We start from the raw sequence: 57,671 nt of genomic DNA on the forward strand, positions 1-57,671 counted from the left end.
GTTATATAAGCAAGTTCTACTATTTTTAACTAATAATAAAAAGCTTCCCGACTTTTCGGTCGGGATTAGTTCAACAACGTATATAAAAAATTGCTGGTGTTGTGCTAAAACAAAGGTCGTTGCACGTTTGCTACGTCTGATTTTCCTTCGGAAAATCCTCGCACGCAAACACGCAACTTTCCATATACAAACACGTCAGACTGTCTAATAACCTGTTTTCGTAACTTTAATATTCGGGCAGGTGTCTTTGAAAATTTCTGAATAGGCGATTCTCAGCGATTGAAATTTAGTTATTAGACAGACTGACGTTATATGCCATTTAAAAACTGAACTTGAGAAAGATAATTTACATATTGACTTTGGCAATTTTATCCTCGTGTAACCTTTACGACAGGAAAGATGATGTGTTAATGACTGACCAAGATTATCTGGAAAATTACAGAGAGTTTTCACCAGACAACTCTATGGTTTTAATAAATTATAGTTTAGACCTTGGAGCATTTGGCTATGGACAAGCAGGAACTGCAATTCTTAAACTTTCTGATACAACAAAGAACTTAAGAAACTATTCTCTTCCAAACACTTTGACAAAATTAAAATGGATTGATAATAAAAGCATTTCAGCTCAATATGACATTCTACATTTGTTGAGAACGGGAAAAAAAATTGAATTGAAAGATGAAGAAGTGAATAATGTAAAAATCAAAGTTTCTGCATTAGACTACATTGACAAAGAAGACCATTTAGAAATTGAACACAAAGAAACTTCCCCGAATGGACAATTTGAACTTGTGGCTTATCGCTATTTGAAAAATAGAAGTAACTTAAATTTTATTCATATTTCAGTAATTCCATTTGGTGGACAACTTCCCAAATATGGAAACTATCTTATTGCCGATATGCAATCCGACTATGTTTTTTATGGAACTTGGACAAAGAAAAACGAACTTGAATTTCACACAAATAGTCAGTATTCGGATTTAGTGCAGTATTATTTGGTTAATAATAGACCAAAAATTGAATATGAACTCGTAACTGACGACAAAAATTATGGAAGTAAATATCGGTGGACAACAAAAAACGGCATATAACACCGTGTATAATTCATTGCTAGTTCTAGCATACTTACGAAAGTCCTCGCGGACTTTCTATCTGTGATTTATTTGCTAACTTTAGTTGCTTAAACCACGCAACAAACTAAAGAAACACGTTGTTAACCATAAAAATGAGAACTCCAATCCACACATCGAAAAAGCTAGAAAAGTTGGTTAAAAAATTAATGCAAACCAAGTCAAACGAAGAATGTGGAATTCTAGGAAAATGGAATGCGACAGTCTTTTATGTTGACCGAAAAAAATGTTGGCTAATTTCCAATGCAAAAACTCAATATATAGTCATACTTACTGGCATCAAGACTACAGATTTAAAAAATATTAAAGAAATATTTAAAAATGCGTTTTATGGACAATTAGTATATGACGGAATAATAACGGATTTTGAAAATCTAAACGAAATAATTGGCGAACTCGAATTTCTACCAACCGATAATGATAGGAAAACAATGGGATTTCAAAACCATCGAATTCAGGACTTGGAATGGTGGAAAGACGAATTTGGGAGTTTAGAAAATATGCCAATTAAGGACTTGACAAATCGATTGAATACTAGTCCGATTCATATCGGAAAAGGGCACAGAATGTCTGACTATACTGATTCAATAAAAGAAATGAAAAGTCTGTTGATGAAATAAAACCTGTATTCAATAAAACTCTAATTCGAGGCTTTGCGTATATTTATGCATCCGAAATATTTTTCAGATTTAGCTCTAATTAAAAAAATAAAACAAACAAAAAGCTTTTACTAAGTGCTTAGTCGAAAACGAAAAGTTTTCCTTGCCTCAGTACTATTCATGGCTATTGCGTTCAGGACGGGACATTATGAAAAAACAAACTTTCGATTATATATATGATTTATTATATTTTCATGATGATGATATAGAATGGTGGGAATACGAGGGAAATGAAAAACTTCGAGGTTATTTGGATAACCTAAATAGCAATGCAATTGAAACATTAATGGGTTATTCTGAAACTTGGTCACCATCAATTAGATTAAATCTTGCGGAGGCTCTAATTATGACCAAAGTTGAAGGGGCTTTTGAAGAATATTGTAAGGTTTTCATAAATATGGAAATAATACAATTAGCTCATTATATGAGTAGCAAATTAGAATATATAGCACCGAATGACCTAAAAGAAAGCTTGTATCAAAAATACTTAGATAAAATGGTGGAAATAGTGAATTATGAAAAAACAGAAGAAGAATCATAGTTGATAATAAAATAGAAAAAGTTTAAAAAATGAAAGAATTTAACATTGCTTATTAAAAGTTAGAACAAAAATAAATCTATCAAAATGATACCGCTAGAATTAAATATTGAAAAAATTGAGCAAATAGGAAATCTGAAGGAAAATGAAAATCTAAGATTTCGAACTTTTCTTAAAGGACAAGATAGTATAAAAGTTGATGGCATTGTCCATAGATTAAATGAAGAAATAGAAAGCCGAATTGACTGCACAAAATGTGGAAATTGTTGTAAAACTTTGAGACCATGCGTGACGAATAAAGAAATTGAAACCTTGACCATAATTGATAAAGTATCGCGAGAATTTTATATAGAGAATTTTATAGAACGAGATGACTTGGAGAACATTAAATACTTAAAAAATACGCCTTGTAAATATTTATCAGATAAAAAATGTTCAATCTATGATCTTAGACCGATAGATTGTAAATCTTATCCTCATATTAATAAGAAACATTTTAACTCTAGAACATTGGGCATGATGGAAAATTATGGAATTTGTCCAATTGTCTTTAACGTGGTAGAAAATTTAAAAAATGAATTTGACTTTAGGTAGTTTTTAAATGAAGAACAAAACAATGTAGCTGAGTATTATTATGCATAATCGCGAAGCGATTTTTTGAATCTAAAAGGTATTTCCATACTTTAACCTCTTGATCTATTCGAGTCCGTTAATCATTAATCCTAATTAAATTAATGGCTATTTAATATAAATTGTATCTTTGTATTTGTAAAAACGAATAAAATTTGTTTTTAAATAGTTCTTTTTAACTTTAGTGTGCAATTCGGTGAACATATACAGTTAAAAGTGTTTTAAAAGCTTGATATACAGGGGTTTATTAATTTTTAAATAATCCTCTCGCCCCGACAAAAGAAAACTTTTCATGAACATGAAAAGTTTTTTTGTTTTATACAAGTTTGAGCTTGCTCAATGACTTGAATAAAACAAAAAGACATATGAGCAAAGCGAATAAATGTTTTCTTTTAGCAACGAATTCCCTTAAGGAATATAAGCGAAGCGAATAATCCTCCCTTCTCAACTATTGATTTTAGGCTTTTTTTATTTGAATACATTACCAACGAAGTTGAATTTTAAATCTTTGTGATACTATAAAAATTGTGATTATTTTAAGCATCAAAATCATCAACTTCCTTTACTACACCAGCGGGTAATTCAAGTTTTACATTACCTATTCTAACCCGCACTAATCGTAATGTCGGAAATCCTACAGCCGCAGTCATTTTGCGTACTTGTCTAAATTTACCTTCTGTCACAATAATACCAACCCAACTTTTAGGACCATGTCGTTCATCTCTTACTTTTCTATCTTCAATAGGATATTCTGCCACCGAGTGTACGTAAAATACTGTACAAGGTTTTGTTGTATATTCTTCACCATTTACGCCTATAGTTACCCCTTTTTGAAGAATTTCTATGGCATCATCATCAATAATACCATCTACTAATGCATAGTACTCTTTTTCAACCTTTCTGCTACGAATATGTTCACTCTTCTTACCATCAGTAGTCAATAACAATAAACCTTCAGAGTTTTCATCTAAACGACCTATTGCCATTACTCCCTCAGGAAAATCATGAAGTTCACCTATCAACCGCTTATTTTTCCTTTTGTTTTGGTTATTTACAAACTGACTTAAATAACCATAAGGCTTGTGAAATATAAAGTGGTGATGTCTATTTTTAGTTAACATAGGATACGTTAGAATGTATACGTTTTATTATAAAAGTATAAAGCTTTCAAATCTGAATAATTTCGCTTTTTAAAATTTTAACAACAAATGGTCTGTAAATGATTAGAGCTTAAAAATAGTATCTAACGCTATCCATTTTTCTCCCTCTTTTGCCCAAGGTAATGCTTGTTGATAGTTCCACATCAACGTTTCCCATTCTTGTACTTTAGAATTGTTAGCGTCCATATCTGCTTTTCTTTCAAAGCTAAACGTTTCATCAACTTCCATAATCATAAACATGCGATTTCCCGTAACGTAAATTTGCATATCAACAATTCCGGCATCTTTAATACTTTTCGTGATTTCTGGCCATGTATTTCCTGCTGCATGGTATTCCTTGTATTCGGAAATTAATTTAGAGTCATCTTTTAAATCGCAAGAAAAGCAATATCTTTTTGTTTCCATATTTATTTTTTAATCAAAAATTTATTTTGCTACTACATCTTACAAATTTAAAGTAATAGACTTTAATAGTTCTTAAACAAAACATCAATTTGAATCCATTTTTAAAATTAAACGGGAATATTTCGGAAAAATTTAGACCGCAACACAAAACTAGAAAAGTATTTCATTTTATAAATCTGCCTATAAAATCAAATAATAATTTAAAAAATAAGTTTACTTATAATTAAGGGACTATCATTAAAACAATTACATGATGAAAAATTTAATTTTTATTTTAATTTTAACATTTACATCATGTGCTTCAAAAGATGATGATCCAGTAGAGGAACCTATAATTAACATTACCTACACAACAAACATTAAAAGTATAATTGACAGTAAATGTAATAGCTGTCATTCAGACCCTCAAAAAAACGGAGCCCCAATAGCACTAGTTACATTAGAAAACGTTAAAGATGCTGTTCTCAACAAAGATTTAATAGGACGAGTTGAAGATGGCTCAATGCCTCCAGAAGGTGACGTTTTAACTTCTGATCAAATTGAATTAATTAAAGATTGGGAAAAGAATAGTTTTAAATAAAAATAGCCGATTAACACTTATCAATCGACTATCATTTCTTTTATAATAGGTTCTATTGTAATTGGTATCTCACACCAATATTAAAAACGTGATCGGTAAGGTCTCTCGTATTATAAAACGCTCTTTTGCTTTCTTCTCTATAATTATTTAGGGAAAGTATCGTTCCAGTTTTTTTTCCCGCACTTTTCGCAATCAGCTCAGCTCTTGTCTTGGCATTTTCAATGGCTTTCTTTGATAAGTCTTCAACTTGTTGAGGAGTTAATGGTTTATAAAATACATGTTTTTCATTAATACTAACACCCGAAAAACCTGTCGAAAGCAATTCAATAAACTTTGATTGAGAAGTGGTTTCAAATTGATACACCATTCCTTTTTTTCTATATCCCATGGCAGTATAAGCCAATGTATCTTCCTTTAATTGCGATACATTAACATTATTACTTTTTAATTTATCGAAATAGTCACTTTTTATTTTATCAAAACTTGTATTCTCATCATAACTATTATAGGCTAAGTCTTCAGATACAATAATGGTAGCTGAATATCTCTCTACCTCTCTTGAATACTCAACTTGTCCGCTAACATCAATATATGGTTTGTCTATTTGAGCAAAAGAAAAAGAGCTGATCATTACAAAAAGTATGGCTAATAATTTCAAATTTCGTAAGTTGTTTGTGTTTTCTAATTTCATAATTTACTATTTAGTAATATTAATTTTTTGATTTATATCCATTACAAAAATCTACAAAAAGAGAATGTATATACACACCTTATTATGGTAAAAATACACCCCTGCTTTTAGGGGGTTTTATTTAATGTAAGTACAGTAATTTCTGGCCTCATTCCAATTCTTCCTGGAAAACCTAACCACCCCAAGCCTCTATTAACATATAAATATTGATTATTTTGTTTATAAAGACCAGCCCAATGCTTATATTTATATTGTATCGGACTCCATTTTTTATTTTTAAAATTAAATCCGGCTTGCATGCCATGAGTGTGACCAGAAAGCGTTAAAGGAATATCCGTTTTATCAATAACCTCTTCGGGCCAATGGGAAGGATCATGTGATAATAAAATCTTAAATGGTATCGATTTCACTCCCGTTAATGCTTTGTTTAAATTGCCATATTGTTTAAAGGGTGGGTTACCCCAATTCTCTACCCCAACGATAGCAATTTCTTCATCGTTTCGCTTTATAATTGCTGCACTGTTTAATAATAAATTGAAATTAATTTTTTTAAAGAAATATTTTATAGATTCAAAATTATCTTTTTTGTCCTTTGGTCTTTTCCATTGACTATAATCGCCATAGTCATGGTTACCCAAGACAGCAAATTTACCTTCTTTAGCCTCTAGTTTTTCAAATACTTTTGACCAACCATTGAGTTCCCAAGCATAATTATTAACCATATCTCCCGTAAAAAAAATAAGATCAGGCTTACAATCATTAATTAGTTTCACTGCACTTTCTAAAATTTTATATCGATAATTAAAACTTCCTATATGTACATCAGAAATTTGAACAATTTTAAAACCTATAAAATTTTCGGCCAAATTATTAAATGCCACTTCAACGTTATGAACTTTGAATCTATAAGCTGCTTTAAAAATGGCATACACAATTACAAAAAATGGTAAAAATCCGGAAAGCAGTGCTAATACAATAATTAACCACTTCGAATTTGGCAATAATTGATTTGTAAAATAAAACAAAGCAATTACCATAACAAAAATTAATTTTGGGATAAAAGAAGATACTGTTAAACCGTATAAACTAGAAATTAAAAGCTGTTTTCTTCCGGGATGTATGGAATCCATTTTAATTTTTAAAATTAAGATTGAAATAATCAATCCCAAAGAGAATAACCAAAAAGAAATATCAATAGAAATTTTAATTAAATGGGAATTAATTAAAGTTAAAATGGGTTGTAATGCGAAAAATGCTAGAACATCAATTACCAAAATGGCAATACATAATAGAACGATAGTAAAAAAGGAAAACGATTTCATTTTTTAAATTATTATAACACGATAATTTTTTTATCTAAGAATAGTGTATTAAATTTAACTATTATTAATTAAAAAAAACTAATATGGAAATAATTATTCAATTCGTAAAAATGCCTACAAGTGAGACGATGGAAACGTTTGTTACAGAACGTTTAGAAAAATTAGAAAAAAAATATGATTGGATTATTAAAGCAGATGTATCTTACAAATTAGAAAATGACCCTACAGGAAAGGGTAAAATATGTGATATTAGGTTAAGCTTACCTGGACCTTTAATTTTTGCAACTTCTGATGAAAACAGTTGGGAAGCTGCTACAGATGCAACAATAAGAGATATAGAAAAGCAATTACAAAAACGGAAGGCATCAATGAAAACACATTCTTAAAATTTAGGGTCAATTAAAAATAATTGACCCTAAATTTTCAAAACTGATACCTTAGACTTAAAGCCAAATCAAAATCTAAATTATCACCATAATTATTCACAATTCCAAATTCAGGTCTAAAATCAATTGACACTAATAAAGGAATATCAAAGTTATATTCTATTCCAATATTTCCATCACCATTAACAAAAAGTCCGTCATCAAAGTCATCTTTATATTTGTCTTTGTGATTCCAAGTACCAATACCCGCTCCGAACCCTGCATACCAGTTAAAACCACCATCAATATTCCATACCCATTGATAAATACCTGATAGTTTCCAAGCATTTCGGTATTTAGTATTTCTCAAACCTAAATCTATTTCTAATCTGTTTTTAGTATTTAATTTTGTTTGATAAGAAATTTCACCACCAAAACCATCATTATCCCCTAATCGAAATCCTAATGCATGCTTTGAAATTTCTTGTGCCTTAGTTTGACAAACAAAACCAGCTATTAAAATAGTGGTAAACAATAATTTTCTCATCTATTTATAAATTTTATATTACACATGTTTATAATTAATATACATGCAAACCTATTGACAAAATTTCACATAATTTGACTCAAACCACATAAAATTTAACGTTTTTAATTATGATAAACGTATTACCTTATTTACAGGTATTTTATATGTAGGCTTAAATCGAATTTCATACTATAAATTTAGCTTATTAGTAGATTATAAAAAATGATAAAAACTAACTTGATTAGCGGTAAAAATATTCTAAATTTGCTTTTCTAAAACATAAAATAATGTCAGAAAATATAGAAAAAATAAAATGCCTTATTATAGGATCGGGCCCAGCAGGTTATGCTGCAGCTATATACGCCGCAAGAGCAGATTTAAAACCAGTAATGTATACAGGTTTAGAACCTGGTGGACAATTAACAACAACTACTGAAGTTGATAATTACCCTGGCTATCCTGAAGGTGTTGATGGCACCCAAATGATGGAAGATTTTAAAAAACAAGCCGAGCGTTTTGATACAGAAGTAAGATTCGGACTAGCTACCAAAGTAGCATTTAGTGATAAAGTTGGTGGTATCCATAAAGTAACAATTGATGGTTCAAAAGAAATAGAAGCTGAAAGTGTCATAATCTCAACAGGTGCAACTGCAAAATATTTAGGTTTACCTAGTGAAGAAAGATTAAAAGGTGGTGGTGTTTCTGCATGTGCTACCTGTGATGGATTCTTTTACAAAGGCCAAGATGTTATTGTTGTTGGTGGTGGAGATACTGCGGCAGAAGAAGCTACCTACTTGTCTAAACTGTGTAAAAAGGTAACTCTTTTGGTTCGTCGTGATGAAATGAGAGCCTCAAAAGCTATGCAACATAGAGTGGCTAACACTGAAAATTTAGAGGTGTTGTATTTTACGGAATTAGATGAAGTATTAGGAGATCAAGTTGTTGAGGGAGTTCGTGTTGTAAACAATAAAACGGGTGAAAAACGTGAAATAGCTGTAACTGGTGTTTTTATTGCTATTGGACATAAACCAAATACTGAATTATTCAATGGTGTTTTAGATATGGATGAAACTGGTTATTTGATAACTAAAGGAAAATCTACTAAAACAAAATTACCAGGCGTTTTTGCTGCTGGTGATGTACAAGACAAAGAATATAGACAAGCAATAACTGCTGCAGGTACAGGTTGTATGGCTGCTTTAGATGCTGAAAGATATTTAGCTGCTTTAGAAAACTAATAATACACAATCTTAGAAAATAAAAAAGAGTCTGTTTTAATAAAACAGACTCTTTTTTTGTGCAAAAAATATAGAAACATTTAGTTCTAAGTTTTCTTTTTATCCTCTTATACTACCACCAGAAGAACTATTTTTCTGAACATTTTCTGGATTACCTGAATATCTAATACCTCCACCACTACTTGCATTGGCATCAATACTTTCTGTTACAGTAACTGATACATTAGCTCCACTAGAAACATCAGCATTACACGTCTTTGCAATTAAATCATTTGCTCTAATATTACTTCCACTTGATGCGTTTGCAGAAAAACTTCCTGTAGCACCTTTTAAACTTGCTCCAGAGCCACTACTCGTATTACAAATTAAATCAGAAACATCTAACATTAATTTCACATCTGCTCCACTTGAAGTTCTAACATCAAACTCATCTGCTGATATTGTATTTTCAGAATATACATTTGCCCCACTAGTCGCTTTAATCTTAATAATATCAGTGGCTGTTAAATACACTTTTTTAGACTTTGCACTCCAAATATTTTTTTCAGAATATATACGTAATACTCCGTCTTCTACTTCGGTAATAATTAAGTCGTGCAAATTTTCATCTGCCTCTACTGATAAAGAAGTTTCATCGCTCATTGTTAAACGTACTTCTATTCCGTTACTCACAGAAATGGCATCAAAATCTGAGGTAATTGTTCTTTCTTGGGTAATCACATTTCTATTTCCCTTAACACCATCTAGCATACAACTAGTTGTCAAAAACAATACGATTACTGTCGTAATTTTTAAAATAGTTTTCATATTTTTTTATTTTTAGTTTGTTAATATTAATTGATTCATTCAAATATCACTCAAATGAATGAGCAGCACTATTTTAAGTTACTGAATTGCATTTTAATTAGGATGAGCAGTTATTATTTTATGATAACTCCATTTTCATCAATCTTAATTTCAGCCTTTTCACCATTATCATTGATTTCAACATTTAAGCTGTCACCATTTAATTTGATATTGACACCGTTTTTTTCATTGTCTTTTTCATCATCATTAGTGTTTTCAGATTTTGGTGGAGGACAATCTAAACATGCTAACCCTTCATCTGTCATTTTAAAATAATGCTTAACCATATCTCTACTATACATATTATTAACAGTCTTAATATTTCTTAAAAACACTCGAGATGACTCTTCAAAATAAACCACTTTATTTTCAGGAATATATAAGTTGATTTTTAAATCTTGATTTCTGAATGTATTTCTACTATCTGTTAAAAAATAGCTATCAAACACTAAATTATTTCCAAACTGTTGGTAATTATACTCAATACGTTCTGCATTTTCTCTGGCAATTAAACGTGTTCTACCATTTGCTCTTCTATAAATTTTAGTGTACGCTTCTGTACTATCTGATTTTCTAATGGAGATATTTACATCATTAGAGTAAAATTTAATTTGATCATTAGCATCCAACACTTTTTTGAAATAGATTTTATGGTTGAAATTATTGTTATTTGACAGATCTTCATTATCAACCATTTTTATGGTTAAGGTATCTGATGACATCATAGATAGTTCATTTTTCTCGATAGATGACCCTTCATTCGCAAATTCTGCACCTTGTTTTATTCCGAAGAAAATGGCAGATAAAAGAGCAATAATCCAAATTGCAAGAAACACTAATTTTGTGGGTCTACTCAATATTTTGGTTTTATTAGAAAGGATAAACAATCCTAAAATAAACAGCATAAAAATAGGAATCCCAATTAATATCAAAATCAACAATGAAATTAACCATATAGGAACACCAGTTCCACTTAGCATCTGAAAATCATCATCAAAAAAGGAATCCATTCCCATAAAATCGACCGTACCTGCAGTAAATAAGCTTATCACTAATGTAATTAAAGAAATTACAGAGACTAAGATAACTATGACCCCAATAAACTTCCCTAATACCAAAAAGATACCAGCCAACACCCTACCTAATGTATGGATAACATCCTGAAGACCCGACCGAGCTCTAGAGTTTCCTCTTCTTATGTCTTTTTTTTTTACAGCACTTGACACATTATCATATGCTCCTTTTACAGCGTCAGACACTTCACTAGCAGCTCCTTTTACACTCTCCGAAACATCTTCAAATTCAGCTCTAATTTTCTTTTCTATGTTAGTGATATTAACGGGCTCACCTTCCATTTGTAATTTATCTGCTGTAGTTTTCGCTTCAGGTAATAGAATCCATAAAATGATGTAAACCAAAGGTCCAAATCCAAGTCCAAAAGTAGCTACCAACCATCCTATTCTAATCCATATAGCATCTACATCAAAATAATGAGCCATACCAGAGGCTACACCTCCAATAAACTTATCATCTCCATCTCTAAAAAGTTTTTTCTTGGTCGATTTACTGCTGTAGTTTTTACCAGAATCATCGGTAAACAATTCTTCATCTATCATATAGTCTTCGGGTTGCCCCATAACAGCAATTACCTCATCAATATCAACTTCACTAATGACTTGTCTCTGGTCTTTAACTCGCTCTGAAAGCAATTCACTTATACGTGACTCAATATCATTGATAATTTCGTCTCTACCCTGAGGGTCGTCACTTAATGAACGACGGATAGCATCTAAATATCTTCTCAATTTTTGATAAGCCTCTTCATCAATATGAAAAAAGATTCCTCCTAAATTTATATTTATTGTCTTGTTCATTTTTTTGTTGATTTTTTTGTAGTTACTGTTTTTACAGCTAAGACAAGCTCTGCCCAAGTTGTGGTTAGTTCTTTTAAAAATAATGTGCCTGTTTCTGTTAATCCGTAATATTTTCTTGGAGGACCAGATGTTGATTCCTCCCAACGATAACTAAGTAAACCTGCGTTTTTAAGTCTCGTTAAAAGCGGGTAAATTGTACCTTCAACCACAAGCAATTTTGCATCTTTTAGGCTCGATAAAATCTCGCTAGTATAAGCATCCCCATCTTGTAAAATGGATAGGATGCAAAATTCTAAAACGCCTTTTCGCATTTGTGCTTTTGTATTTTCTATCTTCATTATGTGTCCGTTTAATTACGCATTACAATTACAATAAAATTAATCATAAAAATGAGTAATGTTGTTAAAATCTGTATCATTATATTTAGTTTTGGCTTGTTTGTGTTATTTGATTTTATCGCGTTTTATAAAATTTATAGTCAGTGGATAATTATACACCTCTCCTCTATTGGCTTTTATAGCTGCCACAACAATTAATATATATCTTAAAAAGGCTACTATCGCTATTAAGCTTCCTATACTTAAAATTCCAAAAAGGTTATCAAAATCAAAATGATAATTAAAATTATTTAAATGATCAAAGTCATCAATTCGTCTCAAATAATTAAAGAAACTTCCAAAGGCGAAAGGAAATAGTATCATTCCTAAAATAAATAAGTACAGGGTATAACTTAAATTAAAATTCACCGCTGCTATTCCATTTTTATCTGAATACTCGCTCTTGTCTTTACTAATTGACCACATTATTACAGGGCCAATAATACTACCGAATGGAAAAACAAAGCTTAAAAAAGCTGATAAATGAATTAAAAATCCTGTATTCTTTTCGTTTTGTGTTAGCATAATCTTGATGTATATAATACTTTCTTATGCAAATATATGTATAAAAGATAGTACTGTGCAATACTTAGTACTATTTTTTAACATTTATTTAACATAACACTTGCGTCTAAAACAGGAATGAAAGGGACGAAAATATAACACAACATATTGTTAAACAGAATATTAAATGTATTTCGAATTTAATTAATCTATTGAAATTGTTTGAATTTATAATTTCACTATATTGCATTAAAATAACTTACATGTCAAAATTTACCGTCAAAAACTTAAATAAATTCTTATTATTTAAGCTTCCCTCTGCATATTTTTCTGGAGTAAGGGTCAAATCTATAGATGATAATGAAGCTATCGCCACAGTAAAGCACAAGTGGATAAATCAAAATCCATTTAAATCATTGTATTGGGCAACTCAAGGTATGGCCTCTGAATTGGCAACCGGTATTTTAGTGATGAAGCATATTGATGAAAGTGGCCAAAAAATATCAATGCTAGTTACAAAACAAACAGGAACCTTTACTAAAAAGGCAACTGGAAGAATAAATTTTATTTGTAAAGATGGTGGCCTTGTAAAAACGGCAATTGATAAAACTATAACCACAAAAGAAGGGGTAACATTAACAATGGTAGCGGAAGGTATTGACGAACAAGGTGATTCTGTTTCAAAATTCGAATACGAGTGGAGTATAAAGGTAAGGATCAATAAATAAATCCCAAATCTATAATAATAACCAAAAAATTAAAGTGAGTATTTGAATGCTTTAAACATTGTAATTTGGATATTATTTGTAATTTGCTGCTTGAAATTTGATATTTAATTTTATGAAACGAGCATTATTTCCTGGATCATTCGATCCCTTAACCTTAGGCCATTATGACATTATTAAACGTGGAGTTAAAGTTTTTGATGAAGTTGTCGTAGCTATTGGTATCAATGCGGAAAAGAAATATATGTTTTCAGTAAAAAAGCGAAAACAATTTATTGAAGAAACTTTTAAAAACTTTCCGAAAGTAAAAGTAGTTACCTATAAAGGATTAACTGTCGACTTTTGTAAAGAGATAGATGCTGACTTTATTTTACGTGGATTACGAAATCCAGCCGATTTTGAATTTGAAAAAGCCATAGCTCATACCAATAGAGATTTATCACCTGTTGAAACAGTGTTTCTATTGACCTCAGCAAAAACATCGTATATCTCCTCCTCTATTGTTAGAGATGTGATAAGAAATAAAGGGAATTATACCATACTCGTTCCAGAAAGTGTTAGGGTAGAATAAATAGAAATACTTTAACCTTCTTTTGGTAAAAACACCTCAGCCATCATACATCTAGCACTTCCTCCACCACAAGTTTCAATAGTGTCTATGGGACTTGATACGATATCACAATGCTTATTAATTTTAGTAATTTGATCTTGGGTTAACGAGTTATGAGCGGCTTCACTCATTACTAAATGCCTTTTTTCATCTTTACTTTTAACCTGTAACATATTGCCTGCAAAACTGGCCACTTGTTCTTCAGTGATGGCAATAACTTCTAATCCATCTTCCTTTAAATGTTTAAGAACATTCTTACGTTCTTTCTTATCATCAATACAATCTAAGCAAATAATAGCAAATGTTTCAGCTAAGCACATCATAACATTGGTGTGATAAATAGGTAGACGTTCATTCTTAACCGTTTGATAAGCTGTAAAAATAACTGGAGTATATTCAAAATCTTCGCAAAATTCAATAATAAGCTCTTCGTTTGCTCTTGGAGATAGAGCACAATAGGCTTTTCTGTTTTTTCTATCTAAAGCTAAACTCCCCGTCCCCTCTAAAAAAATATTTTCTTCTTCTGCTGTCGTATAATCTACTATATTGTTTATTAAATATCCATGATTTTCAATTTCATCAAAAATATCTTCTCGTCGTTCTGGTCGTCTATTTTCAGCAAACATCGGATAAATAGCAACATCTCCATTTTCATGAAAAGAGACCCAGTTATTCGGGAAAATTGAATCAGGAGTATCTTGACTTTCAAGATCTTTTACAACAATAACAGTTACCCCAACTGACCGCAGTTTTTCAACAAAAGCATCAAATTCCTGTTGAGCCTTATTGTTAATTTCATTACTTTTAAGTTTTAAATCTTCTTGAAAATAATTGTTGACCGCAGTTTGTTCATTCATCCTAAAATTTACAGGACGAACCATTAAAATTGTGTTTGTTATTTGTTGCATTGTAGACTCCATATTTAAAAGGCCAAATCTAATCTAAAATTCAGTAATAATTTAAAATTTTGGTCGTTCTATTAAAAATAATTAAATTCGTTACAAATAGGAGTTTTTACACATTGTTATGAAATTGGTTTTAGGGTTACATATTTTGAGACCATTAGGCCATGTTTATTGAAAAATTTCAGCGGCCTTAAAATTAAATTTGAATGAAAAAAATATTGTTACCCATTATTTTAGTATTTTGTTTTAGTCTTGGTTTTTCCCAAAACATGAGTATTAAAAAGCCCAATTATAATCAGATTAAAAAGAATATAAGTCAAAACAATTCTACCCTATTTTACCCTAAATTATTGGAGAAATTCAGTAACGCAGATACCACGATGACCTTAAAAGAAAAAAGGCATTTATATTATGGTTTTATTTATCAAAAAAGCTATTCACCTTATACACGATCAGATTATAATGATAGTTTAAGAATTACGTTAAGAAAGAAAAAATACGAAACTGTAGATTTAAAAAACATTATTAAATATTCTGATTCTGTTTTAAAGCATAATCCTTTTAACTTAAATGCAATTAATTATAAAATCTACGCTGATAAGCAAATCAAAGATTCTATTGGCCTCATAAAAGACTACACAAAAATGAGAATTATTACAGATGCTATGCTCAGTTCTGGTGATGGACACTCAAAAGAAACTGCATACTATGTTATAAGTCCAACACATGAATACAGTCTAATAAAACTTTTAGGATATGAGTTTGGCGGAAAACAAAGCCTTATTGATCATTTTGATTATCTCACATTAAAAGAAAATGAATTTCTTATTGAAGGCTTATACTTTGATGTAAGTGCAAGCTTAAATCATATGAATAGCTTATTCAATAAAAAGGAATGAGATATCTTATAATAATTCTCGCTATCTTTTTATCATCTTGTTCAAACAGTACTCCAGAAGAAGATATTCAATCTTTAGACAAAGATTATATTAGTGCGATAGACTTATCTTCCTTACCTGAAATTGAATCTAAAAATATTGCTTTTTACAATACAAATGGTAGTCCAGACGATGTTGTTTCAATTCTTAAAAACAATGGAGTTAACACGATAAGGCTGAGAATTTGGAATCATCCAAAAAATGACCATTCAAGTTTTAATGAGGTCAAATTATTTGCTGACCAACTTCATAATTTAGGATTAAAAGTATGGCTAACCGTGCATTATTCTGATACTTGGGCAGATCCTGGAAAACAAATTCCTCCCAGTAAATGGCAAAACCTTTCTTTTTCAATTCTAAAAGATAGCATCTACAGATATACACAAAAAATTATAATAGGTATTAAACCTGACATCATTCAATTAGGCAATGAAATAAACTCTGGCTTACTACTACCCTACGGAGATATTAATTCAAATAAAAATCAGTTTATAGAAATATTAAACACAGGTACTAAGGCAATAAGAGACCTTTCGAAAGAAACCAAAATTATGATTCATTTTGCTGGAATTGATAATTCTGATTGGTTTTTTGATCAATTAAAAACTGTTGATTATGATTATATAGGTCTATCATACTATCCTATTTGGCATGGAAAAGACCTGGGAAAAGTTAAGATAACACTCTCAGAATTAAGTAAAAAGTACCAGAAAGAAATCCTTTTTGCCGAAACGGCCTATCCTTTTACATTAGATTGGAATGACTTTACAAATAATATTGTAGGTGATTCAGAACAAATTTTACCGCAGTATCCTGCAACCCTAGAAGGTCAAAAAGATTTTATCAGCAAGATAAAAGAACTCATTATTTCAACAGAGAACGGTAAGGGCATTTGCTATTGGGGTGGCGAACTTATTTCTTATAATGGAAAAGTGGCTACAGACGGTTCTCCATGGGAAAATCAAGCCTTATTTGATTTTAACAATAAAATAGTACCCGTTATTTCTTCTTTCCAATTCAAAAAAGAATAAATTTGTGGCCTAAAAATATATTATGTCTAAGCTTTATTTTAAATCAATTTTCTTTATTCTTTTTATTTCATTAAGCTCTTGTGCTGAATTGCAACAAGTAGTTAATACATTACCTAGTGGTACTTTAAGCAATACTGATATTGCAAGTGGATTAAAACAAGCTCTAGACAAAGGAATAGACGAGCAAGTTAAAAAATTAACCTTGGAAAATGGTTTTTATGGTAATAGTTTAGTCAAAATAGGTTTACCTGATGAATTACAAAAGGTTGATAAGGGACTAAGAGATATTGGACTAAGTAAACTAGCCGACGAAGGAATAAAAATATTAAATAGAGCTGCAGAAGATGCTGTAAGCGAAGCAACCCCGATATTTGTAGAAGCCGTTAAAGGAATAACATTTACTGATGCAAAAAATATTTTATTAGGTGAAGATAATGCCGCAACCGAATTCTTAAAAACTGGTACAGCAGATGCATTATACGCTAAATTTGAACCTGTTATTAAGACATCATTTGATAAAGTGGGTGCTGATAAAATATGGGCAAATTTAATTAACAAATACAACACGATTCCTTTTGTAAAAAAGGTTAATCCTGATTTGACAAATTATGTTACTCAAGAAGCATTAAATGGTGTATATACTATGATTGCTGTTGAAGAAAAAGAAATTAGAACCAACGCTTCTTCTCGAACCACAGATGTTTTAAGGAAAGTATTTGCTTTACAAGATGGTCGTTAAACCATACTTTAATACAAACTAAAAAAGAGACAATTCTTAATTCTACTGAAATTTATAGTCATAGTTGTGTAATTTATTTCCGAATAGAATTGCTATAAAAAACAGGGCCACTCTTCCTTGATCCTTATTTTATTTCAGAAGTAAAACGTACTGAATACAGAAAAATAAAGACGCCATTATATTCGCTTTTTTACCATATATGTGATATTTTTGATAGCCCGTAATTATTGATAAAAAAACACATAATTCATGAAGAATTACAAGTCGAAAAACAGATTAAATGCCGCCGAATATATTAATGGAGTACTAGCAGGAGATCGAGTTCTTTTATCGAGAGCTATCACAATTATTGAAAGTAATTTAACCAGTGATAAAAAACTGGCAAAAGAGATTATTCAATCTATTTTACCGAACTCAGGTAATTCTATTAGAATTGGTATAACCGGTGTACCTGGTGTTGGTAAAAGTACATTTATCGAAGCTTTTGGTAAGCTCTTAATTACTAAAGGCCATAAAGTTGCCATTTTATCAATTGACCCAAGTAGCCAACGTTCAAAAGGAAGTATTTTGGGCGATAAAACCCGTATGGAAGATTTAGCGAATTTAGATGAAGCCTATATTAGACCTTCCGCTTCTGGTGATACATTAGGTGGCGTAGCCAACAAAACTGGAGAAACAATGTTCCTTTGTGAAGCCGCTGGATATGATGTTATACTTGTTGAAACTGTTGGTGTTGGGCAATCAGAAACCGCCGTTCATAGCATGACTGATTTCTTTTTATTATTAATGCTAGCTGGTGCTGGTGATGAATTACAAGGGATCAAAAAAGGTATCATGGAAATGGCTGACATGTTAGTTATTAATAAAGCTGATGGAGATAATGTTAAAATGAGCCAAATGGCCAAAAGACAATATCAAAATGCTCTACATATTTTCCCATTATCAGAATCTGGATGGAGCCCTTTAGTAAGTACTGTTTCTGCTATAAAAAATACAGGTATAGAATGGGTTTGGGATGAAATTGGTAATTATAAAAAGTTAGTTTATGACAACGGTTATTTTATCAAAAACAGAAACCGTCAAAAAATACAATGGATGTATAATAACATAAATGATTCCTTAAAAGAATTGTTTTATGGTTCTAAGGACATTAAGAATGAGCTTAATGGTTTAGAAAAAAAAGTTATATCTTCGGAAATATCACCTGTAAAGGCAGCCGAAAACATAATTAAAAAATTTAAGGCTTCTTTTTAGAAATGCAATTCGCTCACTACTTATAAAAATTTATAATGACAACGTCTGAATATTATTTTGACAAGCAATTTGAGCTTAGATATTTTGAAATGAATAAATTGGGTTTGGCTTCTCCCACTACAATGTTAGCATTGTTAGAAGAGACTGCCGCCGATCATTGCTATTCCATAAATCATAGTTTGTACGATCTCATTTCTAATGATATTGGTTGGGTATTGGTTTCTGGTGCTTTTCAAATGGATCGTTATCCAAATTATAAAGAAAAAATTACAATAAGAACTTGGTTATCTAGCTATTCCCTAATTAAGGGATATAGAGAAAATATTATTTTTGATGAGCAAAAAAACATCATTGGTAGAGCTAAAGGACTATGGCTTTTCTTTGATATAGAAAAGCGAAAACCAATTCCTATTTATGAGGATATTAAACAAAAGTGGTCCTGTAATAGTGGAGTCTCTTTGAATAGAGATATAAAGCATAAAATTCCGCCTCTTATTACTGATAGTGATATTTCATTTGAAACATTTAAAGTGAATAGATTTGATACTGATATGAATAAACATGTAAATAACATTAGGTATTTACAATGGGTTATTGAATCTATACCAGAACAGATTGTAGATAATTATTTTTTACATGAAATAGACGGTCGTTTTATTGCAGAAGCTAAATATGGTGACGATATTATATCATTAACCAAAGAAGACCAAAATGAAAATTCTTTTATACATACTATAAAAATTAAAGGTAGCGATAAAGTTTGTGCTACAGCTAAATCTACATGGCGTAAAATTTAATCTACATCATTTACTTCAAATAAAAAACCCAGCAATTAGAAATAAATGCTGGGTTTTTTTAATATAATTAGTACTTAATCTTGTTCTAAATATTTCTCCATAATAGTAATGGCTGACTCAGAAATTACAGTACCTGGACCAAATATAGCAGCTACTTTTCTTTCTAGTAAATAGTCATAATCTTGTGCAGGAATTACACCACCAGCAAACACCATAATATCAGGTCTTCCTAACTTTTCTAATTCTCCAATTAATTGTGGAATTAATGTTTTATGACCAGCTGCTAGACTTGAAGCCCCAACGAAGTGAACATCATTTTCTACAGCTTGCTTAGCCACTTCTTCAGGAGTTTGAAATAATGACCCCATATCAACATCAAAACCTAAATCAGCAAAACTAGAAGCGACAACTTTTGCACCTCTATCATGACCATCTTGCCCCATTTTGGCAATCATTACCCTTGGTCTACGGCCTTCAATTTCTGCAAATTTATCCGTTAATTTTTGAGCTTTCGCAAAAATACTATCGTTATCTACTTCTTTACTATATACACCACTTATTAATTGAGTATTGGCTTTATGGCGTCCAAAATGAACTTCTAAAGCATCTGAAATTTCACCCAAAGTGGCAAAATTCTCAGCAGCCTCAACCGCTAATTCTAATAAATTACCTTTACCTGTTTCAGCACAAGCTGACAATGCAGATAAATTAGCATCGACAACAGATTGGTCTCTATTTGCTCTTAATTTTTTCAAACGTTCAATTTGAGAATCTCTAACAACTGTATTATCAACTTCTAAAATTTCTATATTTGATTTCTCTTTTGTTTTGAATTTATTTACACCAACTAAAATATCTTGTCCAGAATCTAAACGTGCTTGTTTTCGTGCAGATGCTTCTTCAATTCTCATTTTAGGCACACCGGTTTCAATGGCTTTTGCCATACCACCCAACTCTTCAACTTCCTCTATCAATTTCCAAGCTTTTTTCGCAATTTCTTGTGTCAGGTATTCTACATAATAAGAACCTGCCCAAGGGTCAACTGATTTTGTAATTTGCGTTTCGTCTTGAATAAAAATTTGTGTGTTACGTGCAATCCTTGCTGAGAAATCAGTAGGTAAAGCAATAGCTTCATCCAAAGCATTTGTATGTAAAGATTGAGTACCACCCAATGCAGCTGCCATTGCTTCAACACAAGTTCTAGCTACGTTATTATATGGATCTTGCTCACTTAAACTCCAACCTGAAGTTTGACTATGCGTACGCAAAGCCATTGATTTTGGATTTTTAGGGTTAAAAGATTTTATGATTTTTGCCCAAAGCATACGTCCCGCACGCATTTTTGCAATTTCCATAAAGTGATTCATACCTACCGCCCAGAAGAATGATAATCTTGGAGCAAATTCATCAATTTTAAGACCAGAATCTAGTCCTGTTCTAATATACTCCATACCATCCGCCAACGTATAAGCCAACTCAATATCAGCGGTTGCACCTGCTTCTTGCATGTGGTAACCACTAATTGAAATTGAATTAAATTTCGGCATCTTTTGAGTAGTATATTCAAAAATATCACCAATAATTTTCATTGAAGGTAATGGTGGATAAATGTATGTATTACGCACCATAAACTCTTTCAAAATATCATTTTGTATAGTACCAGAAAGATGATCTAAAGAAACACCTTGTTTTTTTGCCGCAGCGATATAGAAAGCCATAATCGGTAATACTGCACCGTTCATAGTCATAGAAACAGACATTTTATCCAATGGAATTTGATCGAACAAAATTTCCATATCTAAAATTGAATCTATAGCAACCCCAGCCTTACCAACATCTCCGGTTACACGAGGGTGATCTGAATCGTAACCACGGTGTGTGGCTAAATCAAATGCTACAGAAAGTCCTTTTTGACCTGCCGCTAAGTTTCTTCTATAAAAGGCATTCGATTCCTCTGCCGTTGAAAAACCAGCATATTGACGTATGGTCCAAGGACGCATAGCGTACATAGCACTATAAGGCCCTCCTAAAAACGGAGGTATACCTGCAACGAATTTTAAGTGCTCAGCATTTTTTATATCTTCTTCTGTAAATTCTTTTTTTACAGGTATTCCTTCAGGAGTATTCCAAACCTCTTGATTCTCCGAAGAAGCAGTATTTTTCTTAACTGCTTTATTTATTGTTAAATCTGAAAAATCTGGTTTCATGCTTTTATGGATTTAATTGTTTTCTGAATTTTATTTTGAACTTTAGAAATAGTAGAAATAATATCCGTTTTCATATGGATACATCCGTCTAGTCCAGATTCAGTTAATTCATCGATTATATTTGTAGGATTACCCGCTAATAAGAGTACTTTATCAGTATTTAATGCTCTGAATGCCTTAACAAAATTAAGGGCACTTTCATCATAATCTTGATCTGAACTACAAATAACAACAACATTTGAATCAGATTTTGCACTTTCTTCCGCTGCCTCTAATGCGTCTTTATAACTTTTTTCTTGTCTTACTTCAAATCCACTTACCCCAATAAAGTCATAAGCAAAAGCTGCTCTAGCCTTACGCATTGTTAAATTACCAAAACTTGAAAGTTCAACAATTGGTCGTTTATTCGTTTGTTCAACTAATTCTTCAGTTACTTTTCTAATCGCTTCAATTTCTAAAGAAGCTCTTCTAGGTTTTAAAATTTTAGAAGAAACTTCTTCATCAGTACCTCCTAAAATATCAGCACTCACCGTTTCCATTAAGTTTGGGTATTTGTTAACTCCAACAAGAATAAGTCTTCTTTGATTAAGTAGTTTTATTTTTTCTTGACGAATTTCAGCAATTTGTTGTTGAATTAATTCGCTTTCAAATGATTTATAATAACCACCATTAGTCTCAATAGCTAAGAAAAGCTCTAAGGCTTTTTCAGCAATTTTAGTACTAACTTCTTCTATATAATAAGAACCATCTACAGGGTTTGAAACCTTTCCAAAATAAGATTCTTCTTTTAAAATTGTTGAAATATTACCAGCAATTCTACTTGAAAAATCTGAAGGATTATTAAATTCTTTGTCATATGCATCAATTACAACACCATCTACATTACCTAATATTGCAGACATGGCTTCGGTTGTTGCTCGCAATAGATTTGTATGAGCATCGGTAACTGATTTATTCCAAATAGATGTTTTAGCAACCAACGTGCTTGAAAATTTAGTAACACCATATTTATTAGCAATTTCACTCAATAAATGATTAAAAGCTCTAAACTTTCCTATCTCTATAAAATATTCTGCCCCAATAGCGAAACGGAAATTAAGATTATCAAAAATTGCTTGTGCCTCCATCCCTTTTTCCAACAAGTTTTCAATAATGAAAACTAATGAGCTTAAAGTGTATGCCACCTCTTGAACTTGATTTGCCCCTGAATTTAAATATTCATTGGCAGAAATAGTTACCGCTTTATAGTTTGGAAAATCAGCTGTAATTTTTATTAATTCCGCATTGATTGCGAACTGGGTTAAATACAATTCACCACTAGTAACATAATCTGAAATTAAAGCCGTATTAAAATAACCTTTCACTTCACTTGGTGAAATATCTATTTTTTTTACGTAGGCAATAAAGTCTTTTGCAGAATTTAGTGTATTTGATTTTAAATTAAATGAAACGACTGTTTCTTTAAAGTTAATTCCCTCTAACAAGATTTTGACAGAAACATTTTCACTTATTTCAAAAAGCAACCCTGTCATTCCTTCTTCAACTGCTTTTAAAGCCAATTGGTTAGCCGTTTCCGCAGAATCAACAATAATTTTTCTGTAATTTATTAATGATTGTGAATTTTTTCCGGTATTGTTTAAAAATTCTATTTTATCCTCTGCAAGATATAAAGGCTGGAAATTTATTTTACTTAAATTTTTCCAAACAAGCTTTCTATTAAAATCAGCTCCTTTTAAATCTATATTTACTTTCTCTAACCACTCCTGTTTTGTAGCAGGCTTAAAGTCTGAAAAAAGCTTTTTATTTGTATCGTTCATAATATTTTATATTAATTAAGATAGAATTGAATTACCAATGATTATAAAACATCAGCAATTTAATATATTTATTTTATCATTAAACTGCTTCCGAATCTCTCAAAAATAGCTTTATCTAATTCTTCTCTATGATTAGGATGTGCAATATCTCTTAATGCTTTTGCACGTTGTTTTAATGTTTTTCCAAACAAAAATGCAACACCATATTCTGTAGCTACATATCTGGCATGAGCCCTAGTTGTAACCACACCAGCACCATATTTTAACATAGGCACAATTTTAGAAACACCTTTTAACGTTTCAGAAGTAATGGCAATAATTGGCTTACCTCCCTCAGACAATGCTGACCCTCGCATAAAGTCCATTTGACCACCAACGCCAGAGAACATTCTTGTACCGATAGAATCAGCACAAACTTGACCTGTAAAATCTATTTCAATAGCAGAGTTAATGGCTGTTGCTCTTGGGTTTTGACGGATAATTGCTGTGTCATTTACATAAGCAATATCTTTCATTTCTATCTCAGGATTATCATCCATAAAGTCATATAACCTACGTGTTCCCATTGCAAAACCAGAAACAATTTTAAATGGATTTACTTTTTTCTGAGAACCATTTACAACACCTTTTTCTACTAAATCAATAATACCTTCAGCAAACATTTCAGTATGTACACCTAAATTTTTATGATTGGTTAAAAAGCTTAAAACTGCATTAGGGATAGCACCAATACCCATTTGAAGGGTGGCTCCATCTTCAATAATACCAGCCACATTTTTTCCAATTTGTATCTCTGCTTCTGAAGGAGTGACTAATTTCATTTCATGAAGTTCTTCAACTATTTCTACACAAGCATCAAAGTTTTTTATATGCACCAAAGCATCGCCAAAAGTACGTGGCATACGTGGGTTTATTTGAGCAATAACTTTTTTAGTTTTTTCAATAGCAGCAATAACAATATCTACAGAAACTCCTAATGAACAAAACCCATGTTTGTCTGGCGGTGAAACATTTACCATTACCACATCTAAGTCCATATAACCTTCGCGAAATAAACTTGGTATATCACTTAAAAAAATTGGAATATAGTCTACGGTTTTACCCACCATTTTTCTAACATTTCCACCAATAAAAAAGGCATTCGTATGGAAACTTTCACTCAATTCTGGAGCAACATAGCCACATTCACCTTCTGTATGTAAATGTACTAATTCTACATTTTTCAATTCAGGTGCTCTGGCAACCATTGCCTTAATCAATTCTTGAGGTGTGGCAGAACCTCCTTGAATTAGCACTCTATCTCCTGATTTTATATGTTTTACAGCTTCTGCCGATGACATTTTATTTGGTATGTTCATTTTCTTGTTATTTTAGTTTGAATAATTTATTATGATAAAAAACTTAAGAGGATACCCGCAGCAATTGCAGAACCAATTACACCAGCAACATTTGGTGCCATTGCATGCATCAATAAGTAATTATGAGGATCTGATTTTAAAGCTTCCGCATGTACTACCCTTGCACTATCTGGTACAGCAGAAACACCTGCAGCTCCAATTAACGGATTTATTTTATTATCACCTTTTAGGAAAAGATTCATCAATTTAGCAAAAAACAAACCTCCCATAGTTGCAATTACAAATGATAAAGCACCTAATCCGAAAATTAATAAGGAATCTTTTGTTATAAAAATATCTGCTTGAGTTGATGCTCCTACTGTAACACCTAATAAAATGGTTACAATATCAATCATTTTAGTTCTTGCAGTATCTGCTAATCTTTCAGTTCTACCAGATTCTTTTAATAAATTACCAAAGAAAAGCATACCTAATAATGGTAATGCACTAGGTGAAATAAAAGTAGTTAATATTAAAGCTGCAACTGGAAAAATCATTTTTTCTTTTTGAGAAACCGCTCTTGGTGGTTTCATTCTAATTTTTCTATCTTTTTTAGAGATTAATAATCTCATAATAGGAGGTTGAATAACTGGTACTAAAGCCATGTAAGAATAAGCTGCAATTGCTATTGGGCCAATTAAATTTTTAACCGTTGTACCATCAGCTAATATATTAACACCATTAGCTAATTTAGATGAAAGGAAAATTGCGGTAGGGCCATCAGCTCCGCCAATGATTCCAATTGCACCTGCTTCAGGTAATTTAAAACCTAAATAAAGAGCTCCCATAAATGTTGCAAAAACCCCAATTTGTGCTGCTGCACCCAACAACATTAATTTTGGATTTGCTATTAGAGATGAGAAATCTGTCATGGCACCAATCCCTAAAAATATCAATGGCGGGTAAATACCTTTTACAACTCCAAAATATAAAAAGTTTAAAACAGATCCACTTTCATAGATACCTGTCATATTACCTGTCACAAAAGGAATATTACCTATAATAACACCAGCACCGATAGGTATTAAAAGTAATGGTTCGTAATCAAATTTTATTCCTAAATAAATAAAAACAATACCAATAATTATCATGATTAAATGTCCGCCTGTGACATTTGCAAAACCAGTATAATTATAAAATTGTTTAATACCTTCAAACGCTTCACTCACAAAACTTTGGTTTTCAACATTTTCAAGTTTTTCGATGCCTTGTGAATTGGTGTCTTTAGTTGTTGTATTCAAACCCAAAACCGGTCTGATAAAGATGAGAAGTGACAACACTCCGAATATTATTAATACTTTCTTCATTTTTCTACGTTTAAATCTATAAACCTTAAGGTTTATAAATTATGATAATTCTATTAATACTTCACTCTGTAATACCTGCTGACCAGCCTTAACAAGAACGGCACTTACCGTACCTGCCTTTTCTGCTGTTATTTGATTTTCCATTTTCATGGCATCTAATACTAACAACCTGTCATTAACCTTAATTTCATCACCAACTTTAACGTCAATAGAAACTACAATACCAGGTATTGGAGCAAGAATTTTAGTTTTTGAAGAGCCAGGGTTCACTTTTACAGGAGCAGAAGGACTTTTAGCTGCAGAACGAACCAAAATTGGTGTCTTTGCTTTTTTTACTTCAGCTTTCATTTCAACGACATAATCAGTTCCATTTACCTCTAAATTTATTAGATTATCTTCATGAGAAACAATTTTAACGCTGTAACTATTGTCGTATATTTTAAATTTAAAATTTTTCATTATTATTTATATTAAGGAATTCATTTTGAAAATTAATTTATAAACCACCCAGAATCAATTATAATTTCTGGTGGGTACCATATATTTTAGAACTCCATGGCGAGTATAATTTTCTAGCTTGTTTAATGGTTAATATTGCATTCTCATTGTCGTGCTGCTCATTCAAGTACATGTGCAGTGCCGTTGCAATTGCAGCGGCAGTTTCACCTGTAAAATCTTTTTCACTTTTAATGACAACTGATGTTTCTTTTTTTTCATTCTTTTTACCTAACCCTTTCAATGCTTTATATGCATTGAGTAATGCAGGTACTCCTAATTTAAAAAACACAGTTAACAAAATCAATGAACTAAAAACTATAAATAAGCCTGTTGCTAGGATAATGTACCCTTCGCTTATTGTATCTATTTGTAATGGTAGATTTATCATTATAATGGTATGTTTGAATGTTTTTTAGGTGGATTTACTACTTTTTTATTTGCAAGTAACTCCAATCCTCTAATTATTCTAAAACGTGAATTTCTAGGTTCAATAACATCATCGATAAAACCATATTTAGCAGCCACATAAGGGTTTGCAAACTTGGCATTATATTCATCTTCTTTTTTATCGATATAGTCTTGTTTCTCATCAGCATCATCAATTTTTCTGATTGCTGAACCTTCTAAGACCTCAACAGCTCCTTTTGCACCCATAACTGCAATTTCAGCAGTTGGCCAAGCATAATTTAGATCACCTCTTAATTGTTTACAACTCATAACATCATGTGCACCTCCATAAGATTTACGCAAGGTAATAGTGATTTTAGGCACAGTAGCTTCTCCATAAGCAAATAATAATTTTGCACCGTGAAGAATAATTCCACCATACTCTTGACCTGTTCCTGGCAAGAAACCTGGTACATCAACAAGCGTTACAATCGGAATATTAAATGCATCACAAAAACGTACAAATCTCGCTGCTTTTCTTGAAGCTTCAGTGTCTAACACGCCTGCAAAAAACTTAGGCTGATTAGCCACAATCCCTACAGGATGACCATTAAATCTAGCAAAGCCAACAACAATGTTTCTTGCATAATTTCTGTGGACTTCGGTAAACTCGCCGTTGTCAGTAATTGTAGAGATAACATCAATTATATCATAAGGTTCGTTGGGATTTTCAGGAATAATTTCATTTAGCACATCATCTAACCTATCAATAGGATCAGAAGTTACAATACTAGGTGGATCTTCCAAATTATTTGAAGGAAGGTAACTCATTAATTTCCGTATCAATAAAAGATTCTCCTCATCAGATTCTGCAAGGAAATGAGAAACTCCAGATTTTGTAGAATGAATATTAGCACCACCTAATTGCTCAGCAGTTACAATCTCTCCAGTAACCGTTTTTACTACTTTTGGTCCAGTAACAAACATATAACTTGTTTGGTCTGTCATTATAGTAAAATCTGTTAATGCTGGTGAGTAAACTGCACCACCTGCACAAGGGCCTAAGATTGAAGAAATTTGGGGAATAACTCCAGAGGCCATAATATTTCTTTGGAAAATTTCAGCATAACCTGCTAATGATCTAACCCCTTCTTGTATACGTGCTCCACCACTATCATTTAATCCTATAACAGGTACACCAATTTTCATGGCCATGTCCATTACTTTACAAATTTTAAGAGCATATGTTTCTGAAAGTGAACCTCCAAATACAGTGAAATCTTGAGCAAAAACATAAACAATTCGACCATCAATTGTACCGTGTCCAGTTACAACACCATCAGAAAGATAAATTTGTTTATCTAATCCAAAAGATTTTGTTCTGTGTGTAACAAACATATCAAATTCTTCAAAACTATCATCATCTAACAATATATCAATACGTTCACGTGCTGTTAATTTTCCTTTAGCATGTTGAGAATCAATTCGTTTTTCACCACCGCCTAATTTCGCTTTGGCTCTTTTTTCGATTAATTCATTAATTTTATCTTGATTTGCCATTTTTATATAACTATTTTTATTTTTTTCTTTATTGTTTTGAACAAAGTTCTGTTAGCACTCCAAGTGTTGATTTTGGATGTAAAAAGCCGATATTTAAGCCTTCTGCTCCTTTACGAGACACTTTATCTATTAACCTTACACCTCTTTCTTCTGCAGTTTGAAGTGCTTTTGTAGCATCATCAACAGCAAAAGCAATGTGATGTATACCTTGACCTTTTTTTTCTATGAATTTACCAATTGGACCATCAGGCGATGTGCTTTCAAGTAATTCTATTTTTGTATTACCTACTAAAAAAAACGCTGTTTTCACTTTCTGATCAATTACTTCTTCAATGCTATAGCATTTCATGCCTAAAACCCCTTCATAATATTTAATTGATTCTTCTAAATTATCGACCGCTATGCCGATATGTTCGATGTGCGAAATATTCATAAATATAGATTTTTAATTAATGATATTATTACTTCTTATTACACTGTAAAATTATATAATGGGCTCGCCAAATAATATGACAGATGTCATGTTATTTATGAAGTTACGATAACCTTTTCGTTAGTGTTTTTTAGATACAACTTTTTGTCTAGTAAAACAAAAAATATCAAGTAAAAAATTAACTCTCAAATCAATTTTAGTATCACTTACATCAAAACCACACCGGTGAGCGTACATTTTAGAACATTCCCACAATTTTCATTTGCCATTACGTTTAGAGTTTGTACTTTTGACCAAACCAAATAGTATATGAAACGAGCATGTTCAATATCTCATCTTCTTCGAGAAAGTCAAATGGCGAACCGCATGCGAACTCTTAAAAACATTAAATATTAACGCATGAAAAATACCAAATATGTTTTCGTAACTGGAGGTGTAACTTCATCTCTTGGCAAAGGCATTATTGCAGCATCTTTAGCTAAATTATTACAAGTTAGAGGCTACTCTGTGACCATACAGAAATTGGATCCGTACATTAACATTGACCCAGGTACATTAAATCCTTATGAACATGGTGAGTGTTATGTAACTAATGATGGTGCAGAAACTGATTTAGATTTAGGACATTACGAAAGGTTTTTAAACATACCTACTTCACAAGCAAATAACGTTACCACTGGTAGAATATATCAATCAGTTATAGATAAAGAACGAAGAGGAGATTTTTTAGGTAAAACGGTACAAGTTATACCTCATATTACCGATGAAATTAAAAGAAGAATTCGACTTTTAGGCAATACTGGAGATTATGACATCATCATTACTGAAATTGGTGGTACTGTAGGTGATATTGAGTCGCTACCATATATAGAGGCAGTTAGGCAATTAGAATGGGAATTGGGACGAGAAAATGCGGTTGTTATTCATTTAACTTTGATCCCTTATTTGGCTGCAGCCGGAGAATTAAAAACCAAACCTACGCAGCATTCAGTAAAAATGTTAATGCAAAGTGGTGTAAACCCAGATGTTTTGGTATGTAGAACGGAGCACCCAATTGGTGATGATATCAAAAGAAAATTAGCTCTTTTTTGCAATGTACAACAAGAAGATGTTATTGAATCTATTGACGTAAATACTATTTATGATGTACCTAATTTAATGTATGAAGAAGGTTTAGATCAAGTCGTTCTTAAAAAATTAAAATTAGAGACTAGTCCTAAGCCTAATTTAACGGAATGGAATGAGTTTTTACGTAAACATAAAAATCCAAAACATACAGTTGAAATTGGTTTAGTAGGTAAATATGTTGAATTACAAGATGCTTATAAGTCTATATCAGAAGCTTTTATACATGCAGGTTCTTCTCAAGAAATTAATGTAAATCTTCACTGGATACATTCCGAAAGTCTTACTGTTGAAAATGCAGAAAGCAAACTAAAAGGTTTAGATGGTGTATTGGTAGCTCCTGGTTTCGGTGTCAGAGGTGTTGAAGGCAAAATAAAAGCAATACAATATATTAGAGAAAACAACATACCATTTTTAGGCATCTGTTTAGGTATGCAAATGGCGGTTATTGAGTTTGCTAGAAACGTTTTAGGATTAGAGGACGCAAATTCTACTGAAATGGATAAGAAAACACCTAATCCTGTTATTAATTTAATGGAAGAACAGAAAAATATTTCTGAAATGGGTGGCACTATGCGTTTAGGAGCATGGGATTGTAAATTGGAAAAAGGAACAAAAGTATATGAGGCTTATAACACAGAAATGATTAGCGAACGTCACAGACATCGCTATGAATTTAATAATGATTATTTAGATAGTTTTACTAAGGCGGGCATGAAAATTTCTGGGATTAATCCAGAAACCAAACTTGTCGAAACTATTGAAATTCCTAATCATCCTTATTTTGTAGGTGTACAATACCATCCTGAATATAAAAGTACAGTGTTAAATCCACATCCTTTATTTGTGGCTTTTGTAAAAGCATGTTTAGAGACCAAATGAGAAAAAATATAACTATTCTATTCTTAATTATTTCAACAATTATAATGTTGAATAGTTGCGAACGCGATGAAATTTGTATAGATCCAATTACGCCTAATTTAATTGTTGTTTTTTATGATTTTGATGATTCAGAAAGTGAAAAATCTGTAAATAATCTAGCCATTGAAATTATGGATATAAATGGAATTGGTAAAAGTTTAGATACTATTGGAACTGATTCTATAGCCATTCCGTTAAATGTATATGATAATCAAACCACAATTGTTTTAACAACGGATAGTGATACTGATTCATTTAACAGAGATACTATTCGTTTAAACTACGAAACTGAAGAAGTATTTGTTGGGCGATCGTGTGGGTATAAATCCATTTTTAACAATGTGACTATTAGCAGAGACTTTAATGATTCTGATAAATGGATAAAAAGTTTGTTACTATCACAAACAGAAATCGAAGATGAAACCGAAGCACATGTTACGATACTGCATTAACCTATTGTTCTTACTTTTTTTCACGATATCTTTTTCACAAGGAATTGGGTCAACAAAGAAAGATTCTGTTTATTTAAATAAATATGGTTTACGTATTGGTATAGATTTATACAATCCCATACACACTGCATTTGACAATGAAAGAAAAGGATTTGAAATTGTAGGAGATTATCGCATTTCAAAAAAATATTTTATTGCGGCAGAATTAGGCTATATAGAAAATACAACGGACGAAGATTTTATTAATTTCACCACTAACGGTTCCTACATCAAGTTGGGTATTGATTACAATGCCTATGAAAACTGGTTAGACATGGAAAATATGATCTATGTTGGTTTTCGTTACGGGTTTAGCACATTCAGTCAAACCCTAAATTCATATACAATAAATAACGATCCTTTTTATGACGATGTTAGCATTGTTCAAAATGGGCAAGAGTTTGATGGTTTAAATGGACATTGGGGTGAAATTGTGTTAGGTGTTAAAGCTGAATTATTCAAGAATTTATTTATGGGATTTAGCTTTAGTGGTAAAAAAATATTTACCTCGAAACAACCTGATAATTTTAAAAACTTATTTATCCCAGGCTTCAATCGTGTATTTTTAAACAACTCTGGATTCAGCTTTAATTACACGCTTTCTTATTTAATTCCGCTGTATAAAAAGGCGAAATGATAATTTTTCTTTAATTTTACTACTACTAAAAGAATTTAGCATGCAAAATATACCAAGTGTAGATTTATCTGATTTTCTATCTGATGACCCTAAAAGAAAACAAAAATTCGTCAACGAAATTGGCAAAGCCTATGAAGGCATTGGCTTTGTTGCATTAAAGGGGCATTTTTTAAGCGATAATTTGGTTGATAATTTATATAGTGAAATAAAAAAATTCTTCGCTCTTCCTCTTGAAACCAAACACAACTATGAAATAGAAGGCATTGGCGGACAACGCGGTTATGTTTCCTTTGGAAAAGAAAGTGCAAAAGGTAAAAAAGAAGGCGATTTAAAAGAGTTTTGGCATTTTGGTCAATATGTAGAAGATGACGATAAATTAAAAGCAGAATATCCCGATAACGTGACCGTAAAAGAATTACCTGAATTCAATATAGTAGGTAAGGAAACGTATCAAATGTTAGAAAAAACAGGTGTTTATGTCTTAAGAGCTCTAGCTCTATTTTTAGATTTAGATGAACATTATTTTGACAATTATATAAAAAACGGCAACAGTATTTTAAGGCCTATTCATTATCCACCAATTACCAGTGAACCAAAAGATGCTGTAAGAGCAGCAGCCCATGGTGACATCAATTTAATTACCTTATTAATGGGTGCTCAAGGCAGAGGTTTACAAGTACAAAATCATAAAGGTGAATGGTTAGACGCTATTGCACAACCTGATGAAGTAGTTATTAATGTTGGCGATATGCTTTCACGTCATTCTAACAATAGGTTAAAATCTACTATTCATAGAGTCGTAAATCCACCTAGAGAAAATTGGGGAACATCACGTTATTCTATTCCTTTCTTTATGCATCCAATTAGCGAAATGCCTCTTAATTCTTTAGAAAACTGTATTGATAGTGAACATCCTAAATTATATGATGATATTACTGCAGGTGAGTTTTTAACGGAAAGACTAATAGAATTAGGCTTAATAAAAAAGTAACTATTCAAAGCCCATAATTCTGAAGCTTAATATCCAAAATCTCCTATTTTAACACAATGGATTTACAAGATCAATTAAAAAATTTATTCCCAGAACATAAACCTGAAAAGGAAGAAAAGCCAAAAGAAAAGAGTACTATTTGGTTACAAGACGATCCTATTATCTGTAAATATGAAAAACGTAAAGGGAAACCTATTACAATTTTAGAAGGCTACACTGGGGCAACGTCTGATTTTAAAAAATTAGCAAAAGAAATAAAAACAAAATTTAGTGTTGGTGGTAGTTTTAAAGATGATAAAATTATTATTCAAGGTGATCTTAGAGATAAAATTATGGAGCTTTTAAAAGAAAAAGGCTTCGCTGTTAAACGAGTAGGAGGATAAAATGGTTTACACCGTACAACAGGCTGTAATCTTTAAAATCATATATTCTAATACCTAAAATTTCAAACATTGAACACAAAACGTATTCCCGAATCCGAACTAATTTTAAATAAAGATGGTAGTGTATATCATCTTAACTTAAAACCCGAACATATAGCAGACACCATTATTCTTGTTGGTGATCAGGATAGAGTGGCAAAGGTTGCCAATCATTTTGATAGCATCATCTTTGAAACGCAAAAAAGAGAATTTAAAACCATAACAGGAATTTTAAAAAGTAAAAAACTTACGGTAATCTCAACAGGTATTGGACCTGATAATATTGACATCGTAATGAATGAATTGGATGCATTGGTCAATATTAATCTAGACACTAGAATGATAAAACCAGAGCATAAAAAACTTTCAATTGTACGAATTGGCACTTCCGGTTCTTTGCAAAAGGATATACCTGTAGACCGTTTTGTTTTATCAAAGTATGGGCTGGGTATGGATGGAACATTACATTCATATGCCTGTGAACAGATACTTGAAAGTGATATTGAAAACGCTTTTATAAAACATACAGATTGGAGCAATAGAAAAGCTAGACCGTATATTGTTAAAGGAAGTACTGTATTAGAAGCCATTTTATCAAGCAATGATACTTTTAGTGGCTTTACGGCAACTGCAAACGGATTTTACGGCCCTCAAGGACGAGTGCTTAGATTAGCTTTACAAGACGCCAAATTGAACTCTAAAATTGACAATTTCAGTTTCAATGGTTTAAAAATCACGAATCTTGAAATGGAAACTTCTGCCATTTATGGTTTAGCAAAACTATTAGGTCATGAGGCACTTTCTATGAATGCTATAATTGCGAATAGAGCAAATGGAACCTTCAGTAAGGATACACATAAAACCATAGAAAAGTTAATAAAATACACTTTAGATAAGCTAGTAACAGCATGAAAAAGATAACTATTGGAGGTGTACCTGAACACTTCAATTTACCTTGGCATATGGCCATTGAAAACAATAAGTTTAAAGACAAGCATATTGACCTACAATGGAAAGAATTTCCAGGAGGTACCGGTGCCATGTGTTCTGCATTACGCGATGGAAGTATTGATGCTGCCGTTATACTGACCGAAGGTATTATTAAAGACATTATTGCAGGGAACCCTAGTAAAATTGTAAAAACATATGTTGATTCTCCTTTATTGTGGGGTATTCATGTCGCTAAAAATTCAAAATTTAATTCCGTACAAGAGCTGAATAATGCTAAAATTGCTATAAGCAGACCAGGTTCAGGCTCTCAACTTATGGCCAAAGTAAACGCCGTAAAACAAGGTTTTAATGTTGACCAATTGAAATATGTACTCGTTAAAAATTTAGTTGGTGGCGTTAACGCTTTGTCTGATGGATCAGCAGACTATTTTATGTGGGAGCATTTTATGACAAAACCATATGTTGATAATGGCACTTTCAGGAGATTAGATAGCCTAGAAACACCCTGGCCTTGTTTTGTAATAGCTGTACGTAACAATATACTAAAAGAGGAACCAGAAGCTATTAAAACAATAATAAAGGTAATTAACAAACAGCTAAAGCATTTTGAAAAACCTGTAGAAAACGATAAATTAATTGCTCATTTTTCAGACCGTTATCAGTTAAAAGTAGAAGATGTAAAAACATGGTTATCACTAACCAAATGGAATAGAAAAAAAACAGTTTCAAAAAAATTAATTAATAGCATTCAAAATAAATTGACAGACTATGACGTTATAAAGGAAAATGTACCTGCAAAGGCATTAATTAAAAAGATGTTTTAAATAAATTTAAAACCAACCAACTAAAAACCTAGGTTATTTTATGATAACCAAAAAAGTAATCAACCAACCAATCTGAAAGCCATTTTAATAGTATTATTAAAATGGCTTTTTAGATTCTAAAAGGTACTATAAATTAGGGTAGTTCATTTATATAATTAGTACCGTACCTCATTATAAACGATTAAAGTTTGTAACTTTAATGCTTTGGTAATTTTTCACGTATTTACTCTCAACTTTTTTGGCAGAGTTATTGTAACTATACCAAACAGTAAATATGTATTATATAGAATTGATATAAAAATAATAATATTGAATTACAATTCAATTCAAATAATATCTATATTTGTTGAAACCCATATTTCTAAACTAAACAACTTATTTAAAAATTAATGATCTTGTACTTCCTTTTTAATGCAAAATTGAAAAGCGATACAATAGATATGAAATGAATATGAAAATAAAAATACTTTGTTTATTGCTAACAGTTACTTCTTTCGGTTTTAGTCAAACCGATACAGATATCTATCTATTTGATTTTATTCAAGGAGACAGTATTCTTGTTATCGACAATCCTATTAACATATCTGACAATAAGGGCTACGACAATCAACCTTCATTTTTAAATGACGGTTCTGGTGTATTATATGCCTCTACAAGAAACGAACAAACAGATATTGCACTATACGACATTAAAAATAACGTAAATGTATGGTTAACAAACACGGAAGCTAATGAATACTCTCCTATTCAGACTTTTGATAAAAATTATTTTACAGCAGTTAGATTAGAACAAGATGGTGAGCAACTTTTATGGAAATATAAATTTAATGGTAAAAAACAAGAAGTACTCATAGAAAACCTACCGGTTGGTTACCATGCATGGATATCTAAAAAAATGTTGGTTTCCTTTGTAATAGGAGATCCCTCATCACTAGAAGTTTCTAATTTAAAGTATAAAATTAAATATCCAATTGATAAAAATATCGGCAGGTCTATCTTAAAAATACCAAATACAGACTTATTGAGTATTATTAGTTTAGAGCATGAAGATCCTGAAATTTACTCTATAAACCCTATTACTAGTGAAAAAAAATACATTGCCGATCCCTTAGAAGGTGCTCAAGATTTGGCATGGACACCAGATGGAACAATGATTATGGGTAAAGGTGATAAATTATACAAATTAAAACCTGGTGTTAACAAAACCTGGGTTGAGTTTGCCTCATTATCTTCATATGGACTAAAAGGTATTACTAGATTAGCTATTAGCCCGTTTGGTAATAAATTAGCCATTGTTGTTGATGAAACTACTAAATAAACAAAACAAATAACAATTCCCACTTCACATAAAATTAGCTTTTTTTAGTTTTTTCAAAGATTTTCTATAAGTTTGTGTGTAAGAAATTACGCATAAATCTTATTAACTAAAACAATAGATAGTAGCTAATGAAATCATTTACGTATTCATTTTTAGTATTCCTAATAATTATTACAAGTTCTTGTAGTAAAAAAATAATTAAAGAAAAGTGGCTTAAAAAAGAAGCTCCAGCAGTATTTAAAGCTCGTTTCGAAACTACAAAAGGTAATTTTGACATTGAAGCACATCGCGAGTGGTCTCCTTTAGCTGTTGATAGATTATACCAACTTATTTCTACTGATTTTTATACTGATATTGCGTTCTATAGAGTTGTACCTAATTTTGTTGTACAGTTTGGTATTCATGACAATGCCGATTTAAATAAAGCTTGGAGCAGTTATAAAATTGCAGATGAAACTGTTAAGAAAAGTAATGAAGAAGGTACCATAGCATTTGCTCGAGGAGGCAAAAGAACTAGAGATACACAATTATTTATAAACTTAAAGAATAATGATAGACTTGACTCCCTATCTTATAGTAACGTTACAGGTTTTCCTGTAATTGCAAAAGTTATTGATGGAATGGATGTAGTTAAGGCGATTTATAATGGCTATGGTGAAAAACCTGGAAGAAAGCAAGATTCAATTCAAAAATTGGGAAATTCGTACCTGAAATCTGCTTTTCCAAAGTTAGATTATATAAAAAAAGTGTATATTGTGGATTAATTGAACTCTTAAAAAATCCTCTTTCACAAAGATATTTAAAGTATAGGCACGTTATAAAAGAACATTCCGCAGCTCGGAAAATTGTATAATTTTCCAAAAACTACGGAATGGGAATTAAATGCATTAAAATAACGTGCCTTATTTAATAAAAGTATAAATTACTTCAAAAGGTTTTGTTATTTAACGAACTTTTATGTTTAATTCCCAATTTCTTTCTAGTTTTATATCTCTAGCTCTTTTTTTTACCTTCTTGAATAATTAGGAGATTCTTTCGTAATCATTACATCATGTGGGTGACTTTCATTAATACCAGATGCTGTTATTTTAACGAATTTTCCAGTTTCTTTTAATGTTTCAATATCCTTTGCTCCACAATATCCCATTCCAGCTCTTAAACCTCCAATAAATTGATGAATACTTTCGTAAAGGTCACCCTTATATGGCACACGACCTACAATACCTTCTGGAACCAATTTTTTAATATCATCTTCAACATCCTGAAAATAACGATCTTTACTTCCTTGTCTCATAGCCTCTACAGACCCCATCCCACGATACGACTTAAATTTTCTTCCTTCGTAAATAATAGTTTCTCCAGGTGATTCTTTTGTACCAGCCAATAAAGAACCTAACATAACGGTGTCAGCTCCTGCTGCTATTGCCTTAGGAATATCTCCCGTATAACGAATACCACCATCTGCAATAACAGGCACTCCACTTCCTTTAATCGCTTCTGCAACGGCTAAAACAGCTGAAAATTGAGGAAAACCAACCCCTGCTACTACTCTCGTAGTACATATTGAACCAGGACCAATGCCTACTTTAACGGCATCAGCACCAGCTTCAACTAAATACTTTGCCGCCTCTGGTGTAGCAATATTACCTACTACCACATCAATATTTTTAAACTTTTTCTTAATTTCTTTAAGCACATTAACTACACCTTTGGTATGCCCATGAGCTGTATCTATAATTAGAGCATCAACTCCAGCATTTATTAGAGCCTCTGCTCTATCTAAAGCATCTGGTGTTACGCCAATAGCAGCAGCCACTCTTAACCTTCCAAAACTATCTTTATTGGCAATAGGCTTTTGCGTTACTTTCGTAATATCTCTAAATGTAATAAGGCCTTCCAGCTTTTCACCTTCAACAATTAATAATTTTTCAATTTTATATTGCTGCAATATTTTTTCTGCATCTTTTAATGAAGTTCCAACAGGTGCAGTAACTAAATTCTTGCTTGTCATTACCTCTACAATAGGTTTATTACTTTTATGTTCAAAACGTAAATCTCTATTGGTAACAATACCTTTTAACATACCATTATCATCTACAATAGGAATTCCTCCAATGCCGTGCTCACGCATACTATTATTGGCATCTTCAACGGTTGCAGTCAAAGGTAATGTTACAGGGTCTATAATCATACCGCTCTCAGCACGTTTTACTTTACGTACTTTAACCGCCTGTTGTTGTATTGTCATATTTTTGTGAAGCACACCGATACCACCTTCACGAGCCATAGCTATTGCCATTGCTGATTCAGTAACCGTATCCATAGCAGCGGATACAATTGGTACATTTATAGTAATATTTCTGGTAAATTTTGTTTGGATATTTACTTCGCGTGGTAGTACTTCAGAAAAAGCAGGGACTAAAAGCACGTCGTCGTAGGTTAAACCTTCTCCAACAAATTTCGGATTTTGAGTATTCATTTACAATTAAATTAAATAATAATTAATTGCACGCGAATTTACAATTATTATTTAGATTGACTTAATTATAACTGGATTAATTCTGTTTTCTAATTAATTGGTATAAAATTATTAATGTAGAAGCTGTAAAAGTAAGCGTCATGAATGTACCTGAAAAAATAACCAGATATTTCATCCACAATATTTCCTTCCAAAGGAAGTACAAACCTCCAAAAGTAAATAGCACTGAGAAAAATGGTTCAATCATTAAAAATAATTTTATTTTATTTGGTAAATTGGTAATGGACAGAATCACACCTAACAAAAAGAATATCAAAGACATAGATAGTATATGACTATGAACTATAGATAGCATTTCCTTTGGTGATTTTTTAAATTTCATCACTTCCGCATCTTCATCATTCTCATTACCTAAATAATTTTCTTCGATACCATTTGTACTTATAGATGATGTTTCATTAACAAATAATAAACCTGTATAAAACCCAATACTTAGCACAACTAAAAAAATTCCAATTAATAATTTTAGCTCTTTGGGCAAGGATTGTATGCATCCGTTTAACATCATTAAAAATAATTATTTTCTTGAAGTAAATTTACCGTTTTAAGCAAATTATTAATAGCAATTGTCATAGATTTTGCAGAAATAGTAGCTCCAGAAATAGCAATAATATCTTCTTCGTATTTTAATTGATCTTTACTGTTTTTTCCTTCAAATTGCCGTAACCAACGTTTACTACTAATTTCACCACCATAATCTTCTCTATAAATTAACACTTTAGATTTTATTATGTTTAAATCTTTATCAAAAAGAACTAAATAATCAAACTGATCTGTCTTACTGGGTGCTTTATCGGCAAATAGATAACCTATGACAACTTCCTTTTTGAGGATTTTAGTAAAGTTGTTTTTGGTAATTTTTGTGACTAATTGAACATTTATTTCCTTAGAAACCTTTATAAATTCCATAGTAAAACTTTCAATATCGAATGCCAATTTCACTTCTTTTTCTACCTTTTTTTGAATATTTTTTGGTAGTTGAAATGCATGGGCACTTATTGAGACAATACTTAAAAAAAACAATAACCTTAAATTAAAAATCATATAGTTTCTATTTTATTCTTGTCAAAATTAACATATTAAAACCAAACACCTATTCCGAAATTTAATCTGTCCTTAACCGTGTCTTGAGACAACGCATTATCTCTAAATTGATAATCACCTTTAACAACTACTCCTGGTGCAATATGATAGCTTAACCCTGTTGTTATTTCAGTTCTATCATACGCACCATTTTTTACCAAATTTCCTGCAACATCAGCATGGGTATTATAATTTTCGTATCTGGTAAAAGCCACTAATTTTTGCTTATTTTTTTGTGGTAATAAATTATATGCTCCTTCTAAATACCAACCCTGCAAAACGCTACCTAAGTCGTTTCCAGTAATAACATTATAGGCATCAGTATCCGATAAAGAAGCATAAATAAACTGACCTCGAGCTGAAAAACGATGATAATTATATCTAGCATCAGGTCCTAACATAGTTATTCCGATAGTTGAACCATCAATAGTTTCTATTTCGTGATCGGTTTGGGTGTTACCAAAGTATCCCGATGCTCCTAAACGTAGCCCTTGTATTCCATAATAATCTATTTTTCCTGCAAACGTTGGACTGCTCATGGTTGATTGTGCTCCTTTTTGACGACCACTACGCAATCCATTAGAACCTTTTAAAATTCCATTGATACCCTCTTCTCCATTTACTTCACTCGATTTAAACCCGTTAAAAATATACGCTTGGTAACCTAAATTCATATTGGGCAATCGGCCATTCACACCTATTCCAATTTCTCGCCATGTAGTTGGGACAATCACATTATCTACCGATGGCCTTTCAGTACCATTAAATGTTGTTGGTTCATGATATTCATTAACAATACCCATTGGTACCAGCATTAATCCTCCGCGGACATTAAAATTAGCAGCTACATTGTAATTAACGAAAGCCTGTTCAATATAAACCTCCTTAACATGTTCAAATTCTATTTCAGTTACGAACTGAACTTTGTCACTAAATTTATAACCTAGTAATAAAACGAGGCGTTGAACATCTAATTCTCCATTACTATTTTCGGGCTGGTTGTAAGTGATTTCACCGTAACCTCCAATAGTAACCCCCTTATTTATATTTGTTGAAATTAAACGTTGAGCTCCATTAATTTGTTGCGAAATAGAATCCAACTGAGCTTGTAAATTTGAAAAGGTCAGCATAATAAGTATGCTAAAAAGTAAACTAATTTTTTTCATTTTTTATTTAGACTTATTCTATATAATAAATTTAAGTGGCAAATATAAAATGAAAAATGAAAATAAAAAACTTATTTAGAATTATTTTAAATAAGAGTTAATCGATGAGTAATTACATATGTACAAGATTTAAGTATTATCAATTGATTGTTCTTACTAAACAGGAATGACAATTTTGATTTTATATTTACAAATCACCAATTGATAGCTTGTAAACCTTTACTTTTTAAAAAGTCATTCGTCTTACTAAAATGCTTATTACCGAACCAATAACCTCGATTGGCACTAAGTGGTGAAGGATGCCCACTGGTTAAAATAGTATGTTTTTTATCATCTATACGTTTCGCTTTCTTTTTAGCAAAACCTCCCCATAATAAAAAAACTACATTTTTTTTATTATTAGAAATTTGTGAGATTATTGTGTCTGTAAAAGTTTCCCATCCTTTTTTTTGATGAGATCCAGCTTCATGAGCTCTTACTGTTAACGTGGCATTTAATAATAATACACCTTGCTTTGCCCAACGTTCTAAATTTCCATTTTCTGGGACCCTCTTACCAAGATCTGTCTCTATTTCCTTAAAAATATTTTGTAATGATGGCGGTATTGCTATATTATCACTTACTGAAAAACACAAACCATTAGCCTGGCCTACTCCATGGTACGGATCTTGTCCAATTATAACAACCTTTAAATCGTCAAAAGAACAATAATCAAATGCTGCAAAAATGGCTGAACTTTTTGGGTAGCATGTAAACTGACTATATTCAGTTTTCACAAAAGAAACTAAATCATTAAAATAGGTAGCCTCAAATTCTTTTGCTACAATTGGTTTCCAGCTTTCTGCTATACTCACATCCATACATTCCAATTTGAAAATATCTTAAATAGAAAAGACTATTTTTTTAGTTACTTTTGCTTGACCAAAAATACAAGTTTGAAGCCTAAAATTACTAATAAAACACTTAAAGATTTAGAGTTTGATGTGGTATTAAGCCATATAGCCAATTATTGTCAAACAGACTTAGGCAAAAAAGCTGTATTAGAAATTGTACCTATTCAAAAGAAAGAAACGCTAATTGATGAATTACATCAAACAAATGAATATTTAAGTTCCTTTGAAAATGATAATAGAATACCAAATCATCAATTTGATGAAATAACAAAAGAAATTCATTTGTTAGGTGTAGAGAATAGTTTTTTAGAAGCACAAGCTTTTCAAAAAATTGCTACTTTATCAGAAACGACAATTGAAATTCTAAACTTCTTTAAAAAATTTGCAGAGTACTTTCCTGTCCTTTTTAAGAATTCTCAAAAAATTGACTACACAAAAGAGATTCATGAAAGTATTCATAAAATTATTAATCGTTTTGGTGAAGTTTCAGATAACGCGAGTGCCGAATTAAAAGCAATCCGTAAAGAAATAAATAGCGTTAGAGGTGAAATTGGTAATAGTTTTACGAAAGCACTTAATCATTATGCCAGTAATGATTATTTGGATGATATTAGAGAATCAGTTATTGACAACCAAAGAGTATTGGCAGTGCAAGCCATGCACAGAAAAAAAGTTAAAGGCTCATTATTAGGTAATTCCAAAACAGGTAGTATTGTTTATATAGCACCTGAAGCGACGCTAAGATTAAGCAGAAGACTGCAAGATTTAATCTATGAAGAGCAACAAGAAGTTGTCCGTATATTAAAAATGTTGACTAATCAAATTAGACCTTACAAGAGTTTTTTAGAACAATATCAGAATTATCTAACACATCTAGATACTGTTTCTGCAAAAACTAAATATGCTCAAAAAATCAACGGCTTATTACCAAAATTTTCTCATAGCAAGAAAGTATTATTTCGAGATGCCTATCATCCCATATTATTAGAAGCAAACACTAAGAAAAATATTAGTACTATTCCGCAAACTTTAGAACTAAATCAGAATCAACAAATTATTGTTATTTCAGGTCCTAATGCGGGTGGTAAAAGTATTACTTTAAAGACTATCGGCTTATTACAGGTTATGATTCAGTCTGCTATTTTAATACCAGTACATGAACGTAGTGAAGTCTATTTTTTCGACACAATCTTAACCGATATTGGCGACAATCAATCTATAGAAAATCAATTAAGTACTTACAGTTATCGTTTAAAAAATATGCGTGATTTTTTGCGTAAATGCGATAATAACACACTGTTTTTAATTGATGAATTTGGTACAGGTAGCGATCCTGAATTAGGAGGGGCATTGGCTGAAATTTTCTTAGAAGAATTTTATAGTAAAAACGCTTTTGGTGTAATTACAACACACTATTCTAATTTAAAAGTTTTAGCCAATGAACTTGAAAATGTAACCAACGCCAATATGCAATTTGACGAAAGAACATTGGAACCTCTATTTAAACTTTTTATAGGTCAGGCCGGAAGTTCATTTACATTTGAAGTTGCCCAAAAAAATGGTATTCCTTTCAGCTTAATAAACAGAGCCAAAAAGAAAGTTGAACGTGGTAAAATCAGATTAGATAAAACAATTTCTAAACTTCAAAAAGAACGTAACAAACTTCAAAGAACTTCAGAAAATTTAGAAAAAGAGCAGGATAAGGCTAAAATGCATTCTGATAATCTTTCTGAAAAGGAATCGAAAATTCAAGATAAACTTGAGAGTTTTCAGGAATTATACGACAATAATCAAAAAATGCTTTCTATAGGTAGAAAGGTAAATGAAATGTCAAATACATATTTCCAATCTAATAATAAAAAGAAATTATTAGCCGATTTTATGAAATGGATATTAATGGAGAAGAACAAGTACGTTACACTCCATAAACCTATTAAGAAAACAAAAGTCCAAAAGAAGAAGGAAACTGAAACAAAAAAAACGATAGAAAAGGAATTAGAAGAGGTTAAAAAAGAAGTCTTGGTCGAGGTTAAAAAAATTAGACAGAAAAAAAACACACTTAAAAAACAAATTGAAAAAGTAAAAGCTGATTATAATTTTAAGGTAAATGACAGAGTACGTTTACCAGATGGTAAATCAGTTGGCACTATTGATAAAATTGAAAAAAATATTGCCACTCTTAATTACGGAATGTTCACTACAAAAATAAATATCAATCAATTAGAACTGGTTGAATCGGCAAAAAAATAAAGCTATCCCATTCAAAATTATACGGTTATATTTATTTTGCTTATTTTTAACAAAACTAAATATTAACTAAAACCACAAAACATGAAGAAATTTTTAGCATTCGTGCTAATTCTTTTGTTTATTATTTTGGCATGGTTTGGCTGGAAATGGTATAAAAACACCATGCTCTGCTGCGATAACACCGTGCAAACTGAAACAAAAGAAAATGTACCACCATTGACAAAACCAGTCAAGTATGGACCACTCGTCTACAATTGGAATTCAAACAAACCCGTTACAAATGACCTTTGGTTAAATAAAAAAAAGGAAATTCAATCTGCAGATGGCGAAGGTAAAATTTTAAGAATTCTTGGTCCTTATTATAAGGATGAAACCAACAATACTTCTTTTGAAAACCTTGGATTAGCGAGAGCTGATGCAGTAAGGCAAATGCTATCAGATTCTATAGCAATGAACAGAATGGAAATTGATAGTAAATTAAATTTAGATTCAGAAGACGCAAAAACCGCATCGTTTGGGGGTACAATTTTAGAGTGGAAAGTTAGAAATGAAAACATTCAAGAAGTTGATAACAAAACCTTGATTTATTTTCCATACAACTCAACCAAAAAATTGGAAAATGAAAACATTAACAACTACCTAACAAACATAGTTGAACAATTAAAAAACAACGAAAAAACAATTTCGGTTACAGGTCATACAGATAATAAAGGGAAGCCTGGTTATAATATGAAACTAGGTTTAGATAGAGCCAAAACTATTAGAAGTATATTAATCAAATTAGGAATAGCTGGAGAAAGAATTTCTGTGGGTACTGAAGGTGAGAACAATCCAATTGCGTCAAATGACACTGAGGAGGGTATGGAGAAAAACAGAAGAGTGGAATTAGAAATTAAATAAACAACTAAAAAATAAAATTATGTTAGCATTACAAATAAATACAATAGCATGCGATGGTTCTGATATGTTTTGGCCATGGTTTTTATGGTTATTAGCAGCTTTTATATTAGGAATTATTTTAGGATGGTTATTATCAAAAATTTTAGGTGGTACTAATGATACTACTGACTATTCTACTAAAATTAAAGGCTTAGAAGCTGATTTAGCAGCTTGTCGTAAAGAAAAAGGAGTGTTGGCTGCAACTGCCGCTGCTACTACTGCTTCTTTAGCAGCCGCCGTGATTCCGGCAAAAGCAGTTATTCCAGCCAAAGCTGACGATTCTGTAAAAGATGACTTAACGAAAGTAGAAGGTATTGGTCCGAAAATTAAAGGTTTACTAAACGATGATGGAATTTGGAGTTTTAAACAACTTTCTGAATCCGAATTAAGTAGATTACAAAAGATATTAGACAACGCAGGTCCTCGTTATAGAGTTCATAAACCTAAAACGTGGTCAGCTCAAGCTAAAATGGCTGCAGAAGGTAAATGGACTGAATTGGCAAAGTGGCAAGATGAATTGAAAGGAGGATTGTAATTTCCTTTTTAAAATAAAAAAGCTCCAATTAAAATTGGAGCTTTTTTATTTATTCTTTATACCTTTCCATCTCTCTATCATAGAAAGAGGACGCTTGTTCAATCAAATCATTTATTTCATTGGTAAGTTCATCTCGATTCTCTCCAGTAACATCTTCCAACCATTCAATTTCATCATTCACTAAATTAATAATAAATTGAGGATAATCTGTATGTATGATAAAAATATCATCAGGAAAATCAGTATTGTCTCCGAGTAAAAATTTAGGTAATTGCATATCTTATTTTATTAAATTCATTATTTCATTATATATTTTCAGGCCTACATCTTTACCATATAGGTTTTTAGAAAAATCAGATTTTTTTGATTTAAAATAATCAAAAGCTTCTTTCATCTTTAACTGATTACTGCCAACTATTTTAGCAAATCCATTTTCTACCAACTCAACCCATTCTGTTTCTTCTCGAGCAATAATACAATGTTTTTTGTTAAAGTAAGCTTCTTTTTGTAATCCACCACTATCCGTAACAACCATTCTACAATGTTTTAATAATGAGAGCATATCAAAATATCCAACAGGTTCTATAATTGTAATACTTGTTTCAATTTTATTCTCCTGAACTATTTTTTTTGTTCTTGGGTGCAACGGCATTACAACTTTACAGTGAGCATTAATTTCATCTAAACCTGTAAAAATAGCCTTTAGCTTTTCAACATGTACCGTATTATCTTGTCTGTGAATGGTAGCTAATACAAAGTTATTTTCCTCAAGCGATAATTTATTACAAATACTCGATTTTTCATTAGCCATTTTTGAATAATACGCTACCGCATCTTTCATAATATCGCCTGACTTCACCACTTTCTCAGATCTAAATACACCTTCTTTCTTTAAATTATGTACACCAACATCAGTTGGACAAAGTAATAAATCAGAAATAGTATCTGTAGCTATTCTATTAATTTCTTCAGGCATTCTCATATTGAAAGATCGCAAGCCAGCTTCTATATGAATTACTTTAATACCCATTTTTTTAGCCGCTAATGCACCTGCTAATGTTGAATTGGTATCACCATAAACAACAACAGCCAATGGCTTTTCATCTAATAGTATTTTTTCAATACCAATTAACATTTGCCCAGTCATAGCAGCATGACTAAGTCCATTTATATGCAAATTAAATTTGGGCTTAGGTATTTCCATCTCTTCAAAGAAGATATCACTCATATTTTGGTCAAAATGTTGACCCGTATGCACAATTATCTCTTCGAGCTCTCCATGTTCACGAATTATTCTGCTTAACACCGCTGCCTTTACAAATTGTGGCCTTGCTCCTAAAATAGTTACAATTTTTTTCATGATGCCAATTGCTTTATAATAATTGATAGCTGTTCTGTCAATGCTTTACGATGGTACTTATCAATATTATTAGTTTCTGAAATCAATTCATTTTGCTGGTAGTCTGAATACAATTTCTCAATAGATCTCTTCATTTTACATGATTCATTAAAGTCTATTACTTCACCAGAACTTGTTTCACTCAATATATCTGCTAAATCACCATCTTCAGGTCCAATTGCCAAAATTGGGCGTTCAGATTGTAAATATTCAAATATTTTACCTGTAATAATTCCTTTTGAACTAGGCACATCGTTTACAAGTAATAATAAAATTTGAGCTTTTCTTTGAAATCCAATCACCGCTTTATGCGGTAAATAATCAATAATCTCTGTATGTGATTTTAAATTATTTTGGTCTATATGTTCTACAACTTCCTTTGCCAATTTTCCAACAAAAACCAACTTAAAATCTTTCGCGAAACTTGTATTTTCAGTTATTAATTCTGACAGTACCTTAAATAACACTTTCGGATTTCTATCTGCATTTACTAAACCGACATGGACTAAGGTGAACTTTTTATCCAATTCATTTTTAGATGAACTTCTATCACCATCATAGCCATTCGTTATTACTTGAATATTCTTATTAAATTTAAGAAAATTTTCCTTCATAGTATTACCGACCACCAAAACACAATCTGCTTTGCTCACCACTTCATTTTCTAATTGGTGATGCTTCTTATTACTTTTTTTAGTTAGTGGTAAATTCTGAAAATAATCAATATCCGTCCACGGATCTCTAAAATCAGCAATCCATTTTACCCCTAATTTATTTTTTAATTGTAAACCAATTAAATGTAAACTATGCGGTGGACCTGTAGTTATAATAACATCAACTGGATTATTTTTTAAATATTCCGATAAATATTTAACGGATGGTTTAACCCAAAATTTTCTTGCATCCGGTATAAAATAATTAGATCTTATATATTGCATTATTTTACCAAAAAAAGAGGGGTTTTCATTTAAAAAACCTGCACTTGTTTTTTTATTTTTATTACCAAAAAGTTTTAATATATCATTAGGTTCTTTTATGGCTTGCTTAAGTACTTTTACAGACTTTGGCACTTCATTTTCTAATGTTTTATCCTCTATGGCATAATTGGGCTCATCAACAGTATAAATAACAGGTTCTATACCAAATTGCGTCAAATATTTTACAAACTTTAACCAACGTTGTACGCCAGAACCTCCTGAAGGAGGCCAATAATATGTTATTATAAGAACTTTCAATTTTCTAATTTATCATATAATTTGAGTAACTTCAAACTTTCCTCATCCCAATTTTCACCCTTTTCCATAACCGCAGTATACGCATTTTCAGTTTTATATTTTAATGCCTCATAGTTCGTAAAAACATTATTAACTTTTAATGCAAAATCTTCCGCATTTCCGGCTTCAAAAACCAAACCTGCATCGTATTTTTCAACGATTCGTTTTAATGGTTTACATGAACTAACCAATAATAAGCTTTTACTCATCATAATTTGAAATAACTTATGCGGTATCGTATTATCCGTATGGTCGTTGGCCTTATGTGGTATAATATTTAAATTAGACTTTTTCATGATTGTCGCTACTTCATCAAAAGGCCTATATCCAACAAATTCAACAGCATTTTCTAATTTCAGTTGCTTAACGATATCTTTTAACTTGTTTTCTACATCTGCACTCCCTTTACCTATTAAATACAGTTTGGCGGTTGGAACTTGATGAAGCAGTATTTGCATTCCTCTAATAGCTGTATCCAAACCTCGATGCGGGCCAAATCCGCCAACATATGTTATTGAAAAGAAATCTTTATCTATTATATTTTGTGCAACTTCTTTATTGAAATTTTCTGCAAAATTTTTCTTTTCATAATTAGATATTACTGTTAGTTTTTCTTCTTCAATATGAAAATTATTTATCAACTTCTCCTTCATTTCATCAACTACACAAACAATTTTATCAAACTTTCTACAGTATTTTTCTTCTTTTTTAGACCAATACTTAGGATTAAAAAACAACACATTCTTTATTCTAATGAGTCTGCTTTTTTTCCATGAAAACCAAGTTTTTAACGCTTCTGGATAATTTTCGTGTAAATCTAAAACCAATCCTTTTTCAACTTTTTTCCTAAATGCATATGCCGTACCTGCCAATGGTAAATCATGTACATGTAAAAATTCAATGGAATTCTTTCTGAAAATTTTATTTAAATTAAAATAGAAAAAAGGATTGATATTAAATACACTTTCAATAATATCATTTATTCCTTTTTTAAAGGTACTATAGTTATTACCAATCCTATAAACCTGTACACCTTTAACAATTTCCTGTTTGGCTTCGTTCTTTTTTCTTGGACAAACTACAATTATTTTTTTACCTAAGTCAGTCAATGCTTCTGCCTCTTTTCTTACCCTAATATCTTTTGGATAAGAACCGTCAACAATCATGCAAATAAATTTATTATCTGACATTTTTTTCGGCATAAACTGCATAATAGCGAGGTGTATACTTTCTTAAAATGGGTCTAAATCCTATTTGATTAATTGGACTCGTCCATTTTTCTGTTTCTTTTATGTTCCAATTCGATTTTTCTAATAGCCAATCAAACTGCCAATCTTCAAATTCGTGGTAATGCCTATCCCATTTATCTGTCTTAGACTGATAAGCCTTTGCAAACCATAGATTAAGTGGTATTGTAGCAATTAATTTGGGAGATTCAATGGCACTTAACACATTAAATGGAGCTAAAAGATGTTCAAATATTTCAAATGCTGTTACTGCATCTACTTTGTGTTCTTTTACAATTTCAGGCAACAAGTCTAAATCTTCACCATTAGTATTAATGACTGTATAGCCGTGTTTTTCCATTATTTCACTAAACGGATTTCTAATACCTAGATCTAAAATTGTAGCAGGACTAGGCAATACCTTTAGTAAAAATTCAATCGTATGTGCGTATCTTTTACTCGGGAGTTGATTGTACATTTTTCTTTTTATCAATAAAAAACCATCCTATAGGAATCAATAATAACAGAGCATAAGAAATCATTGTAATGGTATTTCCTGTTTTGATTACGGTTGGTTCAAATTTAAAAACAATTTCATGTTTTCCTGATGGTATTACCATCGCTCTCAACACATAATTTGCCCTAAAGTAAGGTGCTAATTTACCATCAATATATGCATTCCAACCTTCTTTATAATACATGTCAGAAAAAATGGCCAATTGCTCATTACTGCTGTTTGAATCATATTTTAATTCATTAGGTTGATAAGAAGTTAATGCTATTGATGCCAAGCTATCTTTTGTAAAAGAAGTTTGACTCAACATGCTCTTAAATTCAGAATTAACAACTGCTTTTTGTTTAGTATTCAAGCTATCCAAAGCCATAATTTCTTCATTGGCAGAAGTAACAATCTCCACGGAATTTACAAACCAAGCATTACCATTTGCATCGTCATTCTTTTGCAATCTTGTTACCCGATCTTGATCTTGAAAAAGAATATATTTGGTATTTAACATATTTAATACCTGCATATTATTTTTTGCAATTTGATATTCAAACAATTCTTGATATCGCCTTGGTTTTGCAGCATGATACCCACCAATAGAATTATGAAAATATGATGTACTACCATCATTCATAGGATTAACCGCAAAATTAGCTACTCTGTAATATGATTTATCTTTAAGTATTTCTTTGTCAAATTGACTCGCAGCGAATGGAATCTCTTCTTGTTTTTTTGAAACAAAATCTTCATCATTTACATAGCGTCTATCTACGCCTACCAAATCAAATAAAATTAACACCGCAAAGGAAATAATTACTGTATTTTTATTAATTTTCTCTTTTAAAAACGCCCATAATAGACCTCCAGAAATTAGTATTAAAATTAAAGAGCGTAAACTGTCATTAAAGAAAAGAGATTTTCTTTCAGAAATAATTGTATCCATAAAGCCAGGAAATTGTTCCTCAATCCCAGCCATACCAGGATCTCTAAAACTCTCAAAACTAAAAAGACTAGTACCAAATAACGTAAAAATTAATGTCAACCCTCCTACTCTATAAAGAGCGTACTTTAAATATTTTAATTTGTTAGCTTTATTATTTTCATCTTTCAAAAACTGGTTCAATGTAATTATGGCTAATAAAGGTACTGCCAACTCTGCTATGACTTGAATAGAAGATACCGCTCTAAATTTATTATACAAAGGTACGTAATCAATAAAAAAGTTGGTTAATGCAGGAAAGTGTTTTCCCCAACTCAATAAAAGAGAAAAAATAGTAGCCGCTAGCAACCATTTTTTCAAATTACCTTTTACTAAAAATAACCCTAACACAAAAAGAAATATCAACACAGCTCCTATATAAAATGGAGCTTCAATTATTGTTTGTTCTCCCCAATAACCAGGAAAATTTTCCGAAAAATTCTTAGCTTCAGCTCTACCAAACTTATTCTTTAAAAAAGCATAAGTCTCCGTATCTTTTCCTAAATTTTCTCTATTTCCACCTCCATAAAACCTTGGTATTAAAAGACTAAAGCTCTCTGCTATTCCATAACTATACTCTGTAATATATTCTCTATCTAATCCTGAAGATATATGTTCTTTGGGTTTACCTTCTGAGGTAATGGTTAATTCGCTTTTACTACGCGTACTGTGTGAAGCATATTCTTTGGTAGCTAATAAACTCGTTGAATTAACGCCAATTGCTAATACTGCCGCCCCTGCTAAAATAAGAGTACTCTTAATAAAATTTGGAATTGTTTTTTGCTTAATGGCATCTACTAAATACACAATACCTAAAATCAATATCATAAAGAGTAGATAATAGGTCATTTGTGGATGACTTGCATTTACTTCAAAAGCTAATGCAAGAGCCGTTAATATAAAACCGGACAAATACTTTCTTTGAAAAACCAACAATATACCAGCTAAAACCATCGGCATATAAGCTATGGCATGTGATTTCGCATTATGTCCTGCTCCGAAAAGGCTTATAAAATAAGTTGAAAAACCAAAAGCCAAAGCTCCTATAATGGCTAACTTCCACTCGACCTTAAGCACATATAGTAAAACAAAAAAACCTAAAAAGTACAAAAATAAATAGTCTGCCGGTCTAGGCAAAAAGCGTAGTAATAAGTCTGCTTTTTTTATATAATTATTTGGATAATACGCACTAACATTATATGCTGGCATACCACCAAAGGCCTTGTTTGTCCAGTAAGGTTCCGCATCATTTTTTTTTCGATACTCAACTATTTCCTTAGACATACCCTTGAACTGAGCGATATCACTTTGAAATATTTTTTTACCTTCTAGAATAGGAGAAAAATAAGCCACTGATACAATAACAAATACTAAGATGGCAATTAAAAAACGGAGGTATTTATTATTCATTATCTATTTTTATAATTCTTGTATAATTATTTTTGTTAACCACTAAACAAAAATCATTCAACATCCTCATAATCAACATACTCACCAACATCACTATTGCTTTTCGCATTCGTATTGGGGGCTTTATCGATGATCGTTTCCCCCTCTTTAACATGTTGCTTTTGAGTTGTTGTTCTTCCTTGTTGTTCGTTAAATTTTTTCTCAACATTTTGCATCATTTTCTTCATAAAAATAGGAAACACATATCTTCCTATAATTTTAAGAGCGTAATAAATAGCTAAAATAATGAGTATTGTTCTTATAAAATTCATAATACCAGCTTCTTGCATAAAATAAAATCTAAATAAAAGATTTTTCAAATTAGTTCCCAAAAATAACAATTTGAGAGCAACAAATACGTTAAGTAATACATAAATTGATAATTTTTAGTCTTAACACTCCCGCATGAGAAAATTCGTCTTGGTTTTTATTTTTAGTTTTTGCTATCTAATAAGTGCTGCACAGTATACAGAAGTTATAAATTCTAAACGACCAGGTTTCTCAGACAGCCCTTATAGTGTAGGCAAAGGTGTTTACCAGGTGGAAGCAGGGTTCTTCTATAAAAATATAGGTAATTACTTATATTACGACCAAACTACAGCAGAATCAATTAACTACAATAGTAAGTCATACGGTACCGACCTTCTTTTTAGAACGAGTCAATTTTTTGAAAAATTAGAATTAAACTTAGATTTATCATTTGGTCAAGAAGACAGAAACTACACAAGACCTACTATTTATAGTGAATCCGCATTAGGATTAAGTAAATTTACTGTTGGAGCCAAGTATCTTGTCTACTCACCAACATACACCGATAAATCAAAAGAAATACGAAGTTGGAAAAAAAGAAACAGTTACGATTGGAAAAGACTTATTCCCGCAGTAGGTGTTTATGCAGGACTTAACACCAACTTACTTACTAAATTACATAAAAATCCAGGAGGATTAAGTCCGAAGTTTGCACTTTTTACACAAAATGACCTTACAAATAAATTTGTTTTAATTACAAATTTTATAATGGATAAGACCTTTACGGATGATTCTGAAAATTCATACATTATCACTGCAACCTATTCCTTAACACCAAAAGTTTCTGTATTTGCTGAGAATCAAGGTTTTTTAAGAAAAAATGTACCCAACGATTTTCAATACGGAGTAGGTAGTGCTTATTTGTTAAATAAGAACATGCAAGTAGACGCTGCTTTTCGTTATATAAAGGATGAACGCGGAGATGACAGTTTCTTTTTTGGAGCTGGTATTGCTTGGAGGTTAGACCGACATATTGATGGGTATAGCACCTTAAATTCTGAAGGAAAAGCAACAAAAGACACTAATGGAGGTGGCTTCTTTTCCAGAATTTTTTCTAAAAAAGACAAAAAGCAAAGAAAAGTTAAAACTGTAAAAGCGGGTAAGAAAAAAGTTAAAACGTTAAAACCTAAGCAAACGAAAGCTCAAAAACGATTAGAGAAAGAAGCTAAGAAAAAAGCGAAGGATGATAAAAAACAAAAAAAAGCAGATCAGAAACAAAAGAAAAAAGACACTAAGAATTACGATAAAAATTATGACCCTAACAGTAATTAATTAACTCTTATTATTAATGATAATCGTAATTCTCTCTTTTAAAAATTTAATTCACAGTTCGTATTTGCTATTATAAATTAATTATCTATTTCTTTTTTGTAGATTTGAAATAATTAAAAAGCCCTTAATTATTTATAGATGATTACAATTAAAGAAATTACTTCAAAAAGTGATTTAAAAAAATTCGTCAAGTTCCCTTTTTCAATTTTCAAAAACAATCCGTATTGGATTCCTCCTATTATTAAGGATGAATTAGAAGGCTTTGACAAAACTAAAAATCCGGCGTTAGACAATGCCAAGGTACATTTCCTCTTAGCATATAAAAATAATACTATCGTTGGTAGAGTTGCCGCTGTTTTAAATTTCGTTGAAATTAAACAACAAGGAATAAAAAAAATGAGGTTTGGTTGGTTTGATGTTATCGATGACTTAGAGGTTACAAAAGCCTTATTAGATAAAGTTAACGAAATCGGAAAACAAAATAATTTAGAATATATTGAAGGGCCATTAGGTTTCTCAAACCTCGATAAAGTTGGTGTATTAAGTGAAGGTTTTGACCAAATAGGAAACATGATTACTTGGTACAGTCATCCTTATTATAAATTGCACTTTGAGCAATTAGGATATGTAAAAGAAAAAGAATTTATAGAAAGTATCTTTTCATTTAATAATGTGAAAAATCCTGAAGTTTTTCAGAAAGCTCAAGCATTGATTAAAAGAAGGTATGGTCTAAAATCAATTACGTTTACCAAGACAAAAGAAATTATGCCTTATGTAGATGAGATGTTTGATTTATTTAATGACACATACGCTAAGTTATCCACTTTTGTTCCTATTTCCGAAAAGCAAAAAGCCTATTTCAAGAAAAAGTATATTAGTTTTATTAATCCTGAATACATAAAGTTTGTAAGTGATAAAGACGATAAAATTATCGCTTTTTCAATTGTAATGCCAAGTTTTGCAAAGGCCTTGCAAAAAGCAAATGGTAAACTTTTCCCCTTTGGATTATTCCATCTTTTAAATGCTAGAAAAAACAGTAAAGAAGTTTTATTTTATTTAATTGGAATAAGACCAGATTACCAAAACAAAGGGGTAACTGCAATTATTTTTGATGAATATTATAGAACCTTTAAAGAAAAAGGCATCGAAGATTGTATTAGATCATCAGAATTAGAAGAGAATCAAGCTATTCATCAATTATGGAAAAATTTTGACCCCACTATTAATAAAAGAAGAAGAACCTATAGAAAAGATATTAGCAATTAGAAGTAAAAACTTTGAAACTAAAACTTTGAATATTTAACATGCAGCTTTTTTACACCTCTAACATATCTAATGACTCAGAGACATTTACTTTTGACAAAACAGAAAGTAGACATATTGTAAAAGTCTTACGCAAAAATACGGGTGATCAACTTTTTATTACAAATGGTAAAGGAGAACTGATTACCTCAGAAATCATTATAAGTAGTGACAAAAATTGTACGGTTAAAATACTAAATTTTGAAACCAAACAGAAACCATGGAATTACAATCTACATGTAGCTATGGCTCCTACAAAAAATATTGATCGATTTGAATGGTTTTTAGAAAAAGCCACGGAAATAGGCATTGACCAAATTACCCCTATACTTTGCGACCATTCTGAGAGAAAAATTATTAAAATGGATAGGTTGAATCGTATTTTAGAATCGGCAATGAAACAATCTCTTAAGTATCAGTTACCTAAATTAAATAAACTAACTTCTTTTTCTGAATTTATTGAGGAGAATAATAGTTACAATTTATTTATAGCTCATTGTGAAGAGACTGATAAAAAACATCTAAAAGATGTGTTAACACCACAGCACAATGCAACAATTTTAATTGGGCCAGAAGGTGATTTTTCTATTTCAGAAATTGAGCTTGCTTTACATAATAAATACCAACCCGTTTCATTAGGCGAAAGTAGACTTCGCACAGAAACTGCTGGGATTGTAGCCACTCAGACCGTTTCCTTATTTAATCTGTAATTAAATGTAGAACTTTTCATTTTTACAAAAAAAAAGCATCACAGGTTTGTGATACTTTTTTAATATTCTATAGTTTTAACTTGAAAATCAGTTAAGAACTAATTAAATTATTTTGTTGCCTTTACCTCAACTTGAAGTTCAATATTATCTTCAATTAATTTGTCTTTTGCTAAATCAGCAAATTTTCCAGATTTGTATTTGATATCCCATTCTGTTCTATCAATCGTAAAAGGCTCACTTTTTAAAGAAACCTCAGTATCACTTACAGTAATTACTGCTGGAAACTCAATGTTTTTCTTTATGTTTTTTACTGTTAAGTTACCCTTTACAAAAGTTTTACCATCCTTTTCTTCAACTCCTGTTATAGCAAAAGCACTATTGCCATGATTTTCTACATCAAAAAAGTCTTCACTTTTTAAATGTCCAGTTAGATTCCCATTTTTCTCTGCATCTTCTATATCTAAGACAGTTATAGAATTCATATCAACTATAAAATTCCCTCCTACAAGTTTTCCATCTTCAACAGTAAAACTACCTTCAGACATTTTTATAGTACCATTATGAGTTCCCGTTAACTTAGCCCCTTTCCAAGCTAAAATTGAACCATCAATGTCTGCTTTATACACTGCAGCTTCGCTTGTGGTTTTCGCAACGTCTTCAGCCTCTGAAGCTTCCGTCTTATTTTTTGCATCTTTACATCCTACCGTT

At 31.3% G+C, this 57,671-nt stretch carries 60 protein-coding genes (1 of these 60 running past the window's edge); 29 read left to right on the forward strand and 31 right to left on the reverse strand.

Translation table 11 applies throughout. The features are described from left to right. The first annotated feature begins 332 nt into the window (after positions 1-332). From D3P13_RS00005 to D3P13_RS00020, 4 genes are all read left to right on the forward strand, one after another. Positions 333-1,091 carry a hypothetical protein gene (locus tag D3P13_RS00005; protein ID WP_157972785.1) on the forward strand — a complete coding sequence of 253 codons (759 nt, stop codon included), beginning with the start codon at positions 333-335 and terminating at the stop codon, positions 1,089-1,091. Between the two features lie 134 nt (positions 1,092-1,225). Further along, a complete protein-coding gene (locus D3P13_RS00010; protein ID WP_117879245.1) occupies positions 1,226-1,750 on the forward strand; it encodes a DUF6933 domain-containing protein in 525 nt (174 codons plus the stop codon). 187 nt (positions 1,751-1,937) lie between these two features. After that, complete coding sequence (locus D3P13_RS00015; RefSeq protein ID WP_117879246.1) at positions 1,938-2,330, forward strand: hypothetical protein; 393 nt, start codon at positions 1,938-1,940, stop codon at positions 2,328-2,330. 84 nt (positions 2,331-2,414) lie between these two features. Then, entirely contained in the window at positions 2,415-2,921 is a 507-nt protein-coding gene (locus D3P13_RS00020; protein ID WP_117879247.1) for a YkgJ family cysteine cluster protein, read from the forward strand. Between the two features lie 572 nt (positions 2,922-3,493). Here D3P13_RS00020 and D3P13_RS00025 read toward each other — a convergent pair. Both D3P13_RS00025 and D3P13_RS00030 read right to left on the reverse strand, forming a co-directional pair. Beyond that, positions 3,494-4,078 (reverse strand): pseudouridine synthase, encoded by a 585-nt coding sequence (locus D3P13_RS00025; protein WP_117879248.1) that lies wholly within the window; start codon positions 4,076-4,078, stop codon positions 3,494-3,496. Between the two features lie 102 nt (positions 4,079-4,180). Further along, the gene (locus tag D3P13_RS00030; RefSeq protein WP_117879249.1) at positions 4,181-4,522 is read right to left on the reverse strand and encodes an L-rhamnose mutarotase; all 342 of its coding nucleotides are present in this window, start codon (positions 4,520-4,522) and stop codon (positions 4,181-4,183) included. Positions 4,523-4,772: 250 nt separating this feature from the next. Here D3P13_RS00030 and D3P13_RS00035 point away from each other — a divergent pair, with 250 nt between their 5' ends. After that, positions 4,773-5,102 carry a c-type cytochrome gene (locus tag D3P13_RS00035; protein ID WP_117879250.1) on the forward strand — a complete coding sequence of 110 codons (330 nt, stop codon included), beginning with the start codon at positions 4,773-4,775 and terminating at the stop codon, positions 5,100-5,102. 52 nt (positions 5,103-5,154) lie between these two features. On the opposite strand, the gene D3P13_RS00040 is transcribed toward D3P13_RS00035, so the two are convergent. Both D3P13_RS00040 and D3P13_RS00045 read right to left on the reverse strand, forming a co-directional pair. After that, positions 5,155-5,793, reverse strand: a complete 639-nt coding sequence (locus D3P13_RS00040; protein WP_117879251.1) for an SIMPL domain-containing protein — start codon at positions 5,791-5,793, stop codon at positions 5,155-5,157. A gap of 107 nt (positions 5,794-5,900) precedes the next feature. Then, positions 5,901-7,115: a metallophosphoesterase gene (locus D3P13_RS00045; protein ID WP_117879252.1), complete on the reverse strand. Its 1,215-nt coding sequence runs from the start codon at positions 7,113-7,115 to the stop codon at positions 5,901-5,903. Between the two features lie 83 nt (positions 7,116-7,198). Between D3P13_RS00045 and hpf the strand changes: the two genes are divergently transcribed. After that, positions 7,199-7,501 carry a ribosome hibernation-promoting factor, HPF/YfiA family gene (gene hpf, locus D3P13_RS00050; protein WP_117879253.1) on the forward strand — a complete coding sequence of 101 codons (303 nt, stop codon included), beginning with the start codon at positions 7,199-7,201 and terminating at the stop codon, positions 7,499-7,501. A gap of 37 nt (positions 7,502-7,538) precedes the next feature. On the opposite strand, the gene D3P13_RS00055 is transcribed toward hpf, so the two are convergent. Beyond that, positions 7,539-8,027, reverse strand: coding sequence for a hypothetical protein (locus tag D3P13_RS00055; protein WP_117879254.1), 489 nt, complete (start codon positions 8,025-8,027; stop codon positions 7,539-7,541). Positions 8,028-8,296: 269 nt separating this feature from the next. Between D3P13_RS00055 and trxB the strand changes: the two genes are divergently transcribed. Beyond that, the gene (gene trxB / locus D3P13_RS00060) at positions 8,297-9,247 is read left to right on the forward strand and encodes a thioredoxin-disulfide reductase (RefSeq protein WP_117879255.1); all 951 of its coding nucleotides are present in this window, start codon (positions 8,297-8,299) and stop codon (positions 9,245-9,247) included. A gap of 99 nt (positions 9,248-9,346) precedes the next feature. Here trxB and D3P13_RS00065 read toward each other — a convergent pair whose 3' ends face one another. The 4 genes from D3P13_RS00065 to D3P13_RS00080 form a co-directional block, all read right to left on the reverse strand. Beyond that, positions 9,347-10,054, reverse strand: coding sequence for a head GIN domain-containing protein (locus D3P13_RS00065; protein WP_117879256.1), 708 nt, complete (start codon positions 10,052-10,054; stop codon positions 9,347-9,349). 113 nt (positions 10,055-10,167) lie between these two features. Beyond that, positions 10,168-11,967, reverse strand: a complete 1,800-nt coding sequence (locus D3P13_RS00070; protein ID WP_117879257.1) for a PspC domain-containing protein — start codon at positions 11,965-11,967, stop codon at positions 10,168-10,170. Further along, positions 11,964-12,305, reverse strand: a complete 342-nt coding sequence (locus tag D3P13_RS00075; protein WP_117879258.1) for a PadR family transcriptional regulator — start codon at positions 12,303-12,305, stop codon at positions 11,964-11,966. The genes D3P13_RS00070 and D3P13_RS00075 overlap by 4 nt, the downstream gene beginning before the upstream one ends. Before the next feature lie 105 nt (positions 12,306-12,410). Further along, a complete protein-coding gene (locus D3P13_RS00080; protein WP_117879259.1) occupies positions 12,411-12,869 on the reverse strand; it encodes a DUF4870 domain-containing protein in 459 nt (152 codons plus the stop codon). A gap of 242 nt (positions 12,870-13,111) precedes the next feature. Here D3P13_RS00080 and D3P13_RS00085 point away from each other — a divergent pair, with 242 nt between their 5' ends. Both D3P13_RS00085 and coaD read left to right on the forward strand, forming a co-directional pair. Further along, positions 13,112-13,576: a DUF4442 domain-containing protein gene (locus D3P13_RS00085; RefSeq protein WP_117879260.1), complete on the forward strand. Its 465-nt coding sequence runs from the start codon at positions 13,112-13,114 to the stop codon at positions 13,574-13,576. Between the two features lie 112 nt (positions 13,577-13,688). After that, positions 13,689-14,144: a pantetheine-phosphate adenylyltransferase gene (gene coaD, locus D3P13_RS00090; protein ID WP_117879261.1), complete on the forward strand. Its 456-nt coding sequence runs from the start codon at positions 13,689-13,691 to the stop codon at positions 14,142-14,144. An 11-nt stretch (positions 14,145-14,155) separates the two neighbouring features. On the opposite strand, the gene ctlX is transcribed toward coaD, so the two are convergent. Next, positions 14,156-15,091: a citrulline utilization hydrolase CtlX gene (ctlX, locus tag D3P13_RS00095; protein ID WP_117880215.1), complete on the reverse strand. Its 936-nt coding sequence runs from the start codon at positions 15,089-15,091 to the stop codon at positions 14,156-14,158. 203 nt (positions 15,092-15,294) lie between these two features. On the opposite strand from ctlX, the gene D3P13_RS00100 reads away from it, so the two are divergent. From D3P13_RS00100 to D3P13_RS00120, 5 genes are all read left to right on the forward strand, one after another. Continuing rightward, a complete protein-coding gene (locus tag D3P13_RS00100; protein ID WP_117879262.1) occupies positions 15,295-15,987 on the forward strand; it encodes a DUF4919 domain-containing protein in 693 nt (230 codons plus the stop codon). Continuing rightward, entirely contained in the window at positions 15,984-17,057 is a 1,074-nt protein-coding gene (locus tag D3P13_RS00105; RefSeq protein ID WP_117879263.1) for a glycoside hydrolase family 53 protein, read from the forward strand. The genes D3P13_RS00100 and D3P13_RS00105 overlap by 4 nt, the downstream gene beginning before the upstream one ends. Before the next feature lie 22 nt (positions 17,058-17,079). Continuing rightward, on the forward strand, positions 17,080-17,796 hold the full coding sequence (locus D3P13_RS00110; RefSeq protein ID WP_117879264.1) for a DUF4197 domain-containing protein: 717 nt from the start codon (positions 17,080-17,082) through the stop codon (positions 17,794-17,796). 249 nt (positions 17,797-18,045) lie between these two features. After that, positions 18,046-19,050 (forward strand): methylmalonyl Co-A mutase-associated GTPase MeaB, encoded by a 1,005-nt coding sequence (gene meaB, locus D3P13_RS00115; protein WP_117879265.1) that lies wholly within the window; start codon positions 18,046-18,048, stop codon positions 19,048-19,050. A 35-nt stretch (positions 19,051-19,085) separates the two neighbouring features. Next, positions 19,086-19,847: an acyl-[acyl-carrier-protein] thioesterase gene (locus D3P13_RS00120; protein ID WP_117879266.1), complete on the forward strand. Its 762-nt coding sequence runs from the start codon at positions 19,086-19,088 to the stop codon at positions 19,845-19,847. A 74-nt stretch (positions 19,848-19,921) separates the two neighbouring features. On the opposite strand, the gene scpA is transcribed toward D3P13_RS00120, so the two are convergent. From scpA to mce, 8 genes are all read right to left on the reverse strand, one after another. Then, positions 19,922-22,054 carry a methylmalonyl-CoA mutase gene (gene scpA / locus D3P13_RS00125; protein ID WP_117879267.1) on the reverse strand — a complete coding sequence of 711 codons (2,133 nt, stop codon included), beginning with the start codon at positions 22,052-22,054 and terminating at the stop codon, positions 19,922-19,924. Then, positions 22,051-23,871 (reverse strand): methylmalonyl-CoA mutase family protein, encoded by a 1,821-nt coding sequence (locus D3P13_RS00130; RefSeq protein ID WP_117879268.1) that lies wholly within the window; start codon positions 23,869-23,871, stop codon positions 22,051-22,053. Before D3P13_RS00130 ends, scpA begins: the two co-directional genes overlap by 4 nt. 68 nt (positions 23,872-23,939) lie before the next feature. After that, positions 23,940-25,229 (reverse strand): acetyl-CoA hydrolase/transferase family protein, encoded by a 1,290-nt coding sequence (locus D3P13_RS00135; RefSeq protein WP_117879269.1) that lies wholly within the window; start codon positions 25,227-25,229, stop codon positions 23,940-23,942. Positions 25,230-25,258: 29 nt separating this feature from the next. Further along, positions 25,259-26,575 carry a sodium ion-translocating decarboxylase subunit beta gene (locus tag D3P13_RS00140; protein WP_117879270.1) on the reverse strand — a complete coding sequence of 439 codons (1,317 nt, stop codon included), beginning with the start codon at positions 26,573-26,575 and terminating at the stop codon, positions 25,259-25,261. A gap of 39 nt (positions 26,576-26,614) precedes the next feature. Next, positions 26,615-27,034 carry a biotin/lipoyl-containing protein gene (locus D3P13_RS00145; RefSeq protein WP_117879271.1) on the reverse strand — a complete coding sequence of 140 codons (420 nt, stop codon included), beginning with the start codon at positions 27,032-27,034 and terminating at the stop codon, positions 26,615-26,617. A gap of 58 nt (positions 27,035-27,092) precedes the next feature. Further along, a complete protein-coding gene (locus D3P13_RS00150; protein WP_117879272.1) occupies positions 27,093-27,461 on the reverse strand; it encodes an OadG family protein in 369 nt (122 codons plus the stop codon). Further along, the gene (locus tag D3P13_RS00155) at positions 27,461-29,020 is read right to left on the reverse strand and encodes an acyl-CoA carboxylase subunit beta (RefSeq protein WP_117879273.1); all 1,560 of its coding nucleotides are present in this window, start codon (positions 29,018-29,020) and stop codon (positions 27,461-27,463) included. Before D3P13_RS00155 ends, D3P13_RS00150 begins: the two co-directional genes overlap by 1 nt. Before the next feature lie 28 nt (positions 29,021-29,048). Beyond that, on the reverse strand, positions 29,049-29,453 hold the full coding sequence (gene mce, locus D3P13_RS00160) for a methylmalonyl-CoA epimerase (RefSeq protein WP_117879274.1): 405 nt from the start codon (positions 29,451-29,453) through the stop codon (positions 29,049-29,051). 399 nt (positions 29,454-29,852) lie between these two features. Here mce and D3P13_RS00165 point away from each other — a divergent pair, with 399 nt between their 5' ends. The 9 genes from D3P13_RS00165 (at position 29,853) to D3P13_RS00205 (ending at position 37,897) form a co-directional block, all read left to right on the forward strand. Further along, complete coding sequence (locus tag D3P13_RS00165) at positions 29,853-31,460, forward strand: CTP synthase (protein WP_117879275.1); 1,608 nt, start codon at positions 29,853-29,855, stop codon at positions 31,458-31,460. Beyond that, positions 31,457-31,951, forward strand: coding sequence for a DUF6452 family protein (locus D3P13_RS00170; RefSeq protein ID WP_117879276.1), 495 nt, complete (start codon positions 31,457-31,459; stop codon positions 31,949-31,951). The genes D3P13_RS00165 and D3P13_RS00170 overlap by 4 nt, the downstream gene beginning before the upstream one ends. Beyond that, positions 31,917-32,627 carry a DUF6048 family protein gene (locus D3P13_RS00175; RefSeq protein ID WP_232829105.1) on the forward strand — a complete coding sequence of 237 codons (711 nt, stop codon included), beginning with the start codon at positions 31,917-31,919 and terminating at the stop codon, positions 32,625-32,627. The genes D3P13_RS00170 and D3P13_RS00175 overlap by 35 nt, the downstream gene beginning before the upstream one ends. A gap of 40 nt (positions 32,628-32,667) precedes the next feature. Further along, the gene (locus tag D3P13_RS00180; protein WP_117879278.1) at positions 32,668-33,618 is read left to right on the forward strand and encodes an isopenicillin N synthase family dioxygenase; all 951 of its coding nucleotides are present in this window, start codon (positions 32,668-32,670) and stop codon (positions 33,616-33,618) included. A gap of 56 nt (positions 33,619-33,674) precedes the next feature. After that, complete coding sequence (locus D3P13_RS00185; RefSeq protein WP_117879279.1) at positions 33,675-34,001, forward strand: translation initiation factor; 327 nt, start codon at positions 33,675-33,677, stop codon at positions 33,999-34,001. A gap of 69 nt (positions 34,002-34,070) precedes the next feature. After that, a complete protein-coding gene (locus tag D3P13_RS00190; protein WP_117879280.1) occupies positions 34,071-34,952 on the forward strand; it encodes a nucleoside phosphorylase in 882 nt (293 codons plus the stop codon). Next, positions 34,949-35,815 carry a substrate-binding domain-containing protein gene (locus tag D3P13_RS00195; protein WP_117879281.1) on the forward strand — a complete coding sequence of 289 codons (867 nt, stop codon included), beginning with the start codon at positions 34,949-34,951 and terminating at the stop codon, positions 35,813-35,815. The genes D3P13_RS00190 and D3P13_RS00195 overlap by 4 nt, the downstream gene beginning before the upstream one ends. Positions 35,816-36,266: 451 nt before the next feature. Continuing rightward, positions 36,267-37,133 carry a TolB family protein gene (locus D3P13_RS00200; RefSeq protein ID WP_117879282.1) on the forward strand — a complete coding sequence of 289 codons (867 nt, stop codon included), beginning with the start codon at positions 36,267-36,269 and terminating at the stop codon, positions 37,131-37,133. A gap of 128 nt (positions 37,134-37,261) precedes the next feature. Beyond that, positions 37,262-37,897 carry a peptidylprolyl isomerase gene (locus D3P13_RS00205; RefSeq protein ID WP_117879283.1) on the forward strand — a complete coding sequence of 212 codons (636 nt, stop codon included), beginning with the start codon at positions 37,262-37,264 and terminating at the stop codon, positions 37,895-37,897. 242 nt (positions 37,898-38,139) lie between these two features. Here the strand turns inward: D3P13_RS00205 and guaB are convergent, their stop codons facing one another. The 5 genes from guaB to D3P13_RS00230 all read right to left on the reverse strand — a co-directional run bounded on the left by guaB (position 38,140) and on the right by D3P13_RS00230 (position 42,781). After that, positions 38,140-39,612: an IMP dehydrogenase gene (gene guaB, locus D3P13_RS00210; RefSeq protein WP_117879284.1), complete on the reverse strand. Its 1,473-nt coding sequence runs from the start codon at positions 39,610-39,612 to the stop codon at positions 38,140-38,142. Positions 39,613-39,688: 76 nt separating this feature from the next. After that, positions 39,689-40,180, reverse strand: coding sequence for a hypothetical protein (locus D3P13_RS00215; RefSeq protein WP_117879285.1), 492 nt, complete (start codon positions 40,178-40,180; stop codon positions 39,689-39,691). Continuing rightward, positions 40,180-40,716, reverse strand: a complete 537-nt coding sequence (locus D3P13_RS00220; RefSeq protein ID WP_117879286.1) for an FMN-binding protein — start codon at positions 40,714-40,716, stop codon at positions 40,180-40,182. Before D3P13_RS00220 ends, D3P13_RS00215 begins: the two co-directional genes overlap by 1 nt. Before the next feature lie 35 nt (positions 40,717-40,751). Beyond that, positions 40,752-41,921, reverse strand: a complete 1,170-nt coding sequence (locus D3P13_RS00225; protein WP_117879287.1) for a hypothetical protein — start codon at positions 41,919-41,921, stop codon at positions 40,752-40,754. A gap of 194 nt (positions 41,922-42,115) precedes the next feature. After that, the gene (locus D3P13_RS00230; protein WP_117879288.1) at positions 42,116-42,781 is read right to left on the reverse strand and encodes a uracil-DNA glycosylase; all 666 of its coding nucleotides are present in this window, start codon (positions 42,779-42,781) and stop codon (positions 42,116-42,118) included. A gap of 75 nt (positions 42,782-42,856) precedes the next feature. Here D3P13_RS00230 and D3P13_RS00235 point away from each other — a divergent pair, with 75 nt between their 5' ends. The 3 genes from D3P13_RS00235 to D3P13_RS00245 all read left to right on the forward strand — a co-directional run bounded on the left by D3P13_RS00235 (position 42,857) and on the right by D3P13_RS00245 (position 46,538). Beyond that, complete coding sequence (locus D3P13_RS00235; RefSeq protein ID WP_117879289.1) at positions 42,857-45,064, forward strand: endonuclease MutS2; 2,208 nt, start codon at positions 42,857-42,859, stop codon at positions 45,062-45,064. An 81-nt stretch (positions 45,065-45,145) separates the two neighbouring features. Then, positions 45,146-45,964, forward strand: a complete 819-nt coding sequence (locus D3P13_RS00240) for an OmpA family protein (RefSeq protein WP_117879290.1) — start codon at positions 45,146-45,148, stop codon at positions 45,962-45,964. 19 nt (positions 45,965-45,983) lie between these two features. Further along, entirely contained in the window at positions 45,984-46,538 is a 555-nt protein-coding gene (locus D3P13_RS00245; RefSeq protein ID WP_117879291.1) for a hypothetical protein, read from the forward strand. 49 nt (positions 46,539-46,587) lie between these two features. Here D3P13_RS00245 and D3P13_RS00250 read toward each other — a convergent pair whose 3' ends face one another. Genes D3P13_RS00250 through D3P13_RS00280 form a run of 7 tightly spaced genes read right to left on the reverse strand, consistent with a single transcriptional unit; the run spans position 46,588 to position 53,642 of the window. After that, on the reverse strand, positions 46,588-46,815 hold the full coding sequence (locus D3P13_RS00250; protein ID WP_117879292.1) for a hypothetical protein: 228 nt from the start codon (positions 46,813-46,815) through the stop codon (positions 46,588-46,590). A 3-nt stretch (positions 46,816-46,818) separates the two neighbouring features. Then, entirely contained in the window at positions 46,819-47,898 is a 1,080-nt protein-coding gene (wecB, locus tag D3P13_RS00255) for a non-hydrolyzing UDP-N-acetylglucosamine 2-epimerase (protein WP_117879293.1), read from the reverse strand. Beyond that, entirely contained in the window at positions 47,895-49,172 is a 1,278-nt protein-coding gene (locus D3P13_RS00260) for a glycosyltransferase family 4 protein (protein WP_117879294.1), read from the reverse strand. Before D3P13_RS00260 ends, wecB begins: the two co-directional genes overlap by 4 nt. Beyond that, positions 49,169-50,401 (reverse strand): glycosyltransferase, encoded by a 1,233-nt coding sequence (locus D3P13_RS00265; protein WP_198679933.1) that lies wholly within the window; start codon positions 50,399-50,401, stop codon positions 49,169-49,171. The genes D3P13_RS00260 and D3P13_RS00265 overlap by 4 nt, the downstream gene beginning before the upstream one ends. Beyond that, positions 50,391-50,915, reverse strand: a complete 525-nt coding sequence (locus tag D3P13_RS00270; RefSeq protein WP_117879296.1) for a methyltransferase domain-containing protein — start codon at positions 50,913-50,915, stop codon at positions 50,391-50,393. The genes D3P13_RS00265 and D3P13_RS00270 overlap by 11 nt, the downstream gene beginning before the upstream one ends. Beyond that, complete coding sequence (locus tag D3P13_RS00275; protein WP_117879297.1) at positions 50,893-53,331, reverse strand: YfhO family protein; 2,439 nt, start codon at positions 53,329-53,331, stop codon at positions 50,893-50,895. The genes D3P13_RS00270 and D3P13_RS00275 overlap by 23 nt, the downstream gene beginning before the upstream one ends. A gap of 53 nt (positions 53,332-53,384) precedes the next feature. Further along, complete coding sequence (locus D3P13_RS00280) at positions 53,385-53,642, reverse strand: DUF4834 family protein (protein ID WP_157972786.1); 258 nt, start codon at positions 53,640-53,642, stop codon at positions 53,385-53,387. A gap of 133 nt (positions 53,643-53,775) precedes the next feature. Between D3P13_RS00280 and D3P13_RS00285 the strand changes: the two genes are divergently transcribed. The 3 genes from D3P13_RS00285 to D3P13_RS00295 all read left to right on the forward strand — a co-directional run bounded on the left by D3P13_RS00285 (position 53,776) and on the right by D3P13_RS00295 (position 56,963). Next, positions 53,776-54,951 (forward strand): transporter, encoded by a 1,176-nt coding sequence (locus tag D3P13_RS00285; protein WP_117879299.1) that lies wholly within the window; start codon positions 53,776-53,778, stop codon positions 54,949-54,951. A 138-nt stretch (positions 54,952-55,089) separates the two neighbouring features. Then, positions 55,090-56,217, forward strand: a complete 1,128-nt coding sequence (locus D3P13_RS00290; RefSeq protein WP_117879300.1) for a GTP cyclohydrolase — start codon at positions 55,090-55,092, stop codon at positions 56,215-56,217. Between the two features lie 38 nt (positions 56,218-56,255). Beyond that, the gene (locus D3P13_RS00295; RefSeq protein ID WP_117879301.1) at positions 56,256-56,963 is read left to right on the forward strand and encodes a 16S rRNA (uracil(1498)-N(3))-methyltransferase; all 708 of its coding nucleotides are present in this window, start codon (positions 56,256-56,258) and stop codon (positions 56,961-56,963) included. Positions 56,964-57,070: 107 nt separating this feature from the next. Here D3P13_RS00295 and D3P13_RS00300 read toward each other — a convergent pair whose 3' ends face one another. Next, on the reverse strand, positions 57,071-57,671 hold the 3' portion of the coding sequence (locus D3P13_RS00300; protein ID WP_117879302.1) for a YceI family protein. Its footprint extends 104 nt past the window's final position; 601 of the gene's 705 nt are visible here — the last part of the coding sequence; its start codon lies off the right edge, out of view — the gene reads right to left on this strand; the stop codon is at positions 57,071-57,073.

It is taken from the genome of Aureibaculum luteum, assembly GCF_003449015.1.
Lineage (GTDB): Bacteria > Bacteroidota > Bacteroidia > Flavobacteriales > Flavobacteriaceae > Aureibaculum > Aureibaculum luteum.

Excerpts from the sequence above, each read along its gene's own strand:
- D3P13_RS00010 (WP_117879245.1), top strand. The coding sequence starts at position 1,226 with ATGAGAACTCCAATCCACACATCGAAAAAGCTAGAAAAGTTGGTTAAA.
- D3P13_RS00015 (WP_117879246.1), top strand. The coding sequence starts at position 1,938 with ATGAAAAAACAAACTTTCGATTATATATATGATTTATTATATTTTCAT.
- D3P13_RS00020 (WP_117879247.1), top strand. The coding sequence starts at position 2,415 with ATGATACCGCTAGAATTAAATATTGAAAAAATTGAGCAAATAGGAAAT.
- D3P13_RS00025 (WP_117879248.1), bottom strand. The coding sequence starts at position 4,078 with ATGTTAACTAAAAATAGACATCACCACTTTATATTTCACAAGCCTTAT.
- D3P13_RS00030 (WP_117879249.1), bottom strand. The coding sequence starts at position 4,522 with ATGGAAACAAAAAGATATTGCTTTTCTTGCGATTTAAAAGATGACTCT.
- D3P13_RS00035 (WP_117879250.1), top strand. The coding sequence starts at position 4,773 with ATGATGAAAAATTTAATTTTTATTTTAATTTTAACATTTACATCATGT.
- D3P13_RS00040 (WP_117879251.1), bottom strand. The coding sequence starts at position 5,793 with ATGAAATTAGAAAACACAAACAACTTACGAAATTTGAAATTATTAGCC.
- D3P13_RS00045 (WP_117879252.1), bottom strand. The coding sequence starts at position 7,115 with ATGAAATCGTTTTCCTTTTTTACTATCGTTCTATTATGTATTGCCATT.
- hpf (WP_117879253.1), top strand. The coding sequence starts at position 7,199 with ATGGAAATAATTATTCAATTCGTAAAAATGCCTACAAGTGAGACGATG.
- D3P13_RS00055 (WP_117879254.1), bottom strand. The coding sequence starts at position 8,027 with ATGAGAAAATTATTGTTTACCACTATTTTAATAGCTGGTTTTGTTTGT.
- trxB (WP_117879255.1), top strand. The coding sequence starts at position 8,297 with ATGTCAGAAAATATAGAAAAAATAAAATGCCTTATTATAGGATCGGGC.
- D3P13_RS00065 (WP_117879256.1), bottom strand. The coding sequence starts at position 10,054 with ATGAAAACTATTTTAAAAATTACGACAGTAATCGTATTGTTTTTGACA.
- D3P13_RS00070 (WP_117879257.1), bottom strand. The coding sequence starts at position 11,967 with ATGAACAAGACAATAAATATAAATTTAGGAGGAATCTTTTTTCATATT.
- D3P13_RS00075 (WP_117879258.1), bottom strand. The coding sequence starts at position 12,305 with ATGAAGATAGAAAATACAAAAGCACAAATGCGAAAAGGCGTTTTAGAA.
- D3P13_RS00080 (WP_117879259.1), bottom strand. The coding sequence starts at position 12,869 with ATGCTAACACAAAACGAAAAGAATACAGGATTTTTAATTCATTTATCA.
- D3P13_RS00085 (WP_117879260.1), top strand. The coding sequence starts at position 13,112 with ATGTCAAAATTTACCGTCAAAAACTTAAATAAATTCTTATTATTTAAG.
- coaD (WP_117879261.1), top strand. The coding sequence starts at position 13,689 with ATGAAACGAGCATTATTTCCTGGATCATTCGATCCCTTAACCTTAGGC.
- ctlX (WP_117880215.1), bottom strand. The coding sequence starts at position 15,091 with ATGCAACAAATAACAAACACAATTTTAATGGTTCGTCCTGTAAATTTT.
- D3P13_RS00100 (WP_117879262.1), top strand. The coding sequence starts at position 15,295 with ATGAAAAAAATATTGTTACCCATTATTTTAGTATTTTGTTTTAGTCTT.
- D3P13_RS00105 (WP_117879263.1), top strand. The coding sequence starts at position 15,984 with ATGAGATATCTTATAATAATTCTCGCTATCTTTTTATCATCTTGTTCA.
- D3P13_RS00110 (WP_117879264.1), top strand. The coding sequence starts at position 17,080 with ATGTCTAAGCTTTATTTTAAATCAATTTTCTTTATTCTTTTTATTTCA.
- meaB (WP_117879265.1), top strand. The coding sequence starts at position 18,046 with ATGAAGAATTACAAGTCGAAAAACAGATTAAATGCCGCCGAATATATT.
- D3P13_RS00120 (WP_117879266.1), top strand. The coding sequence starts at position 19,086 with ATGACAACGTCTGAATATTATTTTGACAAGCAATTTGAGCTTAGATAT.
- scpA (WP_117879267.1), bottom strand. The coding sequence starts at position 22,054 with ATGAAACCAGATTTTTCAGATTTAACAATAAATAAAGCAGTTAAGAAA.
- D3P13_RS00130 (WP_117879268.1), bottom strand. The coding sequence starts at position 23,871 with ATGAACGATACAAATAAAAAGCTTTTTTCAGACTTTAAGCCTGCTACA.
- D3P13_RS00135 (WP_117879269.1), bottom strand. The coding sequence starts at position 25,229 with ATGAACATACCAAATAAAATGTCATCGGCAGAAGCTGTAAAACATATA.
- D3P13_RS00140 (WP_117879270.1), bottom strand. The coding sequence starts at position 26,575 with ATGAAGAAAGTATTAATAATATTCGGAGTGTTGTCACTTCTCATCTTT.
- D3P13_RS00145 (WP_117879271.1), bottom strand. The coding sequence starts at position 27,034 with ATGAAAAATTTTAAATTTAAAATATACGACAATAGTTACAGCGTTAAA.
- D3P13_RS00150 (WP_117879272.1), bottom strand. The coding sequence starts at position 27,461 with ATGATAAATCTACCATTACAAATAGATACAATAAGCGAAGGGTACATT.
- D3P13_RS00155 (WP_117879273.1), bottom strand. The coding sequence starts at position 29,020 with ATGGCAAATCAAGATAAAATTAATGAATTAATCGAAAAAAGAGCCAAA.
- mce (WP_117879274.1), bottom strand. The coding sequence starts at position 29,453 with ATGAATATTTCGCACATCGAACATATCGGCATAGCGGTCGATAATTTA.
- D3P13_RS00165 (WP_117879275.1), top strand. The coding sequence starts at position 29,853 with ATGAAAAATACCAAATATGTTTTCGTAACTGGAGGTGTAACTTCATCT.
- D3P13_RS00170 (WP_117879276.1), top strand. The coding sequence starts at position 31,457 with ATGAGAAAAAATATAACTATTCTATTCTTAATTATTTCAACAATTATA.
- D3P13_RS00175 (WP_232829105.1), top strand. The coding sequence starts at position 31,917 with ATGAAACCGAAGCACATGTTACGATACTGCATTAACCTATTGTTCTTA.
- D3P13_RS00180 (WP_117879278.1), top strand. The coding sequence starts at position 32,668 with ATGCAAAATATACCAAGTGTAGATTTATCTGATTTTCTATCTGATGAC.
- D3P13_RS00185 (WP_117879279.1), top strand. The coding sequence starts at position 33,675 with ATGGATTTACAAGATCAATTAAAAAATTTATTCCCAGAACATAAACCT.
- D3P13_RS00195 (WP_117879281.1), top strand. The coding sequence starts at position 34,949 with ATGAAAAAGATAACTATTGGAGGTGTACCTGAACACTTCAATTTACCT.
- D3P13_RS00200 (WP_117879282.1), top strand. The coding sequence starts at position 36,267 with ATGAAAATAAAAATACTTTGTTTATTGCTAACAGTTACTTCTTTCGGT.
- D3P13_RS00205 (WP_117879283.1), top strand. The coding sequence starts at position 37,262 with ATGAAATCATTTACGTATTCATTTTTAGTATTCCTAATAATTATTACA.
- guaB (WP_117879284.1), bottom strand. The coding sequence starts at position 39,612 with ATGAATACTCAAAATCCGAAATTTGTTGGAGAAGGTTTAACCTACGAC.
- D3P13_RS00215 (WP_117879285.1), bottom strand. The coding sequence starts at position 40,180 with ATGATGTTAAACGGATGCATACAATCCTTGCCCAAAGAGCTAAAATTA.
- D3P13_RS00220 (WP_117879286.1), bottom strand. The coding sequence starts at position 40,716 with ATGATTTTTAATTTAAGGTTATTGTTTTTTTTAAGTATTGTCTCAATA.
- D3P13_RS00225 (WP_117879287.1), bottom strand. The coding sequence starts at position 41,921 with ATGAAAAAAATTAGTTTACTTTTTAGCATACTTATTATGCTGACCTTT.
- D3P13_RS00230 (WP_117879288.1), bottom strand. The coding sequence starts at position 42,781 with ATGGATGTGAGTATAGCAGAAAGCTGGAAACCAATTGTAGCAAAAGAA.
- D3P13_RS00240 (WP_117879290.1), top strand. The coding sequence starts at position 45,146 with ATGAAGAAATTTTTAGCATTCGTGCTAATTCTTTTGTTTATTATTTTG.
- D3P13_RS00245 (WP_117879291.1), top strand. The coding sequence starts at position 45,984 with ATGTTAGCATTACAAATAAATACAATAGCATGCGATGGTTCTGATATG.
- D3P13_RS00250 (WP_117879292.1), bottom strand. The coding sequence starts at position 46,815 with ATGCAATTACCTAAATTTTTACTCGGAGACAATACTGATTTTCCTGAT.
- wecB (WP_117879293.1), bottom strand. The coding sequence starts at position 47,898 with ATGAAAAAAATTGTAACTATTTTAGGAGCAAGGCCACAATTTGTAAAG.
- D3P13_RS00265 (WP_198679933.1), bottom strand. The coding sequence starts at position 50,401 with ATGTCAGATAATAAATTTATTTGCATGATTGTTGACGGTTCTTATCCA.
- D3P13_RS00270 (WP_117879296.1), bottom strand. The coding sequence starts at position 50,915 with ATGTACAATCAACTCCCGAGTAAAAGATACGCACATACGATTGAATTT.
- D3P13_RS00275 (WP_117879297.1), bottom strand. The coding sequence starts at position 53,331 with ATGAATAATAAATACCTCCGTTTTTTAATTGCCATCTTAGTATTTGTT.
- D3P13_RS00280 (WP_157972786.1), bottom strand. The coding sequence starts at position 53,642 with ATGAATTTTATAAGAACAATACTCATTATTTTAGCTATTTATTACGCT.
- D3P13_RS00285 (WP_117879299.1), top strand. The coding sequence starts at position 53,776 with ATGAGAAAATTCGTCTTGGTTTTTATTTTTAGTTTTTGCTATCTAATA.
- D3P13_RS00290 (WP_117879300.1), top strand. The coding sequence starts at position 55,090 with ATGATTACAATTAAAGAAATTACTTCAAAAAGTGATTTAAAAAAATTC.
- D3P13_RS00295 (WP_117879301.1), top strand. The coding sequence starts at position 56,256 with ATGCAGCTTTTTTACACCTCTAACATATCTAATGACTCAGAGACATTT.